At 37.8% G+C, this 57,671-nt stretch carries 52 protein-coding genes (1 of these 52 running past the window's edge); 19 read left to right on the plus strand and 33 right to left on the minus strand.

Annotated elements, in window-relative coordinates; translation table 11 throughout:
- From ASG38_RS00980 to ASG38_RS01005, 6 genes are all read left to right on the plus strand, one after another.
- The coding region (locus ASG38_RS00980; RefSeq protein ID WP_162239632.1) for a T9SS type A sorting domain-containing protein at positions 1-1,567 on the plus strand (1,567 nt) is incomplete at its 5' end.
- Positions 1,568-1,655: 88 nt separating this feature from the next.
- Positions 1,656-5,414 (plus strand): T9SS type A sorting domain-containing protein, encoded by a 3,759-nt coding sequence (locus tag ASG38_RS00985; protein ID WP_056065839.1) that lies wholly within the window; start codon positions 1,656-1,658, stop codon positions 5,412-5,414.
- A gap of 88 nt (positions 5,415-5,502) precedes the next feature.
- Positions 5,503-6,501: a glycosyltransferase family 2 protein gene (locus ASG38_RS00990; RefSeq protein WP_056065842.1), complete on the plus strand. Its 999-nt coding sequence runs from the start codon at positions 5,503-5,505 to the stop codon at positions 6,499-6,501.
- A 12-nt stretch (positions 6,502-6,513) separates the two neighbouring features.
- Positions 6,514-7,098, plus strand: coding sequence for a dephospho-CoA kinase (gene coaE / locus ASG38_RS00995; RefSeq protein ID WP_056065846.1), 585 nt, complete (start codon positions 6,514-6,516; stop codon positions 7,096-7,098).
- 72 nt (positions 7,099-7,170) lie between these two features.
- A complete protein-coding gene (locus tag ASG38_RS01000) occupies positions 7,171-8,754 on the plus strand; it encodes a sensor histidine kinase KdpD (RefSeq protein ID WP_056066722.1) in 1,584 nt (527 codons plus the stop codon).
- Between the two features lie 3 nt (positions 8,755-8,757).
- Entirely contained in the window at positions 8,758-9,474 is a 717-nt protein-coding gene (locus ASG38_RS01005) for a response regulator transcription factor (RefSeq protein ID WP_056065849.1), read from the plus strand.
- Positions 9,475-9,517: 43 nt separating this feature from the next.
- Here the strand turns inward: ASG38_RS01005 and ASG38_RS01010 are convergent, their stop codons facing one another.
- From ASG38_RS01010 to ASG38_RS01065, 12 genes are all read right to left on the minus strand, one after another.
- Positions 9,518-10,258, minus strand: a complete 741-nt coding sequence (locus ASG38_RS01010; RefSeq protein WP_056065852.1) for an acyl-[acyl-carrier-protein] thioesterase — start codon at positions 10,256-10,258, stop codon at positions 9,518-9,520.
- A 32-nt stretch (positions 10,259-10,290) separates the two neighbouring features.
- Entirely contained in the window at positions 10,291-10,833 is a 543-nt protein-coding gene (locus ASG38_RS01015) for a hypothetical protein (protein ID WP_056065855.1), read from the minus strand.
- Between the two features lie 45 nt (positions 10,834-10,878).
- Complete coding sequence (gene miaA / locus ASG38_RS01020; protein ID WP_056065858.1) at positions 10,879-11,799, minus strand: tRNA (adenosine(37)-N6)-dimethylallyltransferase MiaA; 921 nt, start codon at positions 11,797-11,799, stop codon at positions 10,879-10,881.
- Complete coding sequence (locus ASG38_RS01025) at positions 11,796-12,614, minus strand: ion transporter (protein WP_056065861.1); 819 nt, start codon at positions 12,612-12,614, stop codon at positions 11,796-11,798. Before ASG38_RS01025 ends, miaA begins: the two co-directional genes overlap by 4 nt.
- Before the next feature lie 39 nt (positions 12,615-12,653).
- Positions 12,654-14,015, minus strand: coding sequence for an exonuclease domain-containing protein (locus tag ASG38_RS01030; RefSeq protein ID WP_056065863.1), 1,362 nt, complete (start codon positions 14,013-14,015; stop codon positions 12,654-12,656).
- Between the two features lie 51 nt (positions 14,016-14,066).
- Entirely contained in the window at positions 14,067-14,729 is a 663-nt protein-coding gene (locus tag ASG38_RS01035) for a YggS family pyridoxal phosphate-dependent enzyme (RefSeq protein ID WP_056066725.1), read from the minus strand.
- Positions 14,730-14,739: 10 nt separating this feature from the next.
- Positions 14,740-15,957 (minus strand): DUF1015 domain-containing protein, encoded by a 1,218-nt coding sequence (locus tag ASG38_RS01040; protein WP_056065866.1) that lies wholly within the window; start codon positions 15,955-15,957, stop codon positions 14,740-14,742.
- A gap of 240 nt (positions 15,958-16,197) precedes the next feature.
- The gene (locus tag ASG38_RS01045) at positions 16,198-17,085 is read right to left on the minus strand and encodes a 3-hydroxybutyryl-CoA dehydrogenase (RefSeq protein ID WP_056065870.1); all 888 of its coding nucleotides are present in this window, start codon (positions 17,083-17,085) and stop codon (positions 16,198-16,200) included.
- 29 nt (positions 17,086-17,114) lie between these two features.
- The gene (locus tag ASG38_RS01050; RefSeq protein ID WP_056065871.1) at positions 17,115-18,080 is read right to left on the minus strand and encodes a Gfo/Idh/MocA family protein; all 966 of its coding nucleotides are present in this window, start codon (positions 18,078-18,080) and stop codon (positions 17,115-17,117) included.
- Positions 18,081-18,168: 88 nt separating this feature from the next.
- On the minus strand, positions 18,169-18,891 hold the full coding sequence (locus tag ASG38_RS01055; protein WP_056065873.1) for a LytTR family DNA-binding domain-containing protein: 723 nt from the start codon (positions 18,889-18,891) through the stop codon (positions 18,169-18,171).
- A gap of 3 nt (positions 18,892-18,894) precedes the next feature.
- On the minus strand, positions 18,895-19,974 hold the full coding sequence (locus ASG38_RS01060; protein WP_056065875.1) for a sensor histidine kinase: 1,080 nt from the start codon (positions 19,972-19,974) through the stop codon (positions 18,895-18,897).
- A gap of 114 nt (positions 19,975-20,088) precedes the next feature.
- Entirely contained in the window at positions 20,089-22,272 is a 2,184-nt protein-coding gene (locus tag ASG38_RS01065) for a prolyl oligopeptidase family serine peptidase (protein WP_157485964.1), read from the minus strand.
- A 204-nt stretch (positions 22,273-22,476) separates the two neighbouring features.
- On the opposite strand from ASG38_RS01065, the gene ASG38_RS01070 reads away from it, so the two are divergent.
- On the plus strand, positions 22,477-23,118 hold the full coding sequence (locus tag ASG38_RS01070; protein ID WP_056065880.1) for a protein-L-isoaspartate(D-aspartate) O-methyltransferase: 642 nt from the start codon (positions 22,477-22,479) through the stop codon (positions 23,116-23,118).
- Between the two features lie 22 nt (positions 23,119-23,140).
- Here the strand turns inward: ASG38_RS01070 and ASG38_RS01075 are convergent, their stop codons facing one another.
- Positions 23,141-24,187, minus strand: coding sequence for a Fic family protein (locus ASG38_RS01075; RefSeq protein WP_056065883.1), 1,047 nt, complete (start codon positions 24,185-24,187; stop codon positions 23,141-23,143).
- A gap of 60 nt (positions 24,188-24,247) precedes the next feature.
- Positions 24,248-24,703: an SsrA-binding protein SmpB gene (smpB, locus tag ASG38_RS01080; protein WP_056065886.1), complete on the minus strand. Its 456-nt coding sequence runs from the start codon at positions 24,701-24,703 to the stop codon at positions 24,248-24,250.
- Positions 24,704-24,846: 143 nt separating this feature from the next.
- Between smpB and ASG38_RS01085 the strand changes: the two genes are divergently transcribed.
- Together ASG38_RS01085 and ASG38_RS01090 are read left to right on the plus strand one after the other, a co-directional pair.
- Positions 24,847-25,524, plus strand: a complete 678-nt coding sequence (locus ASG38_RS01085; RefSeq protein ID WP_056065889.1) for an OmpW family protein — start codon at positions 24,847-24,849, stop codon at positions 25,522-25,524.
- Positions 25,525-25,720: 196 nt separating this feature from the next.
- Positions 25,721-25,951 (plus strand): VF530 family DNA-binding protein, encoded by a 231-nt coding sequence (locus ASG38_RS01090; protein WP_056065891.1) that lies wholly within the window; start codon positions 25,721-25,723, stop codon positions 25,949-25,951.
- A 34-nt stretch (positions 25,952-25,985) separates the two neighbouring features.
- Here the strand turns inward: ASG38_RS01090 and ASG38_RS01095 are convergent, their stop codons facing one another.
- The 5 genes from ASG38_RS01095 to ASG38_RS01115 all read right to left on the minus strand — a co-directional run bounded on the left by ASG38_RS01095 (position 25,986) and on the right by ASG38_RS01115 (position 30,737).
- Positions 25,986-27,530, minus strand: a complete 1,545-nt coding sequence (locus ASG38_RS01095) for a GyrI-like domain-containing protein (RefSeq protein ID WP_056065895.1) — start codon at positions 27,528-27,530, stop codon at positions 25,986-25,988.
- A gap of 12 nt (positions 27,531-27,542) precedes the next feature.
- Complete coding sequence (locus ASG38_RS01100) at positions 27,543-28,706, minus strand: ATP-binding cassette domain-containing protein (protein ID WP_056065898.1); 1,164 nt, start codon at positions 28,704-28,706, stop codon at positions 27,543-27,545.
- A 50-nt stretch (positions 28,707-28,756) separates the two neighbouring features.
- Positions 28,757-29,311: a DUF3575 domain-containing protein gene (locus tag ASG38_RS01105; RefSeq protein WP_056065901.1), complete on the minus strand. Its 555-nt coding sequence runs from the start codon at positions 29,309-29,311 to the stop codon at positions 28,757-28,759.
- Positions 29,312-29,392: 81 nt separating this feature from the next.
- On the minus strand, positions 29,393-30,238 hold the full coding sequence (locus ASG38_RS01110) for an aldose 1-epimerase family protein (protein ID WP_056065905.1): 846 nt from the start codon (positions 30,236-30,238) through the stop codon (positions 29,393-29,395).
- Between the two features lie 91 nt (positions 30,239-30,329).
- Positions 30,330-30,737: a hypothetical protein gene (locus ASG38_RS01115; RefSeq protein WP_143395023.1), complete on the minus strand. Its 408-nt coding sequence runs from the start codon at positions 30,735-30,737 to the stop codon at positions 30,330-30,332.
- Between the two features lie 433 nt (positions 30,738-31,170).
- Between ASG38_RS01115 and ASG38_RS01120 the strand changes: the two genes are divergently transcribed.
- Both ASG38_RS01120 and ASG38_RS01125 read left to right on the plus strand, forming a co-directional pair.
- Positions 31,171-31,452 (plus strand): hypothetical protein, encoded by a 282-nt coding sequence (locus tag ASG38_RS01120; protein ID WP_056065909.1) that lies wholly within the window; start codon positions 31,171-31,173, stop codon positions 31,450-31,452.
- Between the two features lie 33 nt (positions 31,453-31,485).
- Entirely contained in the window at positions 31,486-31,746 is a 261-nt protein-coding gene (locus ASG38_RS01125) for a hypothetical protein (protein ID WP_056065912.1), read from the plus strand.
- A gap of 76 nt (positions 31,747-31,822) precedes the next feature.
- Here the strand turns inward: ASG38_RS01125 and clpB are convergent, their stop codons facing one another.
- Positions 31,823-34,423, minus strand: a complete 2,601-nt coding sequence (gene clpB / locus ASG38_RS01130; RefSeq protein ID WP_056065915.1) for an ATP-dependent chaperone ClpB — start codon at positions 34,421-34,423, stop codon at positions 31,823-31,825.
- A gap of 127 nt (positions 34,424-34,550) precedes the next feature.
- Between clpB and ytxJ the strand changes: the two genes are divergently transcribed.
- Positions 34,551-34,961: a bacillithiol system redox-active protein YtxJ gene (gene ytxJ, locus ASG38_RS01135; RefSeq protein WP_056065918.1), complete on the plus strand. Its 411-nt coding sequence runs from the start codon at positions 34,551-34,553 to the stop codon at positions 34,959-34,961.
- A 237-nt stretch (positions 34,962-35,198) separates the two neighbouring features.
- Here ytxJ and argH read toward each other — a convergent pair whose 3' ends face one another.
- From argH to fahA, 12 genes are all read right to left on the minus strand, one after another.
- Positions 35,199-36,485, minus strand: a complete 1,287-nt coding sequence (gene argH, locus ASG38_RS01140) for an argininosuccinate lyase (RefSeq protein ID WP_056065920.1) — start codon at positions 36,483-36,485, stop codon at positions 35,199-35,201.
- 12 nt (positions 36,486-36,497) lie between these two features.
- Positions 36,498-37,589 (minus strand): M20 family metallo-hydrolase, encoded by a 1,092-nt coding sequence (locus ASG38_RS01145; RefSeq protein WP_056065923.1) that lies wholly within the window; start codon positions 37,587-37,589, stop codon positions 36,498-36,500.
- An 11-nt stretch (positions 37,590-37,600) separates the two neighbouring features.
- Positions 37,601-38,383 (minus strand): acetylglutamate kinase, encoded by a 783-nt coding sequence (gene argB / locus ASG38_RS01150; protein WP_056065926.1) that lies wholly within the window; start codon positions 38,381-38,383, stop codon positions 37,601-37,603.
- Entirely contained in the window at positions 38,373-39,323 is a 951-nt protein-coding gene (locus ASG38_RS01155) for an N-acetylornithine carbamoyltransferase (protein ID WP_056065927.1), read from the minus strand. Before ASG38_RS01155 ends, argB begins: the two co-directional genes overlap by 11 nt.
- A 5-nt stretch (positions 39,324-39,328) precedes the next feature.
- On the minus strand, positions 39,329-40,465 hold the full coding sequence (locus ASG38_RS01160; protein ID WP_056065930.1) for an aspartate aminotransferase family protein: 1,137 nt from the start codon (positions 40,463-40,465) through the stop codon (positions 39,329-39,331).
- Between the two features lie 18 nt (positions 40,466-40,483).
- On the minus strand, positions 40,484-41,461 hold the full coding sequence (argC, locus tag ASG38_RS01165) for an N-acetyl-gamma-glutamyl-phosphate reductase (RefSeq protein WP_056065933.1): 978 nt from the start codon (positions 41,459-41,461) through the stop codon (positions 40,484-40,486).
- Positions 41,454-42,647, minus strand: coding sequence for an argininosuccinate synthase (locus ASG38_RS01170; RefSeq protein WP_056065938.1), 1,194 nt, complete (start codon positions 42,645-42,647; stop codon positions 41,454-41,456). The genes argC and ASG38_RS01170 overlap by 8 nt, the downstream gene beginning before the upstream one ends.
- 4 nt (positions 42,648-42,651) lie before the next feature.
- Positions 42,652-43,260, minus strand: a complete 609-nt coding sequence (locus ASG38_RS01175) for a GNAT family N-acetyltransferase (protein WP_056065941.1) — start codon at positions 43,258-43,260, stop codon at positions 42,652-42,654.
- Between the two features lie 455 nt (positions 43,261-43,715).
- The gene (locus ASG38_RS01180; RefSeq protein WP_056065944.1) at positions 43,716-45,185 is read right to left on the minus strand and encodes an N-acetylmuramoyl-L-alanine amidase; all 1,470 of its coding nucleotides are present in this window, start codon (positions 45,183-45,185) and stop codon (positions 43,716-43,718) included.
- Position 45,186: 1 nt separating this feature from the next.
- Positions 45,187-46,044, minus strand: a complete 858-nt coding sequence (locus ASG38_RS01185; RefSeq protein WP_056065947.1) for a hypothetical protein — start codon at positions 46,042-46,044, stop codon at positions 45,187-45,189.
- A gap of 130 nt (positions 46,045-46,174) precedes the next feature.
- Positions 46,175-47,356: a hypothetical protein gene (locus ASG38_RS01190; RefSeq protein ID WP_056065948.1), complete on the minus strand. Its 1,182-nt coding sequence runs from the start codon at positions 47,354-47,356 to the stop codon at positions 46,175-46,177.
- 114 nt (positions 47,357-47,470) lie between these two features.
- Positions 47,471-48,754, minus strand: a complete 1,284-nt coding sequence (gene fahA, locus ASG38_RS01195) for a fumarylacetoacetase (protein WP_056065952.1) — start codon at positions 48,752-48,754, stop codon at positions 47,471-47,473.
- A 110-nt stretch (positions 48,755-48,864) separates the two neighbouring features.
- Here fahA and glyA point away from each other — a divergent pair, with 110 nt between their 5' ends.
- The 5 genes from glyA (at position 48,865) to ASG38_RS01220 (ending at position 55,044) form a co-directional block, all read left to right on the plus strand.
- The gene (gene glyA, locus ASG38_RS01200; protein ID WP_056065956.1) at positions 48,865-50,139 is read left to right on the plus strand and encodes a serine hydroxymethyltransferase; all 1,275 of its coding nucleotides are present in this window, start codon (positions 48,865-48,867) and stop codon (positions 50,137-50,139) included.
- Between the two features lie 172 nt (positions 50,140-50,311).
- Positions 50,312-51,688 carry a serine hydrolase gene (locus tag ASG38_RS01205; protein ID WP_056065960.1) on the plus strand — a complete coding sequence of 459 codons (1,377 nt, stop codon included), beginning with the start codon at positions 50,312-50,314 and terminating at the stop codon, positions 51,686-51,688.
- A 7-nt stretch (positions 51,689-51,695) separates the two neighbouring features.
- Positions 51,696-52,073 (plus strand): BlaI/MecI/CopY family transcriptional regulator, encoded by a 378-nt coding sequence (locus tag ASG38_RS01210; protein ID WP_056065963.1) that lies wholly within the window; start codon positions 51,696-51,698, stop codon positions 52,071-52,073.
- Positions 52,074-52,092: 19 nt separating this feature from the next.
- The gene (locus tag ASG38_RS01215; RefSeq protein WP_056065965.1) at positions 52,093-54,243 is read left to right on the plus strand and encodes a M56 family metallopeptidase; all 2,151 of its coding nucleotides are present in this window, start codon (positions 52,093-52,095) and stop codon (positions 54,241-54,243) included.
- Positions 54,244-54,456: 213 nt separating this feature from the next.
- Positions 54,457-55,044, plus strand: coding sequence for a tRNA-(ms[2]io[6]A)-hydroxylase (locus tag ASG38_RS01220; RefSeq protein WP_056065968.1), 588 nt, complete (start codon positions 54,457-54,459; stop codon positions 55,042-55,044).
- On the opposite strand, the gene ASG38_RS01225 is transcribed toward ASG38_RS01220, so the two are convergent.
- Positions 55,045-55,617 carry a pentapeptide repeat-containing protein gene (locus ASG38_RS01225; RefSeq protein ID WP_056065971.1) on the minus strand — a complete coding sequence of 191 codons (573 nt, stop codon included), beginning with the start codon at positions 55,615-55,617 and terminating at the stop codon, positions 55,045-55,047.
- A gap of 160 nt (positions 55,618-55,777) precedes the next feature.
- On the opposite strand from ASG38_RS01225, the gene ASG38_RS01230 reads away from it, so the two are divergent.
- Positions 55,778-56,896, plus strand: a complete 1,119-nt coding sequence (locus ASG38_RS01230) for a VWA domain-containing protein (protein WP_056065973.1) — start codon at positions 55,778-55,780, stop codon at positions 56,894-56,896.
- A 44-nt stretch (positions 56,897-56,940) separates the two neighbouring features.
- Positions 56,941-57,671 carry the start of an AAA family ATPase gene (locus tag ASG38_RS01235; RefSeq protein ID WP_056065975.1) on the plus strand. Its footprint extends 733 nt past the window's final position, so the window shows 731 of its 1,464 coding nt (coding positions 1-731); the start codon lies at positions 56,941-56,943; its stop codon lies beyond the right edge, outside the window.

Below are 57,671 nucleotides of genomic sequence, written 5' to 3' on the forward strand. Positions count from 1 at the left end.
GCTTTTGAACGTGGCCGGGTCTCCAACAGATCTTGTGCATGAAGTATTGGAAGGAACTTGCGGAGGAGGTTTAATCAGCAGATATGTAAGTGATAATGACGTGAGTACTGCCTCAGGATTAACAGCAGGGACTACTTATTATGTAAGGGTATTTAGTAATTCTTCAGACACAGGGGCTACTTCAACTTTTAATGTTTGCATAGGGGTGCCGCCGGTAGGTTCTGTATGTGGAAATCCAATTGTAGTGACAAGCTTGCCATACACCACAACCGATAATACGAACCTGTATGGTGATGATTATGATTTTCCAAATGGAGGAAATTCAGGTTGTTCTGGTACTTCAAACTATTATTTGAATGGTGATGATGTTGTATATGCTTATACGCCAACAACCAACACATCAATTAACATAAGAATTCCAGGAGCAGCAGCATGGTCAGGAATCTTAGTCTATACAAGCTGTAGTGATATTGGAACGGCAGCTGTTGCCTGTGCTTCCGGAAGTGATATCGGAAACAGAGAAATCAATCAGTTTTCTGTTACTGCCGGAACAACATACTATATTGTTCTTTCCACTTTTCCATCGCCACAAAGCTTTGCGTATACCTTGAATATTACGGAAAATACCTGTATAGCTCCAGCAGTTACATTCAGCAGAACATCAAACTGTGCCGTTTCACCAGGATTCTTTGTTAATGCAAACATAACAAGTTTGGGTACGGCAACTTCTTTGACTGTTACAGACAATCAATCAAGTCCGGCACAACAGGTAACGGCTGCAGGTACGGTTCAATTCGGGCCATATCCAAATAACACATCCGTAATTCTTACAGTAGCAAACAATCAGGATGCAAACTGTGTAGTGACAAGCCCGGCACAAAACCAGACAGCTTGTCCTCCGGTAAATGATAATTGTGCTAACGCAGTAGCCATAACGCCTACGGCAACTTTTGTTCCAACAGACGGAACCAATGTTGGAGCTACAGCAAGTTCTACAGAAACTGTACCGGTAAACTGTAACGGATATTCCGGTGGTGATGTCTGGTTCTCTGTAGTTGTACCGCCTAGTGGTAACCTGACTATTGAAACAGGAAATTCAAGCACAGGTGCAAGCGGATTGGATACGGTGGTTACCGTATATTCCGGAGCTTGCGGTTCTTTAGTTCAGGTGGGTTGTGATGATGATGGTGGTGAAGGAGCTTATTCTTTAGTTGCATTATCAGGACAGACTCCGGGTTCAACATTATATTTGAGAGTTTATGAGTATTCAAATGACAGTACGGGAAGTTTTGGTATATCGGCCTATGATTCTTCTTTGAAGACGACATCTTTTGATAATATGAGCTTCAAAGTATATCCTAACCCGGTTAAAGACAGGCTTCATTTGTCTTACACAGAAAACATGTCTGATGTTGCCATATTTAATTTGTTAGGACAGCAGGTTCTTTCAAAGAAAATCAATGCGACAGAAAGCCAGATTGATATGTCAACTTTAGCCGGCGGCACTTATCTGGTAAAAGTAAATGTTGGCAATCAGGTTAAGACATTAAAAATCGTTAAGGAATAATCAATTCATCAAAATATTATGAAAAGCCACCTTTTTTGGTGGCTTTTTTTATACTTTCGTAAAGTATTTTACCCCAAATAATTAACTTATGGAAAAAAATTACTTTGGCCCTATCTCACAAAGAGCAAAAGCAAAACTATTCTTAAAATTTTTATTGCTATTAGTTTCCACAAGCACTTTTTCCCAGACTACTTTAATAAATCCAACTACAGATGGTGGATTTGAAAATGGAAATACATTAGCTGCCAATGGATGGAATGCAGTAAATGCCTCTGTTGATAGCTGGAATGTTGGAAATGTTCCTGTTGCAGGAGCTGGAACAAACTGTGCTTTTGTATCGTCAACAGGAGGTGCGACCTGGCAATATTCGCAAACAAGTTCGGTAATCCATTTGTATAAGAATATAACCGTTCCCGCCAACGAACCTAAAATTACACTTTCCTTTAGATGGAAAGTTGGAGGTGAAGGAACAGGAACCAATGACTGGGATAATATGAAAGCCTTTTTGGTACCTTCCTCTTACAATCCTGTATCAGGGGTTCCGATACCGCCAAACTATCAAATAGGAACATTGTATAAATTAAGTTCTACAAACTGGAGTACCGCCAATATTTCTCTTGCTGTTGTGCCGGGAAATTCTTATAAGCTGGTATTCAGTTGGAAATCTGATATTTTAGATGTCGTGAATCCGCCTGCAGCAATCGACCAGGTTTCTATGATATCCAATCCGCCAAGGACTTTTACATCGGTAGCTTCTGGAAACTGGAATCTTCCCGCTACCTGGGATATAAATGCGGTTCCGACTAGCGCAGACAATGCAATTGTTTCAACAGGAACAACAGTAACCCTTAACGTAAATAATTTAGCCATAAACGACCTTACCATAAACGGAACCCTGAACTATGCAACGGCTGCTGCTACTTTTGCGGTAAAGGGTAATTTGTTGGTCAACACGGGAGGTAATCTGGATGCTTTTGCCGGTACGACAGGAAAAAGTCTGGTGGTTTCACGAAACCTGACAAATAATGGTAATATTGACCTTTCCAAAGGAACGGCAGTTAATAATATTTTGACATTTGACGGTATAATTCCTCAAACAATTGGAGGAACAGGTACATTTACAAACAATCTCATCAGGAACCTCACATTCAACAATTCTTCTACAGGAGTAATAACCTGGAACTTTAATGATTTGAGAGTAGGAGGTAATCTTACTTTCACGAAAGGAAAAGTGGCCTTGGGAAGCAATACGCTGATTTTAGGTACGGGAGTAGCTGCCGGAACAGGAAATAATGCCATTGGAGCACTTGTCTATACTTCCGGAGGATTCGTGTCGGGAACTTTTTCAAGATGGTGGGCAAACACGGCTACCGGAACTGCATTGACTGCTGGAAGTCAGCCAACGGCCGCTTTAGGCAGATATCCTTTTATTAGCAGTACCGGAATTAACAGGGCTGCCTATGTACAGCGTGTCACGCCAACAGTAGGAGGGCAGATAGCTTGTAAATATGTTGATGCAGCTACAACTTCTGCATCGTCAATTTCTGATTCCGGTTATGTGTTGGATTCAAAATATGACGGTAATTGGACGTTTTCGACTCCGGGCACTGTGCCTGTTTCAGCTACATACAACATCGCGCTTATTGGACAAAATGCTTATTTGGCTTCCAATGGAAACAGTAGGATTATCAGGGAAACAGCAGCAGTCGAAGGAACACATCTCAACGGGACAAATCTTCCAATGGGACAAAGAACTGGATTGACATTGGCGCAGTTGACCCAATCACCGCTTTATATTGGCCTTGCTTTTGCGGACACGCCTAATGCTTCAATAGCAAGTGGAAACTGGAACAATGCTGCCATTTGGAGCAAAGGAAACGTTCCTAACTGTAATGAAATAGTAAGCATTGCACCTAACCATACCGTGAGTATAAATTCAGCCGGAAATAGCTGCAAGGGACTTACGGTTTCACTTGGAGGTAAGCTCTCTGTTTCCGGAGGTGATTTGATTGTGGGATGTACAGACAATAACAATACATTAAATGTTTTGGGAGTTTTAGAAGTCACTGCCGGAACCCTGAATGTGAACGGTAATATTTCGACTTCTTTTGGTTCGGTATTTTCTCAAAGTGGGGGGAATATCAATGTGGATGGAAATTCGGGTAATGCTGCAACCAGTGTGCCTAATGGAACCCGAATCATCAACATCATTCCGGAAGATTCTGAAAGCCTGAATTGGACTGGAGGAATACTCACAATAGTCGACCCGCATGCTTCAACAACTGCCAATGATGTTTTAAGGATTGATGGAGCCTTTGAAGGTTCTGTAAATGTAACTTCCGGGCATACAATCCGGTTTGGTGATGGCATATCGGCTCAATCTGGAGGTAATGCCACAAACGGATTCAGAATAAATTGCTGGGCAACGGTAACAGGTTTGCCTTTAGGAAATGTCATTGTAGAAGGTCCGGAAGGAACAAATCGCTATCTTACGAGTACCTATCCGGTTCCGGTTAATGGAGACCTTACGATTAATAATGGTGCCGAGTGCCGTATCTCTACCATTTATTTAAACGGTAGTGCAATGGTCAACATTGGAGGTATACTTACATCAACAACAGGTTTTTTCTTTGCAAATGCAAGATTTGTAAATGAATCAACCGTGGCTTTTGGTCCGAGTTTAAACCTGCAACAGCTGACTAACAACGGAATCATAAGAAATCTTGTTGCTTCGCCTACCGCTAATTTTACAAATATGGTGTTCAATAATGGAAGTACGGCGGGTGTAACCTTAAATTCCCCTGTATCATTAAGCGGAACCCTGACTCTTAATGAAGGCAAGGTAAATACTTCAAATACTAATTTACTAACGGTTGGAACGGTAACTGTGGCTGGTGATATTGCAGGTGGCTCTGCTACAGCATACATCAACGGACCTTTGGCAAGGACCTTCGGTAACAACAGAACGGCAGTAGGTACGTATTCTAATGTGACAATCTATCCGGTTGGAAAAGACGGAAGTTATTTGCCATTTTATATTGACCCGTCAACATCGGGAGGTGCTTTACAGATAAAAGGAGAGGCATTTGTGGCAAATTCCGGAACTTTTCCGTCAAATGTTTCATCACTTTCCAATAACCGTTGGGAAGCCTTACTCATTGCCGGAAACGCAAATTTACTGAATGCAAATGTCAGGATAGTAGATGCAGGCATAACCGCAAACAGTAAAATGCTGAAATCAGCAACAGCAAATGGCGAATATGCGGTATTTTCTCCGGCTTCAATAGTTGCCGCAGACAATTTGTATACTTATTCATCAATCAGAGTGTCTGATTTTTCAGGATATTTTTCTCATGGACAAATAATTTGTAGCGGAACTGTAGCGGAACCAACCGGTAGTCCTGTACAGGATTTCGTAACAGGACAGACGTTGGCTGATTTTGTTGTTAACGGAAGCGATATCATTTGGTATGATGCAGATGGAAACAGACTGCCATTATCAACAATATTGGTGAGTGGTACAACCTATTATGCATCACAAACCATAAATGGCTGTGAAAGTAGTGGCAGGCTTGCTGTTACGGCAGGAATTAACCTGGAGACTGATGATTTTGAGGCAATCGCTTTTAAATATTATCCTAATCCGGTATCAGACAGGTTAAATCTGGTAGCTTCTGAAAACATTGATTCTGTGGAAATCTATAATCTTTTAGGGCAAAGAGTTTTTTCAAAAAAAATAGATGCTATGCAGGAACAGCTTGATTTTTCACAACTACCAAAAGGTACCTACATTTTGAAAGCGGCAATAGGCAATGTGATGAAAAATGTAAAGATTGTCAAAAAATAATAGTTTTTAAAAAGCGATAAAAGCCATCCTCTAACGGGATGGTTTTTTTGTTTATAAAAGTTATCTTTGTTAAAGTTTAAAATTCCGTATGAAATTTTCTTTTATAATTCCGGTCTATAACAGGCCGGACGAAATCGACGAATTATTACAAAGTTTGGTTTTGCAGAAATACGACAAGCCCTTTGAGGTTGTTGTAATTGAGGATGGTTCTACTATTCCGTGCCGACATATTATTGATACTTACCAGGAAAGACTCACCATTTCGTACTATTTCAAAGAAAATTCAGGTCCGGGAGATTCCAGAAATTTTGGAATGAGAAAAGCCCGGGGAGATTATTTTCTGATTCTGGACTCTGATTGTATTCTCCCGCAGGATTATTTGTCAGAAGCAGAAAAAGCATTGGAACTGAATTATGTGGATTGTTTTGGAGGTCCTGACAAAGCTCTTGACAGCTTTTCAGACATACAGAAAGCCATCAACTTTTCCATGACTTCAATTTTGACAACAGGAGGAATTCGCGGAGGTTCTGAAAAAATAGACAAATTCCAGCCCAGAAGTTTTAACATGGGATTGTCTAAAAAAGCATTTGAGGCCAGCCAGGGCTTTGGGAATATCCATCCAGGAGAAGACCCCGACCTTTCCATAAGACTTTGGAAAATGAATTTTGAAACACGATTGTTCCCGAAAGCCTATGTCTATCATAAAAGAAGAATCGATTGGTCAAAATTCTACAAACAGGTAAACAAATTCGGCAAAGCCAGACCCATATTGGATAGTTGGTATCCGGAATACAGTAAGCTGACCTTTTTCTTTCCAACGCTCTTTCTTTTGGTATTCCTTGCTTCGGTGGTATTTTCTTTTTTCTGGACAGGCATTTTTCTGGCCATATATGGTTTTTATTTCTTAGCGATTTTTATTGTTTCCACTTTTCAGAATAAAAGTCTGAAAATAGGATTCTTTTCCCTGATAGCAGTAGTAACACAGTTTTATGGCTACGGCACGGGCTTTCTGAAATCGTTTTGGAATATCAAAGTGCTGAAAAAGAAACCTCAGGAAGTATTTCCGGAGTTGTTTTTTAAAAAATAAATTATCAACATCATGACAAAAATCATCGGTCTGACAGGGGGAATAGGAAGCGGAAAAAGTTCTATTGCCAAACATATAGAATCACTCGGGATTCCGGTTTATATTGCTGATACCGAGGCGAAAAAAATACTCGATACTGCCGATGTAATTGCTAAGGTTATTGCCCTTTTTGGAAATGATATACTGGAAAATGGTAAAATCGACAGAAAAAAAATAGCGGCACTTGTTTTTCAGGACCCGGAAAAACTTAAAAAATACAATGCCATCATCCATCCCGAAGTCTATCTTCATTTTCAGAATTGGGTAAAACAGCATAACAATTATCCACTGGTGGTTAAAGAAGCTGCTATTCTTTTTGAGAGTGGAAGCTATAAAGACTGTGATAAAATTATTTTGGTCACAGCTCCGAAAGAAAACCGCATACAAAGAGTCATGAAGCGCGATGCTGTGACAAGAGAAGCTGTAGAACAGCGAATGTCACACCAATGGGATGATGAGACAAAAAAGTCTATGAGCGATTTTGTAATCGAAAACATCGAATTGGAAAAAGCAAAACAATCTGCAGAAAACATAATTACCCTATTAAGAAATCAATAATTTATGAATTAGATGTTAATGTTTGGTTAATGTATTCATTGATTAAATGTTAAAATGTTAATTTTGTTTTTGATGAATAAGACATTGTTTCGCTTACTGGTTGTGTTAATGAGCCTATCTTTGATAGGAATTATTTTGGTTCAGTTATATTTGATTAATACATCTTTCAATAATAACGAAGAACAATTTAAATACCATGTACAACAGGTTATAGGGAATGTTTCAGAGAAATTAAAGCAGCAGGAAACTTATACAATTGTAAATCAGTATAACATTTTGCGTGACAGCATTGGAAAAGACCCAAACCCAAGCCAATTGCTGGACTTCGTTCTTGTGCAGAAGAACAAAGTTACAAACGAAACTATAATTTATTCAAACAACATTATTGCAGAGGATTATAATATCAATCTGACGTTCTTTGATAAGAAAAAAGATTCGGTTAAGGCGCAAAATTTTATTTCCAAACGCCGAACCGAAATATATTCAGGCAAACCGATTGACAATTCGGGCATCCAGAAAAATACCACTCCAGATATTACAATTGAAAAATCTGGAAACATCGAAATGCTTGAAAGAGCACAATTCGATATGTTCTATAAAGATATTGCAGAAACAAAACCTTTGAAAGACAGGGTTTCAAAAGAAAAGTTGCAAAAAATGTTGCAACAGGAACTGAAGCAGTATGAAGTAAAGACACCTTTCGAATTTGGTATTTACAGTGATGGCCTTGCTACAAAAATCAGGTCAGACAATTTTAAGTTTGACAAGAATTCTACTTTCCAGACACCTATCCTGACCGATAGCGATGGAAAAAGCAAGTACCAGCTGCTGGTAAGCTTTCCGGAAAAAAAGAAATTTCTTTTTACAGATTTGATAGGAATTACGATTTTGTCAATCACATTTACCCTGATTATCATCATTGCCTATGCAAGTGCTTTGAACCAATTGATAAAGCAGCGCCAGATTTCAGAAATCAAGACGGATTTCATCAATAATATGACGCATGAGTTCAAAACACCTATTGCCACCATAAATCTGGCTTTGGATGCAATCAAGAACCCTAAGATTATTGAAGATAAGGAAAAAGTACACCGCTATCTTCAAATGATAAGAGACGAAAACAAGCGTATGCATGCCCAGGTTGAGAATGTGCTCCGGATTTCCAAGTTGGAGAAGAAAGAGCTCGAGATTACTAAGGACCCAATCGACGTGCAAACGATAGTTGAAGATGCCGTAGAACATGTGAATTTGATTGTTGAAGACAGGCAGGGAACAATAAGAACGCATTTTAATGCAACAAGAACAACAACGCTGGTCAACGATGTTCACTTTACTAACGTAATGGTAAACATTCTGGACAATGCGATAAAATATTCGCCGGAAGCTCCGATAATTGATATTTATACAGAAAATGTCAAGGACTTTATCCTGATTAAAGTAAAAGACCAGGGACAAGGAATGGGTAAGGCGGCTCAAAAAAGAATTTTCGAGAAGTTCTACAGAGAACATACCGGAGATTTGCATAACGTAAAAGGTCACGGGTTAGGATTGGCCTACGTGAAAAGAATTGTAGACGACCATAACGGTCAAATATTTGTAGAAAGCGAAAAAGGGAAGGGTAGCACCTTCATTATAAAATTACCACTAATTAATTAAGCTATGGAAAATGTAAACAAGAAAATCCTCCTAGTCGAAGATGACCCTAACTTTGGTTCAATTTTAAAAGATTATCTGAGTCTCAACGATTTCGAGGTTACCTTGGCTAAAAACGGGATGGAAGGTTTCGAGAAATTTAAAAAAGACACCTTCGATTTGTGCATACTTGACGTAATGATGCCTTATAAAGACGGATATACTTTAGCAAAAGAAATCAGAGAGAAAAATAAAGACATTCCTTTGATTTTCTTAACAGCAAAATCGATGAAAGAAGATGTGCTGAAGGGCTACAAAGTAGGAGCAGACGATTATTTGAACAAGCCATTTGACTCTGAAGTATTATTGATGAAAATCAAAGCTATCATCCAGAGAAAGGCTTCAGATAGCAAAGCAGACAATACCAAATTTGAATTCCAGATTGGAAATTTTCACCTGAATTCAAAATTGCGTTTCTTGACATATAAAGACGAAGAACCGATTAAACTTTCCCCAAAAGAAAACGAATTGCTTAAAATGCTTGCGGTTCACGAAAACGACTTAATGCCGAGAGAATTGGCGCTGACAAAAATCTGGCGTGATGACAACTACTTTACTTCAAGAAGTATGGACGTTTACATCGCAAAATTGAGAAAATACTTGAAAGCAGACGAGGATGTAGAAATTTTGAACATCCACGGTGAAGGTTTTAGACTGGTAGTCAAAAACAAAGTTTCAGAATAATACGAGAAAAGCTTCAAGAAATTGGAGCTTTTTTTATTTTAACCTATTTCCAGTCTAGTTCCAGTGCAAAACAAGGTTTTCCGTTTTTGGTAATCGAAAAGATAGATTTGCCTGCATCAGTTTTTTCATCAATTGCTACTTCATCACCAAGTACGAGTTCCTTCATGAAATTCATGTCAAAGCTTTTCAATTGCTGTTTCAGGATTGATTTCGGATTGACAAGGTCAAGACACCATTCCAGATATTTTACATTATTCACATGATTGACAATATCCAAATCGGAAAGTACGACTTTTCGGTCTGCTATTTTTTTCATAGAATCCGGAAGGTCAATTTTCTTTACCCGTTCTTCGGTAGCCAATCGTTCAGGATATTTTTCAAAATGCTCATGTGGAAGAGCCAAAGTTTCCGGTCGGCGTAATTTGGTATTAAAAACGGCCCAATAGGTTTCGCAGCCAATCACTTTTTTACCGTTAACGTGCATTTCCAAAGCCCTTACGGAACGTGAATTTTCTAAAGAAACTATCCAGGTCTTTACAGTGACAATATCTCTCCATTTCGGCAGCGATTCAATCTCCAATTTCATCCTGCTTAATACCCACGCCTGATTGTGTTGCTGCATATCCGTAAAACTGATACCACCAATATCGGCATGGTCGCCTGCAGTGAGTTGGAGCAGGTTGCACAGGTCTGTATATTTAAGATAACCGTTAGGAGTACAATGGGTAAAATTTAATTCCCAGTCACGGCTGTAAATCGATGTAAAATTTGAACTTATTGGCATTCTATAAAATTAGAATAAATAATCAATATGTTCTAATTTACAACAAATGAAAATGAATTAGAATCCATTTCGTTAAAGTCTGTCAAAATGGAAAAAGTAGTAAAGTTGCAATTCCCATTATAAGATTTATAACTGCGTATATTGTTAATGGTTAAAGTGTAATTTCCGGATTCTAAAAGTCTAATCCCAATTCGGTTCTTAAATGAATTACCATCCCTAATCAAAATAAAAAAATTTCTCTCGGATTCACCTTGAGCAATAACTGTTGTCCGTGTACTCAAAGTAAGATAGTTATATTCAATATAAGCAGATTCTTTTTTTAACACAACATCATAGTAAAGTTTATGGTCCAATTCAAACAAATCAATATTTGAGTCTGATGTTTCTTGGTTTCTATCAACTGAAGCGGTTAACCAAAGAACATCATTTAAACTATATTCAGCCTGGCGATTCTCAATAGTAATCAAATCGTCCTTGTGAATCTCTATAAAGCGTCCGCAAGGAGAATCATCAGGGTCACATTGTGTTGCCAATAAAAAAGGAAATGTGGCGAGTAGAAGTATTAATTTTTTCATGGTTTTTATTTTCCAATTAGATGGTTAGAATTGATATAGGTTGCGTCAGGTTAGCAGTTTTTTTATATAGTCAATTACTTTTCCTGTTTCAGTCTTGTAGTCAAACCATCTAACGTTTTCTGTTCTTTTAAACCAAGTCATCTGGCGTTTGGCAAAATGCCGCGTATTTTTTTTGATTTCCTCAACGGCAAAATCCAAAGTACTATCGCCGTCAAAATAGCTGAACAGTTCGCGATAGCCAACAGTTTGTAATGCATTCAGGTTTTTGTTTGGATAGAGTCTTTCGGCTTCTTTTAATAATCCGGCTTGCATCATAAGGTCCACCCGCAGATTGATTCGTTCGTACATTTCAGCACGTTCCGCTTCCAGTCCAATTATAATTGGAGTGAAGTTTCGGGTGTTCTTTTTCCGGTTCAGGAAGGAAGAATACGGCTTACCGGTTCCGACAGATACTTCCACAAAACGCATCAACCTTTGTGGATTTTGCAAGGTTTGGGGATTTTCTTTTGAAAGAGTATCAAAATAAGTTTTATCCAGTTTTTCTAATTCCTGCTGCAGATAGCTAATGCCTGATTTTTCATAGTTTGATATAATTTCTTTCCGTATGGACGGGTCAATTTCCGGAAAACTATCAAATCCTTTAAGTATGGCATCCACATATAACCCGGAACCTCCTACTAATATGGCATAATCATTTGTTTCGTATAATTTATCCAGCAAACTGATGGCTTCCCGTTCAAAATCGCCTACTGTATAATTTTCAAAAACAGATTTATTCTGGATGAAATGATGCGTAGCAGCATCGAGTTCTTCTTTTGAAGGAACAGCCGTACCAATAGCCATTTCTTTGAAAAACTGACGTGAATCGCATGAAATAATATCACAATTAAAACTTTTGGCAAGTTGGATACTCAGGGCAGTTTTGCCAATGGCTGTTGGGCCGATAATGGTAATCAGGTATTTCATAAGCTATGTCCGCAATGGTAACAATATTTCGCATCGTCTCTATGATGGTCTGCACTGCAATTAGGGCAAACCTGAGTGTTTTGATGCACCGTCTTGTCTTTTGACATAAATTCGGCCGTGACCAATCCGGTTGGTACGGCAATGATACCATATCCTAAAATCATAATTATCATAGAAACAAATTGCCCCAATGGTGTAATCGGCGTAATATCGCCAAAACCCACCGTAGTTAAAGTAACTATAGTCCAGTAAATACTCATAGGAATACTGGTAAAGCCGCTTTCGGGGCCTTCAATCATATACATGATTGTTCCCAGAATAATACAGAGTACGATAACACTAAAGAGAAAAACGGCAATCTTTAACCGGCTTTTTTTTAAGGCACGTACTAGCTGATTTGACGCCCCAACAAAATGTACGAGTTTTAAGATTCGGAAAATTCGAAGTAGTCTGACGGCACGTAAGGAAACAAGAAAGTGCAATCCCGGAAAAAGCAGGTCTATATAACTAGGCAGCGTAGCCAGCAAGTCAATAATCCCGTAAAAGCTGAAAATATACTTTAAAGGTTTTTTGACTGCAATTACTCTCCCTATGTATTCAAGCGTGAAAAAAATAGTGACAATCCACTCAATTACTGCCAGTTCCTGACCATATATCAATCGTATTGTGACAACGCTTTCGAGCATTACGGCAACAATACTTACAATAATCAACAATAACAGAAAGAGGTCGAAAAGCTTACCAAACGGAGTATCGGCTTCATAGATAATTTCATGAAGCTTATTTCGTAGCCTTTCTGTTTTAGTGATTTCCAAATCAGTAGTTGTCGATTTATATCAAATTTACTAAAAGTCTTAAAAAGATAAGGTTTTAAGGACTTTCTTTTTTTTGAGATAGCTCAAAATTATGTTTTTAGAATCCCGGTTGCTTTTCATCGGGATGATAATATTTTTTAGGATGTCGATATTGTTTACCTGATAATTGAGGTCGAAGAAGGCATAACCCTTGAAAATTCCATCTTCAATAAGTATGGCACTTCTTTCCTGAATATTTCTTCCTCTGTCAATGATAATCATATTCTGCTTTTGGTACTCGTTATTTTCAAAAAAGCTTTCTACGCGGATGTTATATTCTTCTGATGATTCTTTTTGAATACAGGCACCATTACATTGATTGAGCTCATATGGAAAACAGTGGCTTTTTACAGTTTCCAAACCGTTTATTTTCTGGCAAAGCTGATAACTGTCCGTTATCTTGAACAAGACACTTTGGGCTTCTGCAGGACTAGAAAATGAAGCCAGTTCCTTTTTCCGGGCATCTGTTTTTTGGATTCTTAAAGCAATATAACCATTCAAATCCTTTTCTTGATAAAGTGACCAGGGAAAGATGGTTTTCTTTAGCGAACGATTGTATTTTGGCTTGTTGATTTTGATTTCTTCTGCCTCTTTTAAAAGTGCTATCAGTTCGCTTCCGGTTTCTTCATAGGTTACGTCAAAAACTTCCAGCTGTATTTTTTTAGATTTGGAAGAACTTCCGGTAAAATGCTGATTGACGCGTTTTTTGATATTTCTGCTTTTTCCAATATAAATCAGGTCACCATTTTCTTTATGGATATAATAAATTCCTGTGGTGGAAGGTAATTTTGATACGATATCGAGAAGTTTTGGAGTAAGTCCTTTTTCAATTTCGGTTTTGACAAAACTCTTGACAATTTCTTTTTCAAGGTCTTTGGCCAAAAGCATTTTAAAGAGCTTTACAGTTGCCATAGCATCACCGGTAGCTCTATGTCTGTCAGCCATAGGAATGCCTAATGCACGGACTAATTTTCCTAAGCTGTAGGAAACCTGGTCAGGAATCAGTTTTTTGGATAATTCAACAGTGCAAAGATTTTTGCGTTGGTAGTCATAACCAAGACGGGTGAATTCTGTACGCAAAATTCTGTAATCAAATTGAGCATTATGGGCTACGATTATACAATCGTCTGTAATTTCAATAATGCGTTTTGCAATTTCATAAAACTTAGGAGCGCTGCTTAACATGGCATTGTTAATGCCGGTTAATTTTACTACAAAGGGCTGTATTGCCTTTTCAGGATTGACAAGACTGATGAATTGGTCAACGACTTCATGTCCGTCAAATTTATAGATAGCAATTTCCGTAATTCCTTCTTCATTATATTGGCCGCCGGTTGTTTCTATGTCTAATATTGCGTACAAATTCTTTTATGCGTTTCTGTTAGTCTGCAACATTGTTGCAGGATTATTTAATTATCTTGTTCCAAAGATACTACTTCCAATCCGAACCATTGTACTTCCGCACTCAATTGCCAGCTGATAATCGCCGGACATTCCCATGGAAAGTATTTTCATTTCGTAATTGTCGGTTTTTTGAGTTTGGGACAGTCGGTCAAAAACAGATTTCAAATGCTTGAATTCTTTTTCGATTTGGTTTTGGTTGTCAGTGAATGTTGCCATTCCCATCAAACCTTTGATTTTTATGTTTTTTAACTGGCTAAAAGATTCCGATTGCAATAATTCGTTAAGTTCTGATTCGCTTAGTCCGAATTTTGTTTCTTCTTCCGCAATATGAACCTGTAACAGGCAGTCAATAACCCGATTGTTTTTTAGGGCCTGTTTGTTGATTTCTTCCAATAACCGCAAACTGTCAACACCATGAACCAGACTCACAAATGATGCCATAAATTTGACCTTGTTGGTTTGGACATGTCCAATCATATGCCATTCGATATCTTTTGGCATCTGCTCAAACTTTTCGGCCATTTCCTGAATCTTGTTTTCGCCAAAAACACGTTGTCCGGCTTCATAGGCTTCCATTAAGTCAGACACCGGTTTTGTTTTGGAAACGGCTACAAGCGTTACATTGTCTGGCAATGTGGCTTTTATTTCAAGAAGGTTATTTTTTATTGACATTTTAAAAAGATTATAATTCATAAACCACCAATCCGCTTCTAAATTTCGGGTCGATATAGGTACTTTTTGGAGGCATAATCAGGTTATTGTCTGCCAGTTCCTTAATTTCAGAAATATCAGTTGGGAAAAGCATAAAACCTAATTCAAATTCACCTTCATCAATTACTTCTTTTATCGTTACTATAGATTGTTTGCCGGGAATATAATCAATCCGTTCATCATTTCTCAAATCGGTAATGCCAAGAATTGGATGTAGCACTTTTGTATATAAAATCTGTGCGTCAAGACTCTCTAAAACAGAAGAAAAACTATGTCCGTCTTTTAAAATCAGGGAATAAAACTCGTTGTCGAGATACATCCCGAATTCAAACTTTTTGGTTGGCTTCCATAATTCCTGCTCTTTATTTTTAATCCAGAATTCATTGGATAACAGGGCAAGAAAATCTTCCTTAGAATGTCCGTTTAAATCGCGGATAATCCTGTTGTATTCATATATCTTAATGTTGCTCTCAGCAATCAGAAAGCTCATAAAATAGTTGAGATTCTCATTTCCGGAAGCTTTGTCTTCTTCATATAACAATTCAGCAGAAGCAGACCTGTGATGTCCGTCAGCAATATACACATTGCCTATTGCGGCAAATTTTTCCTGCAACCATGAAATTTCTTCAGGAGTTTCAATCTTCCAAAGAATGTGTTTTTCCCTTTTGGTTGTAGAGAACTCATAAAGCGAATCAGCCTGTTTTTTTTCAAGTATCCAATTGGTCAATTCGGCATCGTCAGGATAGGTAATCAGAACCGGTTCGGTATTAAATCCTGTGCTATGAAGATAATCTTTAAAAAGTTCTACGCGGTATTGTAGTGTATCTTCGTGTTTTTTGATGACATTATTTTGGTAATCTTCAATACTTGTTCCGGCAATTATTCCGGTAAAAGTCTGTGTTTTGGTTTGTATTTCATAAAGAAAAAAAACAGGTTTTTCCTCCTTGATGAGCACATCTTCCTCTTTAAAGTCGTGATATTTTTGGGCAACCAGCTTAAATCTTTTTTCAAGTCCTATTTTCTGCTGATTTACATAAGCAGGATTCAGGACATGTAAAAATGAAAACGGGTTAAAATCCAACTGCGAAGCCAGTTCAGCCGGCGAATACTCGTCATAGGAGCGAGAAGTCACCAGGCTCACTTTGTCGCGTGTAGGACGTACTGCTTTAAAAGGAATTATTTTTGCCATAAGTGTAATATAGTGGATAGTTGAAAGTGGATAGTTTATAGTAGTGGATAGTTGATAAGGGATAGTGGATAGTTTGGTTTATGTGTAAATAAATTCATTTATAAAACTAATCTGCTCTAAAAACATAAATCCAAAATCTAAAATCTAAAATCCAAAATCATAAATCAAAAACCAAAAGTCTAAAATAAGAATCTTTCCTACTTTAGACTTTAAACTTTCAGACTTTAAAACTTTAAAACTTTATATAAATTGTTTTGCTACTTTTTCAGCTTTTTTGGATTCTGAATAGTCATAGAAACCTTCACCTGATTTCACGCCTAATTTTCCGGCCCTCACCATATTTACTAAAAGCGGACATGGTGCATATTTTGGGTTTTTAAAGCCTTCATACATTACGTTCAATATGGCAAGGCAAACATCAAGGCCAATAAAGTCAGCCAATTGCAATGGTCCCATTGGGTGAGCCATTCCCAGTTTCATTACGGTGTCGATTTCATAAACTCCGGCTACTCCGTTGTATAACGTTTCGATAGATTCGTTAATCATTGGCATCAGGATTCTGTTGGCAACAAACCCAGGATAATCGTTTACCTCAACAGGAACTTTTCCCAATTTTACGGACAGGTCCATGATGATTTTTGTAACCTCGTCAGATGTATTGTAACCCCTGATGATTTCAACCAGTTTCATAATTGGCACCGGATTCATAAAGTGCATACCAATCACTCTTTCCGGATGTGAAACTACAGCGCCTATCTGCGTGATAGAAATAGAGGAAGTGTTGGTTGCCAAAATGGTGTTATGAGAGCAGGCATCGTTCAGTTGCTTGAAGATATTTAGCTTTAATTCTACGTTTTCGGTTGCTGCTTCTACTACAAGGTCTACACCAACAACACCATCTTTAATATCAGTATAGGTAATGATATTGCTGATTGTCTTTAGTTTATCGTCTTCAGTAATAGTTCCTTTTGCTACCATACGGTCAAGGTTTGCAGCAATTGTTGCCATTCCCTTGTCTAATGACTTTTCTGAAATGTCAATTAGTTTTACTGTAAATCCGCTTTGTGCAAAAGTGTGAGCGATTCCGTTACCCATGGTTCCGGCTCCGATTACGGCTATGTTTTTCATTTATTAAAGGTTTGAATTTAGTGTTGAAATTATTTTTTGAAGCAATCAATGATTTGGTAGGCTACTCTCAGGGCTTCAGTACCATCTTCCAGTGTTACGATTGGTGTGGTGTTGTTATTGATGGCATCTGCAAAAGTTTCCAATTCATCAAGAATGGCATTATTCGCTTCTACATCCGGATTATCAAAGTAAATCTGTTTTTTAACACCTTCGGCATTTTGCAATATCATATCAAAATCGCCGGGTACTTCCGGAGCGTCTTTCATTTTTACGACTTCACATTTTTTCTCCAGGAAATCCACAGAAATGTAGGCGTCTTTCTGGAAGAAACGCGACTTGCGCATGTTTTTTAATGAAATTCGGCTTGAAGTAAGGTTTGCCACGCATCCGTTTTCAAACTCGATACGCGCATTGGCAATATCCGGAGTATCGGAAATGACAGAAACGCCGCTGGCATTTATATTTTTCACCTTTGATTTTACAACACTCAATATGGCATCAATATCGTGAATCATGAGGTCTAAAACAACCGGAACGTCAGTGCCACGAGGGTTGAATTCAGCCAAACGGTGCGTTTCAATAAACATTGGGTTTTCAATCATCGCTTTGGTAGCTTTGAAAGCCGGATTAAACCGTTCTACATGGCCAACCTGTCCTTTGATGTTGTATTCTTTAGCCAAAGCAATGATTTCTTCGGCTTCTTCGACTGTATTTGATATGGGTTTTTCCAAAAAAACATGTTTGCCTGATTTGATGGCTACCTTGGCACATTTATAATGGGAAAGGGTAGGAGTTACAATATCGACAACATCAACAGCATGGATAAGTTTTGCGATAGTGTCGAATTTTTGATAACCAAATTCTTTGGCTACTTTTTCGGCATTTTCCTGATTAGGGTCATAAAAGCCTACTAATTCGTATTTTTCAGATTGTTGTAATAAACGCAAATGAATTTTTCCTAGATGCCCGGCACCTAATACTCCAACTTTTAGCATATAAATGTATTTTCCACAAAAATAACATTAATTGTTTAAAGTTTAAGTGCTTGCAAACACAAAAATATTTGAAGTTATTTCGGGTAGATTACAGACTTAATTTTTCCTTGAAATTGTTGGTTTGCCTTCTTGATATTTCCACTTTGGTGTCTTTAGGCAGGTGAACAAGCAGGTTGCCACTGAACCACGGGTCGATTTTGCCAATATATTCCATATTGATAATCTGGTTTCGATTGGCACGGAAAAAATTATCTTCAGGCAATTTTTCTTCAATCTGATTTAAGGATTTACTGATAATGGCTTTTTCATTCTGGAAAAATATTTTGGTATAATTTCCGTCAACTTCAAACAGATAAATATCTGAAATTTTTACCAACCAGCATTTCTCACCATCCCGTAGGAAAATCTGATTGTTTAGAGTGAGTTTTTTACTGTTTCGCTCTTCCTTTTCCACCAGATTTTGGCTCACTTTTTCAATGGCTTTGGCAAATCTTTTCGGATTAATAGGTTTCAGGAGATAATCCAGGGCATTGTATTCAAAAGATTTGATAGCATATTCATCAAATGCCGTTGTAAATATGGTAATGGGAACCCTGTCAAGCATTTCAAGCAATTGGAAACCATCTTTTTCCGGCATATTGATGTCGAGAAAAAGCAAATCAGGATGGGTAGAATTGATAAGCTGGAAGCCGGAATCTACATTTTCTGCTTCACCTATAATTTCGATTTCCGGATGGTTCTTAATAAGCTCTTTCAGCTCGTTTCGGGCCAGACGGGAATCTTCGACAATTACAGCTTTTATCTTTTTCATGACTTAAAATGGGATGGTTATTTCTGCAACGACTTGATTTTCTATTTCCAGTAACTTAAAATTAGCATTTTCTCCATAAATGAGATGCAGTCTCTTTTCAATATTTTTAATACCCAACTGCGTAGAATCTTCTCCAATGCTCAAGACTCCGGTATTGGATACTACAATTTTCAGGGCTTTATCATTGTTATGAATGTCCAGAATAATTTCGCCACCCTCTTTGAGCTTTGATATACCATGTTTTACGGCATTCTCAATCAGCATTTGGATAATCATGGGTGGGATTTCCATTTTTAAAAGGCTTTTGTCAATTTTAGGAGTATACTTTAGTCGGTCTTCCAACTGTATTCTTGAAATTTCAATGAAATTTTCTACCATTTCAATTTCTTCTTCCAGTGCAATTGTGTTGATGTCGTTTTTGGTTAGCGAATATCGAAGCATTTCGGATAGCCGGGTAATCATTTCTCTTGATTTTAAAGGGTTTTCAAGAATCAGACCGCGAATATTGTTCAAGCTGTTAAACATAAAATGCGGATTGATTTGCCCTTTTAAAGAATTGAGTTGTGATTCTTTCAGGGAAGATTCCAATTTTAGCCTGTTGAATTTTACTTCATTTATGTATTCATAAATTTTTATTGCCAGTACAATAAAAAGCCAAACAAGAAACTCTGCCAGAAACCCGGGCACATTTGTTATTTTCATCAACAGCGTTAAATGTTGAATATTACTGCTGCCAAAATAATACATAACCGGAATGTCAAGTAAAGGCCATAAAGCAAAGTGGTAAATAATTTGTGCCAATGAAAATACAAAAAACAGATTCCACCAGTCTTTTCTTCTTAGGTTGGAAAGATTAAACCTTGTTTCAAGGAATAGCAGTATTATATACGACAAAACAAATCCTAATAAGGCACAGAGAAATCCTTCCCATAGTGTATAATATAAGGCGTTAAGTTGTGCGGTTGTCAGGCCATCCGCAAATTTAGCATAAGAAATTTTGCTAAAAGTTAAGGTGCTAAAAGTATAGACCTGCCAGCCCAGAAAATTCAATAAGTGATATTTGCCGCTTTTTAAAAGTTTCATAGTTTACATCAGGCATTCCAATGCCGCACTTGCTATTTGTAATAGTAATGATATCATCTTTCTTAGGTTTTTATACCTTTGGCAGAGATAATCTGCCAAAGGTAATGGATTAAATTAGTTTTTAGGTTGAAAATCCGGGTGTCCTACCTGCCAGAAGGCAAAGCTCAGTACATCGGCAATTTCTTCGTATGATTTCGTTTTAGAAGCTCCTCCAAAATGACCGGCTTCATAATCCACTTTTAGTAAAGTGGGTTTGTTTGAAGCATTGGCTTCCAATAATCGCGCTGCAAACTTGGCAGGCATCCATGCAATGATTCTAGGGTCGTTGAATCCGGCTGTTGTTAATGTGGCCGGATATTTTACTCCATCTTTTAAGTGAACATAAGAATCCATTTCAATCAGGGCTTTTGCTTCAGACTCTATTTTCATAGAACCAAATTCAGCGATATTGGCAGGACCGTTTGGTGTGTTTTCACTTCGAACAGTATTCATCATTCCCACACCCGGAATGGCAACTGCATAAAGGTCTGGCCTTTCTGTCATTGCTCTTCCTACAAAAATTCCTCCTGCGCTTCGGCTATAGATAGCTGTTTTGGTTGGATTAGTATAACCTTGATTAATCATATATTCTGTACAGGCAATTACGTCTTTCCATGTATTTTGTTTCGTTGTTTTTTGGCCAGCAAGATGCCATTTTTCACCTAATTCGCCACCACCTCTGACATGGGCTACCGCCAGAATTCCTCCACGCTCTACCCACAGAAGCAATTGAGTATTAAAAGATGGCGTTATTGAGGCTCCATAAGCACCATAACCATAGAATAATACGGGGTTATTTTTGTCTTTTTTGATTCCTTTTTTGTAGATAATGGATAAAGGAACTTCAACACCGTCATACGATTTGACCATCAGTTCTTCAACGTCAAAGTTTTCAAATTCTGGATATTCAATAATTGTTGAAAGTTGCTCTCTTGTGAAAGTATTCTTTTTTAGATCATATCGATATCTTTCTCCTTTGGTTGTCCAACCTGTTGTACTTATCCATACATCAGAGAATTTAGGCGCTCTGGCCGTTACGGATATGGTAGCTGCTTTTTTAGGAGTCGCAATTTCCTTGTGTTTTTTTCCTTCGAAGTCAGTAAAATAAAGCTTACTTTCCACACCATTTTTTGTCCTGGTATAAAATATACCGTCTTTGGTTACAATAGGCGAGTTGAGATTGGAATCGCTGCTTTCAGGGATGACCAGGGTAGCTGTAGCCACATTTGGATTGGCAATGCTGGTTTTTATTACTTTAAATTTTGGAGCATTTAAAGTGGTATACATATAAATGTCTTTATCGCTTAAAATGAAATTTTTTACCTCATCTTTCCTGTCGGTAAGTAATTTCCAGTTTATTTTTTTCTTATTAAGATCAGAACCTGGTGCTATATATACTTTTTGATTCTGGTCTACAGTATAAGGCATAAAAAACAAAAGGTTACTATCGATATCATAACTAACAAAAGGAATTTCTTCATTAGCTATGTTTAATTCTGGATACATTGCCTTTGTAAACAAAGTCTTGTCTTGCGAAACATCGCTCCCTACAATGTGAATTTTTGTTACTATATCCATTTGGGCATTCATGTCATGGACATCTTCTGTTGGTGATTGGATGTAAATAAATGAATTGCCATCTTTCAGCCAGTTGGCACCTCCAAAACGTAACCTGTCAAATTTTTCAGGAAGAATCTTTTTGTTAGTCAAATCCATGAGAAACATTTCACTCATTTCGCCACCGTTTTTTGAAATGTTGATAGCTATAAGTTTTCCGCTTTTGTTAGCTGAAAAAGAACTGACACTATAAACATCCTTGCCGTTCTTTTGATAAGTTTCAGGATCAAAGATTAAGGATTCTTTTCCTTTCAGGCCATTTCTCTTATATAATTTGCTTATTTGGTCATTTGGTGTGGACTTAAGATAAATATAAGTACCATCATCCAGGATTGCTAGACCTCCAATACTCTCTGTAGCTCGGTTATTTATTGAAGTCAACTCATCAATAATATGCTGTCTTCCCGGAATAGAACCCAATATTGAATTGGTGTAATCTGCCTGGCCTTTCATCCAGTTAAGCGTTTGCTCATTTTTTAAGTCTTCAAGATTTCGATACTTGTCTTCAATCTTGATTCCATAATAATCATCTGTTGCAGGAACAGAAGGAGCTTTTGAAGGTTTTGTCTGCCCAAAAGAATTGGCTGTGAAAGTAATGCCGATTGTTAGCATTGCAATTTTTCTTAATGTGGTCATTTCCATAATTCTTGTTTTTTGGTTGTGATTATGCGAACGTTTTTTGATTGATGAGTCAAAAGTAGGAGTGTATTCAGATAAAAAAGCCAAAAAAATGACGAACGGTTAATAAAGCATTTGAATGGTAGGCTACTGATAAAACATTAGCCGAAACGTTTTAAAATCGAGTTTTCTTTTCTTATTTTTACCCCTCAAATAAACCTCCAAATTTTGAAAGATACAGCCAAACATCAAGGACTTCGAAATCAATTAGTAACTGTCTTGCAACAAAAGGGCATAACAGATAAAAATGTTCTGGAAGCAATTAAGAAAATTCCAAGACACCTATTTTTGAATTCAAGTTTTGAAGATTATGCGTATCAGGACAAGGCCTTTCCTATAGGTGCAGGGCAGACTATATCACAGCCATATACGGTTGCTTTTCAGAGTCAGTTATTGGAAGTCGAGAAAGACCACAAAATTTTAGAAATCGGAACAGGTTCAGGTTATCAAACGGCCGTATTGTGTACTATGGGAGCAAAAGTGTATAGTGTGGAAAGACAAAATGAACTGTTTAAGACAACTTCTTTGTTATTACCAAAACTAGGGATTCGCCCAAAACATTTGTCTTTTGGAGACGGTTACAAAGGCTTGCCAAACTATGCTCCGTTTGACAGTATTATTGTTACGGCCGGAGCCCCAATTATTCCCAAGCCATTAATGGCACAATTAAAAGTAGGAGGAAGGCTTGTTATTCCTTTGGGAGAAGAACATCAGATTATGACAATGCTCATACGTAAAAACGAAACCCAATTTGAAAAGCATGAATTTGGAGAATTCCGTTTTGTGCCTTTGCTGGAAAATAAAAACTAAAAAAGCCCTTAATTGGGCTTTTTTATTGACTGATAATACCCAGATATCTTTCAAGGCTTTCTTTTTCTATCTGGGCTATAAAAAGAAGGAAATCTTCCTTATCAGAGGTTGTCTGTGCTTTTTCAAGAGTTTGGTAATACTGCATTCGGGTATCATAATCACCTTTGATATTGGCAATGATATAACCATGCGAAAGCAGAATCAGGTTCATCACCAAACGTGAAGTTCTGCCATTACCATCAACAAAAGGATGTATGGTTACTAATCTTTCATGCATTTCTCCGGCTAAAATAACAGGATGTAAGGAATTTTTATTAGCTTCATACCAAATAAAATAGTCTTCCATCTGTTTTGAAACCATATAGGGCTGTGGAGGCATATAAGTGCTTCCCTTTATCATAACCTGTACTTTTCTATATCGCCCGGCATCTTCAGGATGGATTCCTCTCAAAATTAGATTATGTATGCTAAGAACCTCTCTTTCGTTTAAAAGCGAATTTTTTTCCATCAGGTGTTTGATATAGCCTATGGCTTCCTGATGGTTAATAGCCTCAAGATGTTCCCGCATGCTTTTTCCGGAAACTGTCAGGCCTTCATTAATTACAAGGTCTGTTTCTCTGAGAGTAAGTGTGTTTCCCTCAATTCTATTGCTCTCAAAAGTGTATTCGAGTTCAAGTGCCTGTGTAATCCTGTAACTGTCAAATTCCCGGAACCTGTCTAACTTTGTTTTGAGAGTGTCTATTTCTGCAAGGATTTTTTGAAGAGAACCTGAAACTTTTTTAGCAGTTTTCGCCTGATAGCGGATTTCTTCTTCTGCAACTTTCATTGCTTTTAAAGCAAACTCTTCATCTCCAATTTCATATAAGATTTTTTCTTTGAGCCAGGCTACCATTAATGTTTCCAGGTCGATTTCGAGAACTGCTGCTAATTTTAGTAATTGGTCTCGTGTTGGTTTTCGGGTTCCTGTTTCAAATTTGCTGATAAGTGCCTGGTCAATGCCGGTTTGTTGAGACACTTCTCTCACTTTCATATTTTTTAGTTCTCTGGCATTTCTTAGAAGTGTTTTCATCTTATGTTATATTTTGTCTTGACAAATTTAGTCATTTTTTTCGAGAAAAAAAATCGTTCCCTAACGAAACGACTTTTTTATTCTGTCTAAATCTCTTTTGGTGTCCTGTTCTTTTAGAGATTCTCTTTTGTCATAGGTTTTTTTACCTCTTGCCAATGCGATATCCAGTTTTGCCAATCCTTTTTCGTTAGTAAAAAGTCGTAAGGGAACAATTGTTAGTCCTTTTGTCTGTACGCTTTTGGAAAGTGTTTTAAGTTCCCGTTTATTCAATAGCAATTTTCTTTCGCTTCGGGCTTTATGGTTAAATTGATTTCCAAATGCATATTCTTCGATATACATATTGATGGCGAAGAGTTCGTTATTGTTGAATTCGCAAAAACTTTCGGCTATATTGGCTTTGCCCAACCGGATAGATTTGATTTCAGTTCCGGTCAGTACTATTCCAGCAGTATATTTTTCGATTATTTCATAATCGAAACGAGCTCTTTTGTTTAATATATTAATTGTTTTCAACATAGGAGTGCAAATGTAGGAACATTTAGGTAAACCGCAATTAGGGTTAAGAAATTGTTAGATAATATTTTTCAGACTATGATTTTTGTCAGTCTTTACTTTTTATTTCCCATCTACTTTTGGACTATAATTTAAAACTGATAACAATGAAAAAAATAATTTTTGCTGTAATGGCGCTAACAGTATTTGGAACAGGTTTAACAAATGCCCAGGAAAATAATTCGGTAGATTTTAAAAAGTGGCAGGTTCGCGTCAGGGGTGTTGGCGTTGTTCCTGACGAAAGTGCTAAAATTGGAATTATAGGTGGTGACGCAAAGATTTCCAATACGTTTATTCCGGAACTTGATTTTACTTATTTTTTTACAAAGAACATTTCTGCCGAACTGATTTTAGGAACATCCAAACACGATGTGAGTACTGTAGGTTCTGATATTTCTGCAGTAGGAGGACCTACTTCGGCTGATGTGAATTTAGGAAGCGTATATCTCTTGCCTCCAACATTGACGGTGCAGTACCATTTTCTTCCGGACCAGATTTTTAATCCTTACGTAGGTGCCGGTGTGAATTATACGATTTTTTATAATGAGAAAGCAGGCAATACAGTAAGGGGTATTGAATATGATAATTCTTTTGGTTATGCCTTTCAAGTAGGTTTTGACCTGATGTTAAATGACAAGTTTTTTATCAATGCTGATATTAAAAAGATATTTTTAAAAACTGATGTGACTGTCGATGCATCAAATCTTGCCACAGGGTTAAGCATTCCTGCAGATGTTGAAATTAATCCATTACTGTTAGGTTTTGGTGTAGGAATGAAATTTTAATGTCCTTTTTTAGTTTTTTAGATGGGGGAAGACTGCTTTTTGAGGCAGTCTTTTCTTTTTATAGATGAATAACCCATTTTTCTGTATATGGGAAATAATGATTTGCATAATCAGAAAGAATAGAGGACAAAATTTTTCCTTGTGTTTTCCTTATCTAATAAACTAAACTAATTTTTGAAATCCGTATTTTTGCGTAATGGAAAACAAACAAGCTAATAATCCGCTTCACGGAATCACATTGCAAAAAATGCTGGAACAACTGGTTGATTTTTATGGATTTGATACCTTAGGGGAATTGATAAAAATCAAATGTTTTAATGTTGACCCCAGTATCAAATCAAGCCTTACTTTTTTAAGAAAGACAGACTGGGCCAGAACCAAGGTAGAACAGCTTTATATTAAGACACTTCCCAAATTTCCCAAATAAAAAAGTGCGAGCTGGTTTTCCAGCTCGCACTTTTTTAGGCTTCTGCGATGCCTTTCCATTTCTTTATATATATCGAAAACAGAAGCATAAATAAAAAGATAAATACTATATTGAGGATAAACATATAAACATAATGTTCCTCTAACCATTCTATTCGCGGAAATTGCTCTCTTTTCATTCCATCTGCCCCATAGGAATAAGATTCATAATACCCTGAGGTACGTTTGAGAATATCTATGAGGACTGCATAGGCTATAGGAATGATAGCCGGCATCAACCATAAAGTCTGATTGATAGTGATTCCTGTAATTCCTTTGCTTTCTTTTGCTTTCAGGATAATGACAAAATAGAATAACAATCCTAAAAACAACAATATATAAATGATGGGGAAAGTCATGCTATATCTGATTATTACAGAAATAATTCCGCTAATAATTCCAAAAAGGCCCAGTGTTACAAAAGCAATCAACCAGTTTCTGCCCGATGTAATCTTAAAGGAGAAAACACAAAGCGATAGACCTATTGCAAGATAAATAAGACTCATTATAAACTCCAAGTTGACTACGGGGTTTTCATAGGCCCTGGAAATCTTACCATAAGATTTTGTCAATGCGTCAAATGGAACATAATATTTTGAATAAATATATTCCTGACCTCCAACAACTTTAATGGTCTTTGATAGTGTATCATGAGTAATACCTTCTGGCTCTATTGCATAATCATAGTCAACATTTACGCCTTCATAATAACTATAGTTTTGACTGTATTCTTTGCTTGTTTTTCCAACGTTAATATATTTTGTGAATTCGGGATAATCATAAATCAGTTCGAACCATTTTTCAGGAGTGATGTTTGATGACAGACCGTGTTCTTTGGAAATTTTGAAAAATTCCCTGAATAGCAATTGTATAGAGTCCTTTTTGTTTTCAATAAGCCATCGTTTGCCTTTCAATTCCATTAATGAGTCTTTTTCATCATTGAAATAAGTGAATCCCTGAATTCTTTTATTTACCAACGACTTAAGCGAGTAATTTCTTGAACCGTATTGAAATGAATCTCTTTCTACCTGGAGGTATTTACCGTCTTTGTACTCTGTAATAAAATTACTTTCACGATATGGACCTTCAACAAATAATGAAGAAAGGCTGATAATTTCAAGTCGTCTGCTCACTTCCTCTTCCGAAAAATAATTTCTTGCCTTTAGGTCCTGAGCATAGAAAAAGGAAGCAGCATAGGTGGAATTCAAAATGCAGAACAACAAAATCAGTAACCATTCTCTGTAAAGTGAAAACTTTCCTTTAGGATAAAAAGATTTAAAAGCGTTGTTTCGCGAATAGTAAACCAGCCATATGATGAACATAAGTATACTTATCAATACACTCACAAATACAATTATGGTGTTGTCAATTCCGTAATCATAAAAATTATTCGAATCCTTAAAATCAATTTCTCCTTTTGAATATCCCAGAAGGAAAAAGATAAGATGGAAAGTCAGCGTCAGTACAGAAAATAAGGCAATTTTACTGTTCCAAAGCAGCGGATGCGTAAGCAGAAGTTTTTTTTGAATATTGGCAAACATAAGGATGAGTTTTTAGGAAACGAAGAATCTTCGGGTAGATTTTGAAATATTTCTGAAGTACTGAAGCGGAATCTGTTTTTCTGTGATGATTCTTAAAAAACCGTAAGTATCCAATTTTTCAGAAAATGTTGCAATATAAGTGCCTCCATTAAATTTGAGCGAAATGAGTTCACCTGATAGGGCGTCATTAAGCTGGTTTTGTGACCATTCACTTTCAAATTCAATAATAAGAAATTGCTCTTCTGTTTTTTCTGTTTCTTGTGGAGTCGCTTTTGAATGAAGATTTTTCTGCTCTCCGTTCTTTAAGAAAATTACCTGGTCTGAAGTTTTTTCAACTTCATACAGTTGCTGTGAGCTCAAAACGATTCCAATTGGGCGGAAAGGAGATTTCGCAATCGCCCTGAAATCTTCCAATACGGTTTGCTGGGCAAGAATATCCAGATTGGCAAGCGGTTCGTCAATCAGCAATATTTTAGGCTTTCTTAAAAGCATTCTCGCCAGTTCAAAACGCATCTTATACCCGGATGATAAGTTTTTCCAACTGTGATTTCGGTATTTTCTTAAGTTGAGTCTGGCAATGATTAGTTCTACAATTAATTTGTTTTCAGCAGGTTTATAACCATAACTTGAAGCTGTAAACTGAAGATTTTCAAACATAGAACCATGCCAGGTTGCTGTCCTTTGTGGTATATAGACCAATTGTGTTCTTAAATCATAGGTATCGTTAAAATCAAAATTATAACCTAGTTTTCCGGAAGTTGCAAATAATTCTCCGCAAAGGAGTCGGAGAAGTGTTGTTTTTCCGTTGCCATTTTCACCTACAAGACCTAAAATTTCGCCCTGACTGAGTTCCAGATGTATTGGCCCAAGCGAAAAACTTGCATTTCCATATGTTTTTTTGAGGTTTTCTGCTGTGACAAGAATTTGTTTTTCAGGAACAGGTTTGTTTTTTAACTGTTGGTAAAGTTCCTCAAGCAGTAGTGCGAAACGTTGTTTTTTTAGCTCGATGTTATTCTCATTCTGGTCAAGCCAATCTAATAACTCGTTAGTTTTTTGGTAAAAGGAAATATCTTCCGTGTCGAGCGTAAGGTCGATTATTCTTTTGGTTAGCAGTGAATAATCTTCAAAATCCAGAAAACTCTTGATTTCCTGGAATTGTTTCTCAAATTCTGTCATGATATAAGTCTATATATCAAATATAACAGAAAAATCTTCCAAATAGTATTTTATTTGATTTTGTATGCAATCATCAAACCACCTCGATATAATATCCATTCACCACTTTTGTTGTAGTTATGTATCCAGGTGTCATACCGTTCTCCGGTTGATAATAAATATCCTTTGTAAAATGCTTCCTGATGCCCGCCACCAACAAAAAGATCCAAAGCCCATTTATCACTTAGTTTCCATTGGTAGCCAAGTGTTAATCCTAGCATATAGTTATAACCTTTCTGGTAAAAGTCGGTATCTTTATAACCGTACTTCTGAAGTTCAAATGTACCTCCGCTGACGTTCGCTCCGACATAAAACCCGTTATTTTTTTCATTAAAGTGATAACGTACTTCGGGTGTTATGATTAGTGCTTTGAATGGGGCACCGTTTACAGATTCCCAAAATGAAGCTGTTGCATCAAATTGGAACGTCATTTTTTTTCCGATGCTGGTTTCCACGCCTATATTGGGGATAAGCGCCAAAGCTGAGGCACCGTTAAATTTTACATAGGTTTGGCCGTAAGAAAAGAATGTGCTTGCAAGGAACAACAGCGATAAGTATTTTTTCATTTTAATGAAATCAATTTTTGCAAATGTAGCAAGGATAATGTTGTGTATGCCTATTCACAATTGCTTTTTTAGGTTAAGAAATTAGATTTTTATTCCGAAAGAGGTTTCAAATGTTTCTTTTGCAGAAAGAATTAGTATTCCTTCTTTTTCAAATAAATTCCCCGTACTTTTTATAGAGTCTGAATAGCCATGCCAAGGCTCCAAACAGATAAAAGGCGCATTGTTTTTTGTCCAGATTCCAAGATTTGGAAAATCGTACAGAGATATTTCCACATAAGGCTTGCCGTTTTCGAGTATTTGGATTTTTTTCGATTCCAGTTTTTTAATTATCAAGGCATCTTCTTCAAATAGAGAATAGGTGAGTGGCAGTTTATGGTCTGATAGTTTTAATACAGTGGTACGTTCAGAAAGCAAATTGTTTTCTAATGAATAGCTGATGAGAGACTCATCATCTTCAAAAAGAAGCGAGTAATTTTCAAAAGTATCAGTTAGGGCAAAGGCAGGATGACCGCCTATAGAGAAAGGCATTTTTGTATTGCTATTATTGATAATTTCATATTTAATGTTAAGATAATCCTCTTGCAGAGCGTAAATTATTTTTAATTCAAAATCAAAAGGATAGTATTTTGCTGTTTCTTCAGAAGAACGAAAGGAAAAAACGGCTTTATTTTGAAAAGTTTCCTCCACACAGAAAACATTATCTCTGGCAAATCCATGTCTTGATAATTGATACGACTTATTTTCATAGTTATATTGCCCGTCTTTTAGTGTACCTACAATAGGAAATAAAATAGGAGAGTGCTTGTCCCAAAAGTTAGGATTTCCTTCCCATATATATTCTTTAGCGTTTCTCTTTAATGAAATTAATTCAGCCCCTTTTGTATTGATGGTAGCCTTTAGCTCTTTATTTTGTAGGACAATGTTCATACGGATTTGATTTAAGATGATATATGGCAAAAATAGAATAAAAAAACACCAGCGTGCAGGCTGGTGTTTTACAATTTTTTTCGAAACGGAATTATTGAATTACAACGCTGTGCGTAATAAATTCTGTTGCGCTTTTTTTGAACTTAAATACGTAAGTACCATTTTGGCTAACAGTAAACTTGTACGGTTGAGTTTTGGTTGAAGGAGTTGTTCCGCAGTTTGTTCCGGTGTATTTTACTTCTACCTCAACAGTTTTTGTATTTCCGCTTGTAGATTCTACAAATCTGTTGAACACACCACAATTATTATCAACAACGTGGGTCACTGTTAAAGTGATTTCCTGATTCTTAGCTCCAGTTGTAGGACCGGTAACTGCTGTTGTAAATTCTTTTTGTGTGGTTTGGTTGTTGCTTTTAGAATCGTCATCGTTACTGCAAGAAGTAAGAGCCGTCGAAACGAACAAAACTAACGCCATTGTTTTTAATGCAAACTTTTTCATAGTTAAAAATTTTAAATTGTTTTTTCTTAAAGATGTAGTAAAATGAAAAGGTTGCTTTTTTGCTATGAATTTTAACATCTTTTTTTGTATTATTTTTCTTGCCTATTAAAAATCAAGATTTTAGAAAAAAAGGAAATAACAACCGGCATCAATTTTTCGCAATGGTGATGTTTAAAGATTTGGGATTATTAAGAATCATTTTTTGATTGTTTTTTAACTGCAAAAGTTGTTTTCAGAATTGTTAAAAATGGTAATTATATAAACATAAATTTTATAGTATAAAAATTAAGGTTTTTGCTACGTTTTTAACATTATTTTAATGGTTTTTTGCGTAAAATTTAATACTTGTTGAAGGTGTTGGTAAATATAAAAAAGCCAAATTTGTAAACATACCAACCTAAAATAATTACTAACCTAACCAAAACAAAGCATTATGAAAAATCTAATCACATTATTGGGCATCAAAGAATTTATCATTGAAAACGAATTAACGGATAGTGTAATGCTTGTACTACATCCTAAAAATTTTGACGAGCTGGCAATGGAATATATTGTTAGCAATAATATGCAAATTGAAAGACCTTTTGAGGTTTTGGGTATATGTGTCATAGAGGACACTGACGGGGAAGTAGCTTACAACGAGATTGATATTCTGGAAATTGCTTATGACCACCATGAGGAATTTGAATATGAATATTTGAGAGCTGCTGTTTGATAATTTGCCACCAAACTATAAACTTAATTTAATATGAATCGTTTAACCTTTGCCATCTCAACAGTTGGCCTGCTGATTTCGGGTTATGCACTACCCGGAAGATTTGCTGATAATTCTTCAGAAATGGCCAGCCTATTGCTCAAAGGAGGTTTCATATTGCTTTTTATTTGCTCTTTTATTGTAAATGGATATTGCATTATTAGCTTTTTCAGAAAAAAACGAAGTTTCGGAAGAAGGAAGCATTATGGAATCCGTACCGTAAGGCAATATTATCCGCAGAGAAGCACACGTTAATAGCGAAAATTCTTTTCTGCAAAAAAGCCTAACCAAGTTTTTGGTTAGGCTTTTTTTATTTTAGTAATCTCAATTATTAATTTGCCAATTCGGTCTGATTTCTAAATACCAGTTTTCCGTCAAAGCTGTCTAACAGAATAATGCTGTCTGTAGTGACTTTTCCTGAAAGTATTTCTTTCGAAAGTTCATTCAGGACTTCTTTCTGAACAACTCTTTTTACAGGTCGTGCACCAAATTGCGGGTCGTAGCCTTTTTTAGCAAGGTAATCAATCGCTTCCGGTGTGGCATCTAAAGTAATGTTTTGTAATGCCAGCATCTTAGTGATGGATTTTAGTTGTAGTCCCACAATTTCCTTAATGTTGTTTTCATTAAGAGGTGTAAACATCACGATGTCATCAATCCTGTTTATAAATTCAGGGCGTACGGTTTGTTTCAATAAAGCAAGTACTTCTACTTTGGCTGCTTCAATCGCACTTTCAACATTCCCTTTCAGGTTCTCGAATTTCTCCTGTATGATAGAGCTTCCCATATTGGAAGTCATGATAATAATCGTGTTCTTGAAATCGGCTAAACGACCTTTATTATCAGTCAGACGGCCTTCGTCTAATACTTGCAACAAAATATTGAACGTATCAGGGTGTGCCTTCTCAATTTCATCAAGCAATACAACAGAATATGGTTTTCTTCTAACAGCTTCTGTCAATTGTCCGCCTTCATCATAACCTACATATCCCGGAGGCGCACCAACCAAACGGCTAACGCTATGCCTTTCCTGATATTCGCTCATGTCGATTCTTGTCATGGCATTTTCATCATCAAACAAGTAAGAGGCCAATGCTTTTGCCAATTCTGTTTTTCCTACACCTGTTGTTCCCAGAAACAGGAAGGAACCGATAGGCTTTTTAACGTCTTGTAATCCGGCACGGCTTCTTCTTACGGCATCACTCACGGCTTCAATAGCTTCTTCCTGACCTACAACTCTTTTATGCAGTTCTTCTTCAAGATGAAGCAGTTTTTCTCTTTCGCCCTGCAGCATTTTCATTACCGGAATTCCGGTCCATTTGGCAACAACTTCGGCAATATCTTCACGGGTTACTTCTTCTTTGATTAAAGAATGTCCTTCGTTTTCCTGCAATTGCTTTTGGAAAGTATCCAATCGTTCCTGAGCTTCTTTGATTTTTCCGTAACGCAATTCGGCTACTTTTCCGTAATCGCCTTCACGTTCTGCTCTTTCTGCTTCCAGTTTGAAGTTCTCAATTTCTGTTTTGGTAGCCTGAACGTTGTCTACAATATCTTTTTCGCTTTTCCATTTGGCGAAAATCTCATTGCGCTCTTCTTTCAGGTTTGCCAATTCAAGACCCAGACTTTTCAGCTTGTTTTCGTCGTTTTCACGTTTAATCGCTTCCATTTCGATTTCAAGCTGCATGATTTTCCTATCCAGAACATCCAGTTCTTCAGGTTTTGAATTAATTTCCATTCGGAGTTTGGAAGCTGCTTCATCCATTAAATCGATAGCCTTGTCCGGAAGGAAACGATTGGTAATATATCGTTGCGATAATTCAACAGCCGCGATAATAGCTTCGTCTTTGATGCGAACCTGATGGTGTGTTTCATATTTTTCTTTGATACCACGCAAGATGGAAATAGCACTTTCCGTATCCGGTTCATCAACCATCACTTTTTGGAAACGTCTCTCTAATGCCTTATCTTTTTCAAAATATTTTTGGTATTCGTCCAAGGTTGTCGCACCAATAGCTCTTAGTTCACCACGAGCAAGTGCAGGTTTTAATATGTTAGCTGCATCCATTGCGCCCTCGCCACCTCCGGCACCTACCAGGGTATGGATTTCATCAATAAAAAGGACAATATCGCCTTCTGCAGAGGTTACTTCCTTTACAACCGATTTTAATCGTTCTTCAAATTCCCCTTTGTATTTGGCACCGGCAATCAAGGCTCCCATGTCTAAAGAGTACACAATCTTGTCTTTTAGGTTTTCAGGCACGTCACCATCAACGATTCTGTGGGCAAGTCCTTCGGCAATGGCCGTTTTACCAACACCGGGTTCCCCTACAAGCATTGGGTTGTTTTTTGTTCTTCTTGTCAAAATCTGTAAAACCCTGCGGATTTCTTCATCTCTGCCAATAACCGGGTCGAGTTTTCCGCTGCTGGCAAGTTCGTTTAAGTTTTTAGCGTATTTATTTAGCGAGTTGTAAGTTTCTTCGGCAGAAGCAGAAGTAACCCTATCGCCTTTACGAAGTTCGTCAATAGCCGCTTTTAGTCCTTTTTCAGTAACTCCCTGGTCTTTTAAAATTTGGGCAATTTTACTTTTAGAATTGAAAATAGCCAATAGAAGATGTTCGATAGATACAAATTCATCGTTCATCTTTTTGGCAATGTTTGCCGCATTGTTTAATGTGCTTGACGCTTCTCTCGACAGCATAATATCACCTCCCGAAACTTTCGGGAAAGATTGTAATGTACTATCCAGAATCTGCTGCAAAAGCCCCAGATTTACGTTGAGTTTTTTAAGCAGGAACGGAGTAACGTTTTCGTCTACCTCAAAGATTCCTTTTACGATATGTTCGTTTTCAATCTGTTGATGTCCAAAGTTTTGAGCAATTTGCTGAGCCCTTTGGATGGCTTCCTGAGATTTTATGGTAAAATTATTAAAGTTCATAGATTAAATTTTTAAATTTGATAAAGTCATTTCAATTTATATTCCAATAGGGTAAATCTGACAAAATGGCTTAAAAAGAAGTGTTTTTATTAATTTAACAAGACAAAAAGTCTTAAATCCTGAGGATATGAGTTTTTTTGATAAAATTTTTGGCAATACAGATAAATCAGATAAATCGGATAATAAAGATACGAATCAAAACGGCTTTAATTGGAATGATTTAACAGAATTAAAACAATTGGATTCTATTATAGAAGAGTCGGAAGAAAAACCGGTAGTAATCTTTAAACACAGCACACGCTGCAGCATTAGCAGGATGGCGCTAAAGAATTTTGAAAGAGAATATAAAGCAGATGATAACGAGGCCTCGCTATACTTTTTAGACCTTTTGAATTACCGTGATATTTCAAATGAAATTGCACAGCGCTTTCATGTCATCCACCAATCGCCTCAATTATTGCTGATTAAGAATGGAAAATCAGTTTATGATGTTTCACATAGTGCAATTGATGCGGAGGCTTTGGAAGGGAAATTGTGAAAGAGGTGCTAAGTTGCTAAGGTTCTGAGGCACTAAGGTTTTGTGTTCTTATGAATAAAAGAGAAAGTTATTGAATTAGCTAAAAGAGGTTGTAAGGCACTAAGGAGCTAAGTTTTGTGCTTTCATGAGCAATTGTTATCTGATTTTACAACGGAAAACCAGATATTCTCATAGCATAAACTCTATTCTTAACGTCTTAAAGCCTTAGCCCCTTAGAACCTTCAGAACCTTAGTGTCTTAGTCCCTCAAAAAACTCTCCATCTTCAAAACAATCTCCTCTAAACACAAATTATTAATACTGCCTTCATGTGTATGCGTTGTTTTTGATGAAGGCTCATATTCGCCGTTTTCAATTTGTGTAGCAATTATTTTATAAGCATCTCTGAAAGGGACTCCCTGTTGAACCAGTTCATTCAAATTATCAACGGTAAACAGGTAATCGTATTTTTTATCTTCAAGTATGGTTGTATTCACCTGAATGTCTTTTAAAGAAAAGCAGGCAATCTCCAGACATGACTTTAAATTCTGGATAGCAGGAAAAAGTCCTTCTTTTAGTAATTGGAAATCTCTGTGATAGCCACTTGGCAGATTGTTGGTCAACAAAGTAATTTCATAAGGCAGGGCCTGAATCTTATTGCACTTTGCCCTGATCAATTCAAAAACATCCGGATTTTTCTTGTGGGGCATAATGCTGGAACCTGTAGTCAGGTGATTTGGAAGGCTTATAAAGTTGAAATTCTGGCTCATATACAGGCAGACATCCATAGCCAGCTTGGATAAAGTGGCTGCCAGTCCTGAAAATGCGAATGAAACTGTTTTCTCAGCTTTTCCACGGCTCATTTGTGCAGCTACCGAATTGTATTTCAATATCGAAAGCCCTAATTCCTGAGTGGTAAATGTTCTGTCAATAGGAAAAGAACTTCCATATCCGGCAGCAGAACCCAGCGGATTTTGGTCTACAATTTTTTGTGACGCATTGAGCATAACCATATCGTCAATGAGTAATTCTGCATAGGCAGAAAACCACATCCCAAAAGAAGAAGGCATAGCAATTTGCAAATGCGTGTAGCCCGGAAGAATAATATCTTCGTGTTTTTTGCTCAATAAAATCAGCAGGTCGAAAAGTTCCTTAACGAGTTTTTTGACAGATGTGATTTCTTCTTTCAGATAAAGATGTATATCTACCAGAACCTGGTCGTTTCTGGAACGGGCCGTATGGATTTTTTTTCCGGCTTCGCCTAATTTTTCAGTCAACAGATATTCTATTTTAGAATGCACATCTTCAAAAGCCGCTTCAATTGTAAAGTTGCCTTGTTTTATTTGTGCCAGAATATCTTCTAAAGCCAATACCAAATCGGTGGTTTCCTTTTCGGTCAGGATGTTTATTTTGCCCAACATTTTGGCATGTGCGATAGAGCCTAATACATCGTATTTTGCCAGAACCAAATCCAGTTCCCTGTCATTTCCAACCGTAAAGAGGTCTATTTTCTGGTCGGTAGGTATTCCTTTTTCCCAAAGTTTCATAGTGTGTGTTATTTAGGTTATTGTGTTGTTTAGATTAAAAAAATCGGATAAAATTTTGGTATATAAGTGAATACCTTCCCTTATTTCTTCCAGAAAAATAAATTCATTGGCGGTATGTGAACGCAGCGAGTCGCCAGGTCCCAGTTTCATCGATTGGCAGTTCAAAACCGATTGGTCAGATAGTGTAGGCGAACCGTATGTTTGTCTTCCCAAAGAAATTCCCGCTTGTACCAAAGGATGGTTTTTGTCGATTGAAGACGCATTCAAATGCATTGACCTTGGATTTACGTTTCCTTTGATATGTTGTTGTACAACTTTGAGGATTTCTTCATTCGTATAGCAATCGTTTACGCGAATATCTACAACCAGACTGCATTCAGACGGTACTACATTGTGCTGTTTTCCGGCATTTATTTGCGTAACGGTCATTTTTACAGGGCCTAATATTTCAGATATCTTTTCAAATTCATACGTTCTGAACCATTCAATAGCGGCAAGTGCATTGTAAATTGGATTGTCTGTATTTTGGTGAGCCGCATGACTTGCTGTTCCGGGAATGATGATATCCAGGACAAGAAGTCCTTTTTCAGCAATGGCCAACTGCATCTGTGTTGGTTCGCCTACTATGGCACATTCTATTTCAGGCAGATGTTTCAATAAACCATTCAGTCCGTTTGGGCCGCTACTTTCTTCTTCGGCAGTACCCGCAAATAAAATATTGTAAGGAAGGTTTTCATAAGCATAAAAATAGGTGAACGTAGCTAACAAAGAAACCAGGCAACCTCCGGCATCATTGCTTCCAAGTCCAAATAATTTTCCGTCTTTTTCAATAGCTTCAAACGGGTTTAAAGTATAGCCTTCGTTTGGTTTTACTGTATCATGGTGAGAATTCAGCAGCAGTGTTGGTTTTGTTGCATCATAATGCAAATTTACAGTCCAGACATTGTTGTTTTCTCTCTGAAACGGAATGGAATTGTTTTGAAACCAGTTTTCCAGTAAAAGTGCTGTTTGGGCTTCTTCTGATGAAAAAGACGGTGTTTCAATAAGCTGTTTTAATAAACTGATGGCTTCGTTGGTTACTATTTCGATGCTTTTATGCGTCATGATTTTTCTCTTTATAATTTTATTTGGGTAGCTGCAGCCTTATTTTTCAGCGTTTTTTGGTTTCCAATTACAATTGTGTGAACGCCATTTTTCAATGATTTGAAGCAGTTTTCGAGTTTGGGCAACATTCCCGAATGGATGGTCTGCTCGTTTTTTAATGTTTGGTATTTCTCAAAATCAAGAACTTCAATAACCGAATCATCATCTTCCGAATTAAGTAAAACACCTTTTTTCTCAAAACAATAGATGAGTTCTACCTCATATTCTTCAGATAAGGAAATTGCAATTTCTGCAGCAATCGTATCGGCGTTCGTATTCAATAACTGACCTTTTCCGTCATGTGTAATGGCTGAAAAAACAGGTATGCAATTTTGCACTAACAAGGCTGAAATCAGCTTATTGTTTACCTGGATTACATCGCCTACAAATCCAAAATCGATTTCCGTATTTTTCCTTTTCTCTGACTGGATGAGGTTACCGTCTGCACCCGAAAATCCGATGCTGTTTGTGCCAAATTGTTGCAATTGGGCCACAATCTGTTTATTTAATAAACCGGAATAGGTCATAACGGCAACATCGAGCATGGCTTCATCTGTAATTCTTCTGCCGTTTGAAAAGCAAGGTTTTAATCCCAGTTTTTCGGCTATTTCGCTGGCTTTTTTACCACCGCCATGCACCAGAATTTTATGTCCTTTCAGTTCCGAAAAGTCGGTAAGGAATTCTGATAAGAGTTGCTCATTGTCGATGATGTTGCCGCCTATTTTTACGATGCTCAGACTTGGTTTAGTTTCCATTTTCCAGAATTTTTGTCAATATTGCCTGTGCTGCATATGTCCTGTTATTGGCTTGCGGGATAACGATAGAATTATCGCCGTCTAAAACCTCATCAGAAACAATCATATTTCTTCTAACCGGAAGGCAATGCAAGAACTTTGCATTAGCTGTAAGTTCCATTTTTTCCTGTGTGACGGTCCAATTCATGTCTTTGGAAAGGATTTTTCCGTAATCATTGTAGGCACTCCAATTTTTAGCATAGATAAAATCGGCATTTTTGAAAGCCTCATCCTGATTGTTTGTGATTGTTGCTCCTTTTGTTATTTCAGGATTCAGTTCATATCCTTCCGGATGCGCGATTACAAGCTCATAACCGGAAAGTTTCATAATCTTGACAAAAGAATTGGGTACGGCATGAGGCAAAGCCTTAGGATGCGGCGCCCAGGTCAGAACCACTTTTGGTTTTCTTTTGGTCTTGTATTCCTGTATAGTCAGTGCATCCGCAACGGCCTGGAGCGGATGTTCGGTTGCGCCTTCCAGGCTGATTACCGGAACAGAAGCATATTTTGTAAAAGCATGGATGACCTGTTCTGCTTCATCCTTTTCCTTATCGGTTAGGGTAGGGAAGCTTCTAACTCCAACAATGTCACAGTATTGAGAAATAACCTGTGCGGCTTCTTTGATGTGTTCCGCCTTATCGCCGTCCATAATCGTGCCGTCCTCAAATTCGAGCGACCAGCCTTCTGTATTGAGATTCATTACAATACAGTCCATCCCAAGATTCAACGCGGCTTTTTGGGTACTCAATCTTGTTCTGAGGCTTGGGTTGAAAAACAGTAGTCCCAGCGTTTTGTGTTTACCCAAACCGGAATTTCCAAAAGGGTCAGACTTGATTTTTTTGGCGGTTAAAATCAGTTCGTCCAAATCATTTATATCGTCTACAGTAGTGAACTTTTTCATTTTTTTTAATTTAAGGATTGTAATGCATTTTTTAGTCCGGCAACAAATTTGTCGATTTCCGTTTCAGTGATAAGTAGTGGCGGAAGTATTCTTAGCAGGTTCTTTTGGGAGGCATTCCCCGTAAAGATAAATTGCTCATAGACCAATTTTTTGCGCAGTTCTGCCACATCAAAATCAAACTCCAGACCTAGCATCAGGCCTTTTCCCTTAATTTTTTTTACCTGAGGTATTTGTGAAACGGCCTGGATAAAATAATCGGATTGTTTTTTTACATTTTCCAAAACTGCTTCCTCTTCGATTATTTCTAAAACTGCCAGGGCTGAAGCACAGGCAAGATGGTTGCCGCCAAAAGTGGTTCCGAGCAAACCAAACGAGGCTGTGAACTTCGGACTGATGAGCAGTCCGCCAATAGGAAATCCGTTGCCCATGCCTTTTGCCATCGTAATAATATCCGGCTTGATGCCGTGATGCTGATGTGCAAAGAATTGTCCGGAACGCCCGTAGCCGCTTTGGATTTCGTCGACAATCAGGATAATGTCATTGGCATTGCAGAGTTCTTCCAATTCCTGAAAAAACTTGGGAGTTCCTTCATCCAATCCGCCAACACCCTGGATTCCTTCAATGATGATTGACGAGATTTCATTTTCTGAAACTGCTTTTTTGACCAGTTCAATATCGTTGAGCGGTAGAAAAAGAACCGGATGATTGGCATTAATTGGTGCTACAATAGATGGATTATCGGTTACGGCAACTGCGGCAGAAGTTCGTCCGTGAAAGCTTTTGTGAAAAGCAATCACTTTTGATTTTTTGTTATGAAATGAAGCCAGTTTCAAGGCATTTTCATTGGCTTCTGCACCCGAATTGCATAAAAACACACTGTAATCAGGATAAGCTGACATTTCGCCTAATTTCTTTGCGAAGGCTTCCTGCAATGGGTTTTGGATGGAATTGGAATAAAACCCGATTTTTGCAATCTGTGACTGGATGGCTTTCACATAGTTGGGATGGGAATGTCCTACTGAAATTACACCATGACCGCCATAGAAGTCAAGATACTCCTGGTTTTTATCGTCCCAAACTTTGGCTCCCAAGGCTTTGACAGGTGTGATGTTATATATTGGATATACATTAAATAAGCTCATTTTCTTTTTTTTTAGGGTTTAAAAACCGCTGGGTTTTAATTTTAATCCGGTTGTTTCTTCCAGGCCAAACATCAGGTTCATGTTCTGTACAGCCTGGCCTGATGCTCCTTTCAGCAGGTTGTCGATAATGGAAGTGACCAAAAGATAATCTCCTTTTTTCTCCAGGCTAAGAATGCATTTGTTGGTCTGAACCACCATTTTTAGGCTGATGTCTTCTACCGTAACCCATACAAAAGGATGTTCTTTGTAATATGTCTGGTACAAATCAATCAGTTCTTCTTTGCTTTTGCTTGTTTTGGTGTAGAGCGTTGCAAAAATGCCTCGGGTAAATTCGCCACGATTTGGTAGGAATAGTATTTCTTTTCCAAAATCTTCCTGCAAACTATTCAGACTTTGTTTTATCTCTGCCAGGTGCTGGTGTTCAAAAGCTTTGTAATGGGAAATATTTGAATTTCTCCAACTGTGGTGCGTAGTTTCTGAAAGCTGTATTCCGGCTCCGGTACTTCCCGTTATGGCGTTGACATGAACATCATTTTCCAGTAAATTCTCTGAAGCCAAAGGCAAAAGTGCCAATTGTATGGCGGTTGCAAAACATCCCGGATTGGCAATGTATTTTGCAGCAGCTATTTTATTTTTATTTAGTTCCGGAAGGCCATAAACAAAAGAATCAGAATTGAAATCCGCATCATTATCAAGACGGAAATCATTACTCAGGTCGATGATTCTGGTATGTAAAGCAAATTTGTTATTTTCCAAAAAGGCTTTTGATTTGCTATGTCCGAGGCATAGAAATACGACATTTACATCAGGATTTATTTTGTCTGTAAATACCAAACCGGTTTCGCCTATCAAATCGGGATGTGCTGCCGTTAAAGGCTTTCCGGCCTGTGAGGTGCTGAAAACAAAATCAATTTCTACTTTGGAATGGTTTACCAGAATTCGAAGCAATTCGCCCGAAGTATAACCGGCACCTCCAATAATTCCTGCTTTAATCATAATCGATGGAATTTACTTGTGAATAAATAGACTGGGCATTGCCAAGAATCTTGATAAAACCTTTGGCGTCATCAGCCGTCCAGGCATTGTTTATTTCCCCATATTGGCCAAATTTGCTGTTCATCAGGTCGTGTTCGGATTCGATTCCGTCCAATGAAAAATAATATGGCTTTAGGGTTACGGTCACGATTCCCGTCACATTTTTTTGGGTGTCTTCTAAAAAGGTTTCGATGTTTCTCATCACTGGGTCTAAAAACTGCCCTTCATGAAAAAGCATGCCATACCAATTGCCCAACTGCTCTTTCCAGTATTGCTGCCATTTTCCAAGGGTATGTTTCTCCAACAGATGATGCGCTTTTAGGATGATCAGTGGAGCGGCTGCTTCAAAACCGACTCTTCCTTTGATTCCAATAATCGTATCGCCAACATGAGTGTCTCTCCCGATAGCATAGGCACTGGCTAATTTTTCCAATTGGGTAATAATAGCCGTTGGTTTGTCAAATACATCGTTAAGACCAATGATTTCTCCCTTTTTGAAATGAAGCGTGATTTTTTCCGGTTCTGTTTTCTGAAGCTGAGACGGATAGGCACTCTCTGGCAATGACAGATTAGAGGTTAATGTTTCTTTACCGCCAACACTGGTCCCCCAAATGCCTTTATTGATTGAATATTGCGCTTTTTCCCAGGAATACTCTACTCCGTTTTTTTGAAGGTAGTCTACTTCTTCCTGACGTGATAATTTCAAATCCCTGATTGGCGTGATGATTTCCAGTTGGGGTGCAATTGTCTGGAAAATCAGGTCAAAACGAATCTGGTCGTTTCCGGCACCGGTACTGCCATGAGCAATAGCCGAAGCGCCTATTTTTTTAGCATATTTTACGGTTTCTATAGCCTGGAAAACTCTTTCCGCACTTACAGACAGGGGATAGGTATTGTTTTTCAGTACATTTCCAAAAACTAAAAACCTGATGGCTTTTTCATAATAATGGTCAATGATGTCCAGATTGATATGCTTTGCACTTCCCAATTCATAAGCTCTTTTTTCGATGGCATCTAATTCTTCATTATCAAAACCTCCTGTGTTTATCAGTATGGTATGGACCTCCAGTTGCTTTTCATTTTTCAGATATTTCAGGCAGAATGAGGTATCCAAACCGCCGCTATAAGCTAAAACTACTTTTTTCATATGATTATTTTTTTAGAAATGTCTGCTTGATTTGTTTCAATCTTGTCAGCACTTTTTTATTGAATTTCACCTCTTCCGTTTTTTTGTTTTCCGGGTCATAAAGCATTCCTGTACAGAGGCACATTTTGAATTCTTTTCGTTCCAGAATGTCATAATTGGTGCAGCCTTTGCATCCGGCCCAAAAGGTAGGGTCGGTTGTCAGTTCAGAAAAAGGAACGGGTTTGTATCCTAAGTCGGAATTGATTTTCATTACTGCCAGGCCTGTCGTGATCCCGAAAATTTTTGCTCCCGGATATTTTTCCTGGGAGTATTCAAAGACTTTCTTCTTGATTTTTTTGGCAAGTCCGAGGTGACGAAAATCAGGATGCACGATGAGTCCGGAATTGGCTACAAACTGGCCATGTTCCCAGCTTTCAATGTAACAGAAACCTGCAAATTTTCCATTTTCCAAAGCGATTATGGCATCGTTGTTTTCCATTTTTTTCTGGATGTACTCGGGCGACCTTTTGGCAATTCCTGTGCCTCTTAAAAGTGCCGACGCTTCCATGGTATCGCAAATTTCCTGCGCGAACTTATAGTGCTCTTTCTGAGCAATACAGATGGTTACATTCATTTTTAAATGTAAGATTGGGTTAAAAAATAAGGTGATATTAATTTTGCGGAAGGAGGAAACAGGACGGACCTATTTCATAGAAATATAGCAGACCTAAGGCCGGAAACTGGCCGAAGCTGAAAAAAATAAAGATGTTGTAGTCAAGTCAGGATAGTAATATCCCTGTAAAATGATTGGAAATTTCAAAACTGAAAAATAAAAAATGAATAAAGGTTTTAGGACTCGTTAAACTTTGGCGGTACAGATTATGACCGCACAACCCGCGAAGTTAGTGCAGGAACTGTCCGTAGGATAGAAGTTGTATGTAACTTGTAATTATTCATCGGTGCAAATGTACACAAAAAATATAATAATTTCAGGTGTTGACGGTTTTTAACAAAATGTTGTAGAAATGTCACAAAAAAATCCGAAGTCTTTTGGACTCCGGATTTCTGTTTTTGGATTGGAAAGGTTTTTTAGTTTTTGATAATCTTTTTGGTAAATTCCTGATTGTCTGTTGTTACGTTGATAATGTAAGTTCCGGATGGAAGTCTTGAAATATCAACTGCGGTTTCCAAACGGCCGTCACTTTCGATGCTTTTCGATTCGATTACCTTACCTGTAATATCATATATTGCATACTGAACATCGCCGGCAGAAGCTTTGTCAACAGTAATTGTAAACTGCCCGTTGTTTGGATTTGGATAAATTTTCACGTCCAATTCTGATTTTCCAATCGGGCTTGCGGCCCTACCGGAGCCACAGCTAATAGCAGTTCTGCTAATTGTTCCGTTGGAGTTGTTGACAGAACCATTGGCATTTTTAGCCTTGATATAGTAAGAATAGCTGGTTCCGGCAGTAATCAGATACGTATTCAGGAATGAATTTCCTGTTACGTCAGGAGCATACAGGTTTCCGTTTCTGTAAATATCATAAGAAGTAGCATTGCTGGAAGTTGTCCAGGTAACATTGATGGCACTTTGTGTCCCGCTACAGGTTGCTGTTGCTGATATGGTGAAACTTCCCGGTGTAGCATTACAAACCAGAGTTGAAGCAGAAAGCGTTCCGTTAGAATTTGTTCTTGTTCCGGAGCTGTTTTTAGCAATAACATAGTAGGTGTAAGTTGTACCACCGGTTACAAGTGTGTTGATGTATTGTGTTCCTGTAATATTGCTGGCATATAATGCGCCGTTTCTGTAAATGTCATATCCGGTAGCATTGCTTGAAGCTGTCCAGTTCAAACGGTTTTGTGTAGAGGTCCCACTACATTCCGGTGTAAGTGTCAGCGAAAAAGTTCCAGGAGCGGCTACCGCACTACACGTAAGATTTAAATTGGATTTGAACGCATTAAAATAGGCCAGGGCAAAGCTGTCTCTCCAGGTATTGCTGTTTAATTTTGCCGCGTCTGACGTAGTATCAACAAAACCAATTTCATTCAAACAGGCTGTTGCTGAAGAATATCTCAGAACTCCTAAATGGTAGGCTAAAAAGCTGTTGTCTTCTACACAACGTCTGTTGGTCCAGGAACCGTGAGTGACCATATCAGCTTGAATTTTTTGTGCAAAAGCAATATCAGGAGCTGTATTGGTGTCATCAGCAGTACAGTAAAAAGTCTCTGTTCCGGTTCCTCCACCTGCATTACAGTGAATACTTAAAAGACGGTCGGCATTCCAGTTATTAGACATTGTAGCTCTCTGGTTGACAGAAATCCATCCGTTTACGTTGGTTGTTCTGGTAAGATGCACAGTCCATGTACAACTGTTATCAATCAGAGCTTTTGTTTTTTGGGCAACAGCAAGAGCTGTTTCTATTTCTGTGGCCGTCCTTCCGTCCGGATTGTCACTTGTGCTGGTTCCATAACCATGTCCAGGGTCAAGTACAACTATCTGTGCGTTTATTCCTAAAGAGCATAGCAATAAACCAAATATAAAGGCTGTCTTTTTCATCTTAATTCATTTTTAGAGTTGCGATAAAGAGTCTTCCGGTTTTGTCATCAGAGAAAATGACTTTGTCCTTGTGGATGGTCGGAAACATTTCAAAAATCACTTCAGTATTCGTAATCTTTTTGGTTTTGCCTTTTTCGACATCAAAAAGATAGAGTTCTGAATTGCTAACGGTATGCCCGTTTTCGCTTTCGTCTAAAAACCCGATAAGATAGGAGTCATCATCAGACCAGGCGGTGGCGATTCCTGTTCCGATTTTTCTGCCTTTGGTTTTTCCGTCAATATCATAAATATAGATATCGGCTCCGTTATGTACGGCTACTTTTTTGCCATCGTTAGAAAGCATGGCATTGTAGAATTGGCCTTCATCATTGGTTACAACCCATTGTTTTGAAGTAGCTAAATCTTTGGCTTCAATTTTTAAGTTCGCCAGATTGGTATACACCACAACCTGATTGTCTCCCTTTTTTGAAGCACCTCTGTAAGACGGTAGATAGTTTGGGTCAATATTTTCTACCTTTTTAGAATAATTATCCCGGATATTATAATTAATAACCTTAGCATTTGAGAAATATTCCTTATCGGATTTTTCTTTAAAGTAAAAAGAATCACCCGATTTGTCCCAGACATAAGCATAACCGCTGCCTTGTTTGTCAGAAATTGGCTTTACTGTATTGGTTTTCAATTCCAGAAGATAGACACCTTTAAGGTGTTCTCCGGTTAAGAGTACATATTCTCCGGTAGGAGAAAAGAGAGGATTGGTGTAAAAACCGTCTACCTCAATGCGCTCAAAATCCTCGATTTTTTGCGCATACACCGATAAGCTCATAAGGAATGAGCATAACATAGTAGTTTTATTCATAATTGATAAATTTAGGTTGTGATAAATTTAACCTATAAAATCTTATAAATAAATACTAATTATGTTAATTTATTGTAATTTAATTCGTTATACGATGTGAAACCTAGTGTTTACGGTTGTTTTTTAAGAATTATCTTCTGATGCTGTTTCGGGAAATAATATTTTTCAGTTTTACCTTTAAATCTTCTCCTGTATCATAAATCATCTGTTCATTAGACGGGAAAGGAACTGCTTTTTGATTGAAGTAAGTATAATACGATTCGTCTGCAGCCCTTCTGTCACCACGGTAAGTAGAGTAGATGTTCTCAAAAATAAATTCACTGGTTAGTGGGAAAGTCTGCAATAATTGGCCGGATTTGTAGTCGATGTAATCTACTTTGGCAGTTACCTGCGCGGCTTTGAATTGCGTAAATTCATAGATGTCAACCTTAATCGTTTTAAATTTGTCAACCTTAATCACATTACCCAAACTGTCTTTGACTACATTACCACGTGAATCTGTCAGGTTTTTTACACCGTCCTTAATCTGTTTTTCTTTAATGAATTGTTTTTCTTTTACCTGTTCCGGAGAGATATTGATTTGGCGGAAGTTTACTACAATCTCAAAATCATAATTCACGCCTTTTTGCTTGCTGCTGTGATATACCGTCCATTTGTCATTCAATCCGTTGGTACTGAAATCCAAAAGGTCGTTTTGCAGACGAATTGGGATAACCATATTGGTTTCGTTTCTCATATAGACATTTACGAAATCAGTGCCTTTCAATTGGGCTTCATCCATAAGCTTACGGACATCTTTAAAACCCGGATTGATTTGGTCAAGATAAAGAAGGTCGTCATAGGCACGGCGGCTTGTCATTTTGTCTTTAGTCAACAATAAGGCTTTGGCATTGTCATAAAGATATTTTGAAAGCGCATTTTTGCTGTTTACAATCTGGTCAGTATAATCTTCAAACGGAAAGATGGCATTTCTGTTTTCTTTCATCAGACGCAAAGGCAAAAGCGGCCGTATTTTTTCCTGGCGGTTGTTTAATTGAACATAGGTCGTATAGATGCGTTCCAGATTTCTTGGATTGGCGTCTTTTGCCAGGAATTGGATGTCGCGCAAGTCCCGTTCTTTTGCTTTGGCAAAGGCCTCTTCGAGTAAGTAGATATAGTCCTGTTTTCCTTTTTTGTCTTTGTTGGAGCGGAGACTGTTTACGGCATTGTCAATAGCTCCATCATAATCACCGCTGGTTAACATATTGGTAGTTTGTTTTACGCCGCAGGACGCTAAAGCAAATACTAAAAACAGGAGAGTAATCTTCTTCATAAATGTTAAAAATTTTAAGCAAATATATATCTTTTTTCAAAGTGTTTTCTGCTTTGGGTACCAAAACAAAAAAGCCCCGGAATACCGGAGCTTTTGTAAAATATAGAGAGTCTGTTATTTTCTGAAAAAAGGAGGTAGCAATTTGCTGGAAACCTCACCAAATCCAATTCTGACATTGTCTTTTTTGCAATAGCCTTTCATAATGACCGTATCGCCATCATTAATGAACTTACGTTCTGTACCGTCGCTCATAGTAAGCGGATTTTTTCCGCCCCAGGTCAATTCCAACATTGAGCCGAAACTGTCTGGTGTAGGACCGGAAATAGTTCCGGAGCCCATCATATCGCCTGAATTGACACGGCAGCCGTTAGAAGTGTGGTGCGCCAATTGCTGGCTCATACTCCAGTACATGTACTTAAAGTTTGATTTTGAGATAACTGTAGGTTCTGCATTTTCCGGCTGTAGGGAAACTTCGAGATTAATGTCGAAAGTTTTCTTGCCTTTTTCCTGTAAGTAAGGCAGCGGCATAGGGTCTTGATTTGGACCTTTTGTACGGAAAGGCTCCAAAGCATCCATAGTTACAATCCAGGGTGAAATAGAAGAGGCGAAGTTTTTTGCAAGGAATGGTCCTAGCGGGACATATTCCCACTTTTGGATATCCCTGGCGCTCCAGTCGTTCAAAAGAACCATCCCGAAAATATAATCTTCCGCTTCATGTACCGGGATATTTTCTCCCATAATATTGGCATCGGTCGTAATGAAAGCAGTTTCCAATTCAAAATCAACCAATCTTGACGGTCCAAATACAGGAGTCGTTTCACCATTAGGCAAAGTCTGTCCCATTGGTCTGTGAACAGGAATTCCGGAAGGCACAATGGTTGAGCTTCTTCCGTGATAGCCTACAGGAATATGAAGCCAGTTAGGAAGCAGGGCATTTTCAGGGTCGCGGAACATTTTTCCAACGTTGGTAGCATGTTCTCTGCTGGAATAGAAATCAGTATAATCACCAATCAATACCGGCAGTTGCATTTCAACATCTTCTATCTTAAAGATAACCGTTTCTCTGTGTTTTTCGTTATCTCTTAGTTCGGAATTGGTAGCGTCAAAAATATCGGCAATCCTGTTTCTCACCAATCGCCATGTTTTTTTTCCGTCAGAGATAAAATCGTTTAGGGTGTCCTGCATGAACATATCGTCAGTCAGGTCAATTCCTTCAAAATAGTTCAATTGCTGTAGGGCACCAAGGTCAATGGCATAGTCACCAATCCTTGTTCCGATTGTGACTACATCATCTTTAGTAAGGAAAACTCCAAAAGGTATATTCTGTATAGGAAAATCGCTGTCTTGTGGTACTTCCAGCCATGATTTCCTATTTGGGTCGTTTGCTGTTATAGGCATTATTATTGTTAGTTTATTTGTTTATAAATCAAGTATCAAATATATCGTTATATGGCATTTTAACAAACGCTTTTTGTATTTTTGTCCTCAAATTAACAAAAAATTATCAAATGCTACGCGACGAACAAATTTTTGACTTAATATTAGAAGAACAAGACAGACAAATCCACGGATTGGAACTGATTGCTTCCGAGAACTTTGTGAGTGACCAAGTGCTTGAGGCGGCAGGTTCAATACTAACTAATAAATATGCTGAAGGCTATCCAGGTAAAAGATACTATGGTGGCTGTGAAGTAGTAGACGTAATCGAACAGATTGCGATTGACAGGGCAAAAGCTTTGTTTGGTGCTGAGTATGCCAATGTACAGCCACATTCAGGGTCACAGGCTAACGCATCAGTTTACCATGCCTGCTTAAAACCTGGAGATAAGATTCTGGGTTTTGACCTTTCTCATGGTGGCCACCTGACGCACGGTTCTCCGGTAAACTTTTCAGGTAAATTATACCACCCTGTATTTTATGGCGTTGACCAGGAAACAGGATTGCTGAATTATGATAAAATTCAGGAAGTTGCTACTAAAGAACAACCGAAATTGATTATCGCGGGTGCTTCGGCCTATTCCCGTGATATGGATTTTGCCCGTTTTAGAGAAATTGCTGATAGCGTTGGTGCTATTTTGATGGCCGATATTTCGCATCCGGCCGGATTGATTGCCAAAGGATTGATGAACGACCCGATTCCGCATTGCCATATCGTAACCACAACTACCCACAAAACATTAAGAGGACCACGTGGTGGTATGATTCTGATGGGGAAAGATTTTGAAAACCCATTTGGTATCAAAACACCAAAAGGTGAAATCAGAATGATGTCGTCTTTATTGGATGCTGCCGTTTTTCCTGGAAACCAGGGTGGTCCGTTAGAGCACATCATTGCAGCTAAAGCTGTCGCTTTTGGAGAAGCTTTGTCTGACGAGTTTTTTACTTATGCAAGACAGTTGCAGAAAAATGCCAAAGCAATGGCAGCCGCTTTTGTAAAAAGAGGTTATAATATCATTTCCGGTGGTACAGACAACCACATGATGCTGATTGACCTTAGAAATAAAAATATTTCAGGTAAAGAAGCCGAAAATGCATTGGTAAAAGCTGAAATCACTGTAAACAAAAACATGGTTCCGTTTGATGATAAATCTCCGTTTGTTACTTCCGGTATTCGCGTAGGAACTGCTGCAATCACAACCAGAGGTTTGGTAGAGGCAGATATGGAAACCATTGTTGATTTAATGGACAGAGTGATTCAGGACCATACCAATGAAGAACTTTTAGAGCAGATTGCTGATGAAGTAAACGAAATGATGAGCGAAAGACCCATTTTTGTTTATTAATCACAAGTCAAAAAATAGGACTAAGCCCATACATTTTGTATGGGCTTTTTTATTGGATAAAAATTTTTTTTGAAAAAAAATAGGCTAATAATATTTTCGTACGAAAAATTTCCTACCTTTGGTTTAATCAAAATAAATAATTGTTTATTTAATAACTATCATCATCAATCAAATGGTAAAACTAATCACAATCTCTGCCATCTTTTTTTTGCAGCTTGCAGTAGCGCAGACTAAAACTGAAAAGTTGGATAGTCTGTTCCAATCTGCTGTAAACGATGGCTCATTTAACGGCAATGTCCTGATTGCAGAAAAGGGCAAGGTCATTTATCAGAAATCGTTCGGTTATTCCGACATCAAGGCAAAGGAAAAACTGACCGGCAAGTCAGTTTTTGAACTGGCTTCCGTTTCCAAGCAATTTACCGCAATGGGAATTGTTCTGTTGCAAAAGCAAGGGAAACTTTCGTATGACGACCCCATCAGCAAATTTTTACCGGAATTGTCAATGTACAATGACATTACGATTAAAAACCTTCTGGTGCATACCGGAGGACTTCCGGATTATATGGAGCTTATGAGTCAGGAAGAAAATCACGATGGTTTTGCAACAAACCAAACCATTATTGACCTGTTCGTTAAAAAGAAGCCTCCGGTTGTATTTAAACCGGGCGAAAAACATGAATACAGCAATACGGGTTATGCCTTATTGGCCAGTATCATAGAAAAGGCATCCGGGAAAAGTTATGGCGATTATTTGGCGGAAAACATTTTCAAACCATTAAAAATGAACGATACAAGAGTTTACAGAAGATGGTTTAAGCCTGAAAAAGTCAAAGATGTCACCAAAGGATATATTTATTCGGACAGTCTTAAAAGACTAGCCACACCAGATGAAATCAGCAAAGATTATTTTACGATTTATCTTGACGGAATCGTTGGCGATGGTATGGTTAATTCGACTACAACCGACCTGCTGTTATGGGACCAGGCATTATATACAGATAAGTTGGTCAATAAGCAGGACAAAGAATTGATTTTTAGTTCGTATCCTACCCAAAGCGGCAAAGCAACCAATTATGGTTTTGGATGGAAAGTTTCGACAAGCAGCCTGTATGGGAAAATAGCATCCCATAGTGGCGGTTGGTCAGGCTATGTAACTTATATTGCCCGCTATCTCGACCGCAATTGCACTATAATTATACTTCAAAATGCAATGAACCAAAACACGAAAATTCCTCAAGCCGAAATCAGGAACATCCTCTTTGAGCCAATTTATAAGGCAGATAAGAAAAAAATGGAAGAAATAGTAGGAATTTATAAAACGGAGAAAGGAAATGAAAGGGAATTGCTTTTTGAAAAAGGAAAGCTTTACACAAAGCTCAATGCAGAACAAAAGCTGGAACTGATTCCAATTTCAGAAAATAAATTTTTGGCTGATGGTTACCAACCCGAAGTTTTCTATGAATTTGTAGCAGAGAATAATAAAATTTCGAAATATATTGTTACACAACCAGAGCTCTCAGTCCGTTCTGAGGCCGTAAAAATTAAATAGACAGGATATGCAGGCAGAACCCACAAAATCAGAATTAGAAATTTTACAAGTCTTATGGCAGTTTGGTCCTTCGACTGTACGATTTGTAAACGACCAGCTTAACGAGCAAAAAAGAGCCGTTCAGTATACATCAACCTTAAAATTGATGCAGATTATGACTGAAAAAGGAATGCTTGTTAGCGATAAGACTCAAATGAAGCACGTCTACAGTCCGGCAATAGAAGAAAAGAAAACAAAAGGATTTCTTTTGGAAAAATTTGTCGATGCGCTTTATAATGGTTCCAGCAGTAGCCTGGTAATGCAGCTGCTTGGCAATAAAAAAACAACCCGGGAAGAAATCGAAGAAATTCGAAGCCTTTTGGATAAGTTAGACAAGAAAAAATAACAACTTAAAAATTCAGACTATGATTATGCCCAATGAAAACATATTGAAGGCAATCTCCTGGACACTGATACATTCAGTGTGGCAAGGATTGGTTCTGGCTATTTTAGCCGGATTGGTTATAGTGTTTACAAGAAAATCCAAAGCAGCGATTCGTTATAATGTGCTGTCAGGATTGTTCGTGATGTTTCTAATAGCAGTCGGTTTTACATTTAATTACGAATACCATCAGGAAATTGCCATAGAGCCGGATGCAATAATGATTGCCGGAACAAATCCGGAATTGCAAAATACATTTACGGGCCCGTCAGCAATTGCTCCCGATTATTTCGAAGAAAGCATAAGCTATCTTAACCAATATGCTACAACAATTGTAGTAGTCTGGTTCCTGATTTTTGCCATAAAATGCTTCGGAATTTTCAGAAACCTGACCCATGTTTACAGAATACGAAACTATAAAGTTCATAATGCACCTGAATTTTGGAGCAGCAAAGTGGCAGACCTGAGCAAGAAATTAGGCATCAGCAAACCGATTGTGCTTTTAGAATCGCAGTTGGTGAAAGTACCTTCGGTTACAGGTTTTTTTAAGCCAATCATATTGGTTCCTGTAGGATTGCTTTCCCATCTTCCGCAAGACCAGATAGAAGCAATATTATTGCATGAACTGGCACATATCAGACGTAAAGATTATTTTATTAATCTGTTACAAAGCTTTGCCGAAATCTTATTTTTCTTTAATCCGGGTGTTCTTTGGATATCTTCATTAATCAAAGATGAAAGAGAAAACTGCTGTGATGATATTGCCGTTACAATCACGCAAAGCAAATCGAAGTTCATTCATGCTTTGGTTTCTTTTCAGGAATACAATATGAAGCAGAACGAATTGGCATTGGGTTTTGGAAAAAACAAGAACCAGCTTTTAGCCAGAGCAAAACGCATCATCCAAGATAATAATAAGTCGCTGAATACTGTTGAAAAGACTTTTCTGTCAGTGTGTATTATTATCATGCTAACCTTTTCTTTGGCTTGTTCCAATACGAAGGCAACGACAGCTAAAACAGCCGAAAAGGAAAATAAGGTTGAAATTGCATATCTGAAAGGCCTTACTAGAGCTAAGCTGTCTGAAGGAGAGGAAATCCGACAGGCAGAAATTGCAGCACAAGAGGCACATAAAGCAGCCGAAATAGCAAAAGTTGAGGCGGAAGCGGCAAAGGTAAAGGCTGAAACAGCAAAAGCTGAAGCCCAAAAAGCCCAACAACAAGGTACACTATCTGATGATGAAGCCAAAAAATATGAGGCTGAAGCTTCACAGGCACAAGTTGAATTTGAAAAGGCTAAAAAGGAACATGAAATTGCAATGAAAGAACATGGAATTGCCATGGAGGAACATGATAAGGCCATGAAGAAGCATAGAATAGCTATGAAGGAGCATGAAAAAGTCCAAAAAGAAGATAAAAAAGTCTGGAAGGAACACGAAAAAGCTATGAAAAAGCACAAAAAGGCTATGGAAGAGCATGAAAAAGCAATGATTCAAGCAGAAAAAGACAGAAAATCTGTTGGTACTACCTATCAGATTGTTAGGCCAATGACGTTTGAAGAAGCACAAAAATCAGGAATTTGTGTTATTACCGATAAGATAAAAGCCGATAATGCTCTTGTTAAAAAGTTAAAAGAGAATGACGAGCTTCTTGTAATTAAAATGAAAGAAAAAGATAAGCTTTTGGTTGAAAAAATGGTACAGGCTGATGCACTGAAAGAAAAAAGAGATTTGTGGCTGATAGACCAGAAAGCTAAGTTTAGGCTGAAAAAAGCAGAAATGATTGAAATCAAAAAGATAAAACAACTGGACTTGCAAAAAATAAAGTTTAGTAAAGACAGTCTTTTAAAGGTTTATAAAGAAAACTGGGGACAAAAAACAGGAAGTACCGATGTTCCCAATAGTATAAATGGCCAGATTATTCCGGTTGTAATCAAAGAAAAAGCCATTGCCAATTTGAATAACCCGTCTTACAAGCTTAACAGCGATAATATTATTTTCTATGGTGAAGCGGTTATCGGGAACACATATACTAAGCCAACAAAATACCTGAAACCTAATAGCAGTGCCCTATACTACAATTTTGATTCCGCAAATCAGAATCTTAAAGATGCAGTAAAGCCTGTAAAATCCTAAAAAAAAACTGTCTAATCAGCAGAGTTTCAATCATCATCAAATCAAAAAATCAAAAATTAAATTTGTTATTGAGTTTAGTAGGCAGAAGGAATCCGTTCATTATCGGGTTCCTTTTGATGTTTTTTATAGTTTCAAAGCCACTTAGACCCTTAGTACCGTAGCACCTTCAAAAACAAATCCCTAAATTTGCAACCTAAATTATTCGCTATGTCCATGCTACGTTTAAAATTGCCAACAGACCCAAGATGGGTGAACATTGTTGAAACCAATATTGAAGAAATACTGACAGACCATGCCTGGTGCGAACAAAAGGCAGCCTCTAATGCAATTACAATTATTACAATCAATTCGGAATATCCGGATTTGGTAACGGATATGCTGGCCCTGGCTAAAGAAGAAATTGAGCATTTTGAAATGGTTCATGAAATCATCAAGAAACGTGGATTAAAGCTGGGTCGTGAACGTAAAGATGAATATGTTGGAGAGCTGGCGCAATATATGAAACGCAGTAATACCGGAAGCCGTGTTTCCGGATTTGTTGAAAGAATGCTTTTTTCGGCCATGATTGAAGCCCGAAGCTGCGAGCGTTTTAAAGTGCTTTCGGAAAATATCAATGACGAGGAACTTTCAAAATTTTACCGCGACCTGATGGAAAGCGAAGCCGGACATTATACTACATTTATTTCCTATGCCCGAAAGTATGGACAGGGAATTGATGTAGAAAAACGTTGGAAGGAATGGCTTGAATTTGAAGCGACCGTCATCGCAAAATATGGCAAGAAAGAAACCATACACGGATAATTACTCTTTGATAATCAATTCGTGTTTTTGCAATAAACCCTTAAGGCCGGCTAATGAAAAGCTGGCTTTTTTGATTTTGTTCTTTTCCGGGTCAATAGAAAAATTATAGCTTGTCGTGAAATCAGCCTTGATAGCTGTTGTGTTGGAAAAAACAGTCTTATGCAGGTTGCAATGGTCAAACAAAACGTTGGTTAAATCAGTATTCATAAAATCAAGCGCTATCATACTGCAATTGCTAAACGTTGTGCCCTTCATGGTCAGGTCATAGAATTTGCAGAAATCCAGGATACAGTCTTTGAAATGGATTTCAAAAATCAACCTGTCGCACATCGAAAAATTGACATCCAATACCTGACAATCGATAAAATTCACTCCCCTGAAAGCGACATGATTGATTCGGGCACCACTAAAATCACAGTTGGTAAAAGTACAATCCGTAAAAGTGACCCCGATAAAATTACAGCGTGTAAAATCGCAATTGGAAAAATGGCAAACCTCAAATTCTTTCAGGTTGAAAGCATCTTCTGTATAAACTTCATTGGCGTAATTCTGGTCGTGAATATAATCGGTCATAAATCTTTGGATGAACTGCAAAGCTATTTCAATTTCAAATGCAACCAAAAATTATCATCAATACTTGTCAACAATCCGATAGGAGCAGGCTTTCATTTTAACTAAAAATTAATACCGTGCTCAAACCATCACATTTGATTAAATAGTAATTTTATCATCTATGGAAACTAATAAAAGAAAAGGCTTCTTATTCAAAAAATACGAAGCTCCAGATTTGTCTCCTTTTGATAAACTCTTCGAAATTTTCAAAGAACTAATAACGCACACTTCAGGCGATTTTGACGAAGCAATAGATTGGCTTCGTGAACTGGACAAGGAATATAAACTGACAGATTCAAGCTATACTATTGATGACTTTATCGAAGACCTTAAGAAAAAAGGATACATACGGGAAGAAATAAAAGATGACGGTTCTGGCGGTCTGGCCATTACGTCAAAAACAGAACGAGCCATACGCCAGCAGGCACTCGAACAGATTTTTGGAAATCTGAAACGAAGCGGTTCAGGAAACCACAAAACAAAATATTCAGGAAGCGGAGACGAGCATACCGGAGAATTCAGGGAATTTCATTTTGGAGACAGCCTCGAACGAATTTCTTTGACGGAAAGCCTGAAAAATGCCCAGGTCAATAATGGTATCGAAAGTTTTAAACTGACGGAAGATGATTTGGTGGTGGAAGATGCCCAATTCAAGGCACAGATGAGTACCGTGTTGATGATTGACATCAGCCACAGTATGATTTTGTATGGAGAAGACCGTATCACGCCGGCCAAAAAAGTTGCGATGGCTCTGGCAGAACTGATTACTACCCGATATCCGAAAGACACGCTCGATATATTGGTGTTTGGAAATGATGCCTGGCCAATTGCTATAAAAGATTTGCCTTATCTTAAAGTAGGTCCATACCATACCAATACGGTGGCAGGATTAGAGCTGGCAATGGATTTGTTGCGCAGAAAACGAAATACCAACAAGCAGATTTTTATGATAACGGATGGTAAGCCAAGCTGCATACGCGAACGGGACGGTTCGTATTATATGAACAGTTATGGGCTCGATGATTATATTGTTGATAAATGTTATGCCATGGCACAGCAGGCCAGAAAACTGCATATTCCAATCACGACTTTTATGATTGCCAATGACCCGTATTTGCAGCAATTTGTCAATTATTTTACAGAAGCCAATCAAGGAAAGGCGTTCTATACAGGATTGAAAGGTTTGGGCGAAATGATTTTTGAAGATTATGAAACCAACAGGAAAAAGAGAATAAAATAACAGACGAAGTAAAAGAATCCCTAATAAAAAGAGTAAGAATAAAAATGAAAGCAGAAACTATAAAAACCCTGGGAGAACTAAAAAAATCAGGATACCAATCCCAAAGCATAAAAGACGAATTGCGTAACAATCTTCGGGAAAAAATCAGCAAAGGAGAAACCGTTTTTCAAGGCGTACATGGTTATGAAGATTCCGTTATACCGGAATTGGAAAGAGCCATACTTTCACGCCATAATATTAATCTGTTAGGACTACGCGGCCAGGCCAAAACCCGTCTGGCACGACTGATGGTCAATTTATTGGATGAATGGATGCCGATTGTAGCCGGTTCCGAAATCAATGACGACCCGTTACAGCCTATTTCAAGATATGCCAAAGACCTTATTACAGAGCAGGGAGATAACACACCCATAGAATGGATACACAGGAGCGAACGCTTTTTTGAAAAGCTGGCCACACCAGATGTAACCGTAGCCGACCTTATAGGAGATGTAGACCCGATTAAAGCGGCTAACCTGAAACTATCTTATGCGGATGACCGGGTTATCCATTTTGGGATGATACCGAGAGCCAACCGCTGTATTTTTGTTATCAATGAATTGCCGGATTTACAGGCAAGAATTCAGGTAGCACTTTTCAACATATTGCAGGAAGGAGACATACAGATACGCGGATTTAAAGTACGTTTGGCTTTGGATATGCAATTTATATTTACTGCTAACCCTGAAGATTATACCAACAGAGGAAGCATAGTTACGCCGCTAAAAGACAGGAT

It is taken from the genome of Flavobacterium sp. Leaf359, from assembly GCF_001423985.1.
In the GTDB taxonomy this organism is placed as follows: domain Bacteria; phylum Bacteroidota; class Bacteroidia; order Flavobacteriales; family Flavobacteriaceae; genus Flavobacterium; species Flavobacterium lindanitolerans.

Bases quoted from the DNA above. Each gene is read 5' to 3' on its own strand.
- ASG38_RS01000 (WP_056066722.1), top strand. From the start codon at position 7,171: ATGAATAAGACATTGTTTCGCTTACTGGTTGTGTTAATGAGCCTATCT.
- ASG38_RS00985 (WP_056065839.1), top strand. From the start codon at position 1,656: ATGGAAAAAAATTACTTTGGCCCTATCTCACAAAGAGCAAAAGCAAAA.
- ASG38_RS01075 (WP_056065883.1), bottom strand. From the start codon at position 24,187: ATGAAAACACTTCTAAGAAATGCCAGAGAACTAAAAAATATGAAAGTG.
- ASG38_RS01225 (WP_056065971.1), bottom strand. From the start codon at position 55,617: ATGACCGATTATATTCACGACCAGAATTACGCCAATGAAGTTTATACA.
- miaA (WP_056065858.1), bottom strand. From the start codon at position 11,799: ATGAAATACCTGATTACCATTATCGGCCCAACAGCCATTGGCAAAACT.
- ASG38_RS01170 (WP_056065938.1), bottom strand. From the start codon at position 42,647: ATGAAAAAAGTAGTTTTAGCTTATAGCGGCGGTTTGGATACCTCATTC.
- coaE (WP_056065846.1), top strand. From the start codon at position 6,514: ATGACAAAAATCATCGGTCTGACAGGGGGAATAGGAAGCGGAAAAAGT.
- ASG38_RS01045 (WP_056065870.1), bottom strand. From the start codon at position 17,085: ATGAAAAACATAGCCGTAATCGGAGCCGGAACCATGGGTAACGGAATC.
- ASG38_RS01065 (WP_157485964.1), bottom strand. From the start codon at position 22,272: ATGGAAATGACCACATTAAGAAAAATTGCAATGCTAACAATCGGCATT.
- ASG38_RS01055 (WP_056065873.1), bottom strand. From the start codon at position 18,891: ATGAAAAAGATAAAAGCTGTAATTGTCGAAGATTCCCGTCTGGCCCGA.
- argB (WP_056065926.1), bottom strand. From the start codon at position 38,383: ATGGAAACTAAACCAAGTCTGAGCATCGTAAAAATAGGCGGCAACATC.
- ytxJ (WP_056065918.1), top strand. From the start codon at position 34,551: ATGAGTTTTTTTGATAAAATTTTTGGCAATACAGATAAATCAGATAAA.
- ASG38_RS01220 (WP_056065968.1), top strand. From the start codon at position 54,457: ATGCTACGTTTAAAATTGCCAACAGACCCAAGATGGGTGAACATTGTT.
- ASG38_RS01145 (WP_056065923.1), bottom strand. From the start codon at position 37,589: ATGACGCATAAAAGCATCGAAATAGTAACCAACGAAGCCATCAGTTTA.
- ASG38_RS01155 (WP_056065927.1), bottom strand. From the start codon at position 39,323: ATGAAAAAGTTCACTACTGTAGACGATATAAATGATTTGGACGAACTG.
- ASG38_RS01110 (WP_056065905.1), bottom strand. From the start codon at position 30,238: ATGAACATTGTCCTACAAAATAAAGAGCTAAAGGCTACCATCAATACA.
- argH (WP_056065920.1), bottom strand. From the start codon at position 36,485: ATGAAACTTTGGGAAAAAGGAATACCTACCGACCAGAAAATAGACCTC.
- ASG38_RS01215 (WP_056065965.1), top strand. From the start codon at position 52,093: ATGATTATGCCCAATGAAAACATATTGAAGGCAATCTCCTGGACACTG.
- fahA (WP_056065952.1), bottom strand. From the start codon at position 48,754: ATGCCTATAACAGCAAACGACCCAAATAGGAAATCATGGCTGGAAGTA.
- ASG38_RS01185 (WP_056065947.1), bottom strand. From the start codon at position 46,044: ATGAATAAAACTACTATGTTATGCTCATTCCTTATGAGCTTATCGGTG.
- ASG38_RS01095 (WP_056065895.1), bottom strand. From the start codon at position 27,530: ATGTTTGCCAATATTCAAAAAAAACTTCTGCTTACGCATCCGCTGCTT.
- ASG38_RS01035 (WP_056066725.1), bottom strand. From the start codon at position 14,729: ATGTCAATAAAAAATAACCTTCTTGAAATAAAAGCCACATTGCCAGAC.
- ASG38_RS01230 (WP_056065973.1), top strand. From the start codon at position 55,778: ATGGAAACTAATAAAAGAAAAGGCTTCTTATTCAAAAAATACGAAGCT.
- ASG38_RS01100 (WP_056065898.1), bottom strand. From the start codon at position 28,706: ATGACAGAATTTGAGAAACAATTCCAGGAAATCAAGAGTTTTCTGGAT.
- ASG38_RS01190 (WP_056065948.1), bottom strand. From the start codon at position 47,356: ATGAAGAAGATTACTCTCCTGTTTTTAGTATTTGCTTTAGCGTCCTGC.
- ASG38_RS01085 (WP_056065889.1), top strand. From the start codon at position 24,847: ATGAAAAAAATAATTTTTGCTGTAATGGCGCTAACAGTATTTGGAACA.
- ASG38_RS01105 (WP_056065901.1), bottom strand. From the start codon at position 29,311: ATGAAAAAATACTTATCGCTGTTGTTCCTTGCAAGCACATTCTTTTCT.
- ASG38_RS01180 (WP_056065944.1), bottom strand. From the start codon at position 45,185: ATGAAAAAGACAGCCTTTATATTTGGTTTATTGCTATGCTCTTTAGGA.
- ASG38_RS01125 (WP_056065912.1), top strand. From the start codon at position 31,486: ATGAATCGTTTAACCTTTGCCATCTCAACAGTTGGCCTGCTGATTTCG.
- ASG38_RS01015 (WP_056065855.1), bottom strand. From the start codon at position 10,833: ATGAAAAAATTAATACTTCTACTCGCCACATTTCCTTTTTTATTGGCA.
- ASG38_RS01160 (WP_056065930.1), bottom strand. From the start codon at position 40,465: ATGAGCTTATTTAATGTATATCCAATATATAACATCACACCTGTCAAA.
- ASG38_RS01205 (WP_056065960.1), top strand. From the start codon at position 50,312: ATGGTAAAACTAATCACAATCTCTGCCATCTTTTTTTTGCAGCTTGCA.
- ASG38_RS01175 (WP_056065941.1), bottom strand. From the start codon at position 43,260: ATGAATGTAACCATCTGTATTGCTCAGAAAGAGCACTATAAGTTCGCG.
- ASG38_RS01040 (WP_056065866.1), bottom strand. From the start codon at position 15,957: ATGGCAAAAATAATTCCTTTTAAAGCAGTACGTCCTACACGCGACAAA.
- ASG38_RS01115 (WP_143395023.1), bottom strand. From the start codon at position 30,737: ATGAAAAAGTTTGCATTAAAAACAATGGCGTTAGTTTTGTTCGTTTCG.
- glyA (WP_056065956.1), top strand. From the start codon at position 48,865: ATGCTACGCGACGAACAAATTTTTGACTTAATATTAGAAGAACAAGAC.
- argC (WP_056065933.1), bottom strand. From the start codon at position 41,461: ATGATTAAAGCAGGAATTATTGGAGGTGCCGGTTATACTTCGGGCGAA.
- smpB (WP_056065886.1), bottom strand. From the start codon at position 24,703: ATGTTGAAAACAATTAATATATTAAACAAAAGAGCTCGTTTCGATTAT.
- ASG38_RS01050 (WP_056065871.1), bottom strand. From the start codon at position 18,080: ATGCTAAAAGTTGGAGTATTAGGTGCCGGGCATCTAGGAAAAATTCAT.
- clpB (WP_056065915.1), bottom strand. From the start codon at position 34,423: ATGAACTTTAATAATTTTACCATAAAATCTCAGGAAGCCATCCAAAGG.
- ASG38_RS01210 (WP_056065963.1), top strand. From the start codon at position 51,696: ATGCAGGCAGAACCCACAAAATCAGAATTAGAAATTTTACAAGTCTTA.
- ASG38_RS00990 (WP_056065842.1), top strand. From the start codon at position 5,503: ATGAAATTTTCTTTTATAATTCCGGTCTATAACAGGCCGGACGAAATC.
- ASG38_RS01005 (WP_056065849.1), top strand. From the start codon at position 8,758: ATGGAAAATGTAAACAAGAAAATCCTCCTAGTCGAAGATGACCCTAAC.
- ASG38_RS01060 (WP_056065875.1), bottom strand. From the start codon at position 19,974: ATGAAACTTTTAAAAAGCGGCAAATATCACTTATTGAATTTTCTGGGC.
- ASG38_RS01120 (WP_056065909.1), top strand. From the start codon at position 31,171: ATGAAAAATCTAATCACATTATTGGGCATCAAAGAATTTATCATTGAA.
- ASG38_RS01090 (WP_056065891.1), top strand. From the start codon at position 25,721: ATGGAAAACAAACAAGCTAATAATCCGCTTCACGGAATCACATTGCAA.
- ASG38_RS01010 (WP_056065852.1), bottom strand. From the start codon at position 10,258: ATGCCAATAAGTTCAAATTTTACATCGATTTACAGCCGTGACTGGGAA.